At 48.2% G+C, this 57,671-nt stretch carries 44 protein-coding genes and 1 riboswitch (2 of these 45 running past the window's edge); of the genes, 13 read left to right on the top strand and 31 right to left on the bottom strand.

From position 1 onward, the window contains the following. Nucleotides 1-683, top strand: partial view of an oxamate carbamoyltransferase subunit AllH family protein gene (locus DMN77_RS01215; protein WP_068779360.1) — the 3' portion only. It extends 226 nt beyond the left edge of the window; the window shows 683 of its 909 coding nt (coding positions 227-909); the start codon falls outside the window, past its left edge; the stop codon is at nt 681-683. After that, entirely contained in the window at nt 665-1,624 is a 960-nt protein-coding gene (gene arcC / locus DMN77_RS01210; protein WP_068779359.1) for a carbamate kinase, read from the top strand. The genes DMN77_RS01215 and arcC overlap by 19 nt, the downstream gene beginning before the upstream one ends. A 59-nt stretch (nt 1,625-1,683) precedes the next feature. Here the strand turns inward: arcC and DMN77_RS01205 are convergent, their stop codons facing one another. Beyond that, nucleotides 1,684-1,947: a hypothetical protein gene (locus DMN77_RS01205; protein ID WP_068779358.1), complete on the bottom strand. Its 264-nt coding sequence runs from the start codon at nt 1,945-1,947 to the stop codon at nt 1,684-1,686. Nucleotides 1,948-2,461: 514 nt separating this feature from the next. Here DMN77_RS01205 and DMN77_RS01200 point away from each other — a divergent pair. Then, nucleotides 2,462-3,841 (top strand): Glu/Leu/Phe/Val family dehydrogenase, encoded by a 1,380-nt coding sequence (locus DMN77_RS01200; protein ID WP_068779357.1) that lies wholly within the window; start codon nt 2,462-2,464, stop codon nt 3,839-3,841. A 92-nt stretch (nt 3,842-3,933) separates the two neighbouring features. Here DMN77_RS01200 and DMN77_RS01195 read toward each other — a convergent pair whose 3' ends face one another. The 3 genes from DMN77_RS01195 to DMN77_RS01185 all read right to left on the bottom strand — a co-directional run bounded on the left by DMN77_RS01195 (nt 3,934) and on the right by DMN77_RS01185 (nt 13,894). Continuing rightward, entirely contained in the window at nt 3,934-8,313 is a 4,380-nt protein-coding gene (locus DMN77_RS01195; RefSeq protein WP_372775159.1) for a polysaccharide lyase family 8 super-sandwich domain-containing protein, read from the bottom strand. Between the two features lie 62 nt (nt 8,314-8,375). Next, nucleotides 8,376-12,572, bottom strand: coding sequence for a polysaccharide lyase family 8 super-sandwich domain-containing protein (locus DMN77_RS01190; RefSeq protein ID WP_179013168.1), 4,197 nt, complete (start codon nt 12,570-12,572; stop codon nt 8,376-8,378). Nucleotides 12,573-12,808: 236 nt separating this feature from the next. Next, on the bottom strand, nt 12,809-13,894 hold the full coding sequence (locus DMN77_RS01185; protein WP_179013167.1) for a threonine aldolase family protein: 1,086 nt from the start codon (nt 13,892-13,894) through the stop codon (nt 12,809-12,811). A 262-nt stretch (nt 13,895-14,156) separates the two neighbouring features. On the opposite strand from DMN77_RS01185, the gene DMN77_RS01180 reads away from it, so the two are divergent. Together DMN77_RS01180 and DMN77_RS01175 are read left to right on the top strand one after the other, a co-directional pair. Then, nucleotides 14,157-15,377 (top strand): peptidase, encoded by a 1,221-nt coding sequence (locus DMN77_RS01180; RefSeq protein ID WP_179013166.1) that lies wholly within the window; start codon nt 14,157-14,159, stop codon nt 15,375-15,377. 546 nt (nt 15,378-15,923) lie between these two features. Further along, nucleotides 15,924-16,241, top strand: a complete 318-nt coding sequence (locus DMN77_RS01175) for a winged helix-turn-helix transcriptional regulator (RefSeq protein ID WP_068779353.1) — start codon at nt 15,924-15,926, stop codon at nt 16,239-16,241. A gap of 91 nt (nt 16,242-16,332) precedes the next feature. On the opposite strand, the gene moaA is transcribed toward DMN77_RS01175, so the two are convergent. The 9 genes from moaA to DMN77_RS01130 form a co-directional block, all read right to left on the bottom strand. Further along, nucleotides 16,333-17,349 (bottom strand): GTP 3',8-cyclase MoaA, encoded by a 1,017-nt coding sequence (gene moaA / locus DMN77_RS01170; RefSeq protein WP_179013165.1) that lies wholly within the window; start codon nt 17,347-17,349, stop codon nt 16,333-16,335. A 40-nt stretch (nt 17,350-17,389) separates the two neighbouring features. After that, entirely contained in the window at nt 17,390-17,833 is a 444-nt protein-coding gene (locus tag DMN77_RS01165; protein ID WP_179013164.1) for a molybdenum cofactor biosynthesis protein MoaE, read from the bottom strand. 71 nt (nt 17,834-17,904) lie between these two features. Beyond that, on the bottom strand, nt 17,905-18,684 hold the full coding sequence (locus DMN77_RS01160; RefSeq protein ID WP_179013163.1) for an AAC(3) family N-acetyltransferase: 780 nt from the start codon (nt 18,682-18,684) through the stop codon (nt 17,905-17,907). A gap of 217 nt (nt 18,685-18,901) precedes the next feature. After that, on the bottom strand, nt 18,902-19,111 hold the full coding sequence (locus DMN77_RS01155; RefSeq protein ID WP_068779349.1) for a cold-shock protein: 210 nt from the start codon (nt 19,109-19,111) through the stop codon (nt 18,902-18,904). Between the two features lie 93 nt (nt 19,112-19,204). Beyond that, entirely contained in the window at nt 19,205-19,405 is a 201-nt protein-coding gene (locus DMN77_RS01150; protein WP_068779348.1) for a cold-shock protein, read from the bottom strand. A gap of 416 nt (nt 19,406-19,821) precedes the next feature. Next, nucleotides 19,822-20,475, bottom strand: a complete 654-nt coding sequence (locus tag DMN77_RS01145; protein WP_068779347.1) for a response regulator transcription factor — start codon at nt 20,473-20,475, stop codon at nt 19,822-19,824. Further along, the gene (locus DMN77_RS01140) at nt 20,472-25,550 is read right to left on the bottom strand and encodes a BREX system ATP-binding domain-containing protein (RefSeq protein WP_179013162.1); all 5,079 of its coding nucleotides are present in this window, start codon (nt 25,548-25,550) and stop codon (nt 20,472-20,474) included. Before DMN77_RS01140 ends, DMN77_RS01145 begins: the two co-directional genes overlap by 4 nt. A gap of 200 nt (nt 25,551-25,750) precedes the next feature. Further along, on the bottom strand, nt 25,751-26,044 hold the full coding sequence (locus DMN77_RS01135) for a hypothetical protein (protein ID WP_068779345.1): 294 nt from the start codon (nt 26,042-26,044) through the stop codon (nt 25,751-25,753). Nucleotides 26,045-26,293: 249 nt separating this feature from the next. Continuing rightward, on the bottom strand, nt 26,294-27,340 hold the full coding sequence (locus DMN77_RS01130; protein ID WP_179013160.1) for an NAD(P)/FAD-dependent oxidoreductase: 1,047 nt from the start codon (nt 27,338-27,340) through the stop codon (nt 26,294-26,296). Between the two features lie 306 nt (nt 27,341-27,646). On the opposite strand from DMN77_RS01130, the gene DMN77_RS01125 reads away from it, so the two are divergent. After that, complete coding sequence (locus DMN77_RS01125) at nt 27,647-28,675, top strand: ATP-binding cassette domain-containing protein (RefSeq protein ID WP_068779343.1); 1,029 nt, start codon at nt 27,647-27,649, stop codon at nt 28,673-28,675. Further along, entirely contained in the window at nt 28,672-29,484 is an 813-nt protein-coding gene (locus tag DMN77_RS01120) for an ABC transporter permease (protein ID WP_068779342.1), read from the top strand. The genes DMN77_RS01125 and DMN77_RS01120 overlap by 4 nt, the downstream gene beginning before the upstream one ends. Before the next feature lie 23 nt (nt 29,485-29,507). On the opposite strand, the gene DMN77_RS01115 is transcribed toward DMN77_RS01120, so the two are convergent. The 4 genes from DMN77_RS01115 to DMN77_RS01100 all read right to left on the bottom strand — a co-directional run bounded on the left by DMN77_RS01115 (nt 29,508) and on the right by DMN77_RS01100 (nt 33,512). Continuing rightward, complete coding sequence (locus DMN77_RS01115; RefSeq protein ID WP_068779341.1) at nt 29,508-30,023, bottom strand: ClbS/DfsB family four-helix bundle protein; 516 nt, start codon at nt 30,021-30,023, stop codon at nt 29,508-29,510. 567 nt (nt 30,024-30,590) lie between these two features. Continuing rightward, nucleotides 30,591-30,794 (bottom strand): cation transporter, encoded by a 204-nt coding sequence (locus tag DMN77_RS01110; RefSeq protein ID WP_179013157.1) that lies wholly within the window; start codon nt 30,792-30,794, stop codon nt 30,591-30,593. Between the two features lie 59 nt (nt 30,795-30,853). Beyond that, nucleotides 30,854-33,274 (bottom strand): heavy metal translocating P-type ATPase, encoded by a 2,421-nt coding sequence (locus DMN77_RS01105; RefSeq protein ID WP_179013155.1) that lies wholly within the window; start codon nt 33,272-33,274, stop codon nt 30,854-30,856. 37 nt (nt 33,275-33,311) lie between these two features. After that, on the bottom strand, nt 33,312-33,512 hold the full coding sequence (locus DMN77_RS01100; protein WP_068779339.1) for a copper ion binding protein: 201 nt from the start codon (nt 33,510-33,512) through the stop codon (nt 33,312-33,314). Nucleotides 33,513-33,783: 271 nt separating this feature from the next. On the opposite strand from DMN77_RS01100, the gene DMN77_RS01095 reads away from it, so the two are divergent. Further along, a complete protein-coding gene (locus DMN77_RS01095; RefSeq protein WP_068779338.1) occupies nt 33,784-34,434 on the top strand; it encodes a TetR/AcrR family transcriptional regulator in 651 nt (216 codons plus the stop codon). A 159-nt stretch (nt 34,435-34,593) separates the two neighbouring features. On the opposite strand, the gene DMN77_RS01090 is transcribed toward DMN77_RS01095, so the two are convergent. Next, nucleotides 34,594-36,900, bottom strand: coding sequence for a helix-turn-helix transcriptional regulator (locus DMN77_RS01090; protein WP_179013154.1), 2,307 nt, complete (start codon nt 36,898-36,900; stop codon nt 34,594-34,596). Between the two features lie 292 nt (nt 36,901-37,192). Between DMN77_RS01090 and DMN77_RS01085 the strand changes: the two genes are divergently transcribed. The 4 genes from DMN77_RS01085 to DMN77_RS01070 are packed head-to-tail and all read left to right on the top strand — an operon-like array spanning nt 37,193 to nt 41,649. Next, nucleotides 37,193-38,140, top strand: coding sequence for an ABC transporter permease (locus DMN77_RS01085; RefSeq protein WP_068779336.1), 948 nt, complete (start codon nt 37,193-37,195; stop codon nt 38,138-38,140). A gap of 14 nt (nt 38,141-38,154) precedes the next feature. Beyond that, entirely contained in the window at nt 38,155-39,057 is a 903-nt protein-coding gene (locus tag DMN77_RS01080) for a carbohydrate ABC transporter permease (RefSeq protein ID WP_179013152.1), read from the top strand. A gap of 57 nt (nt 39,058-39,114) precedes the next feature. After that, the gene (locus DMN77_RS01075) at nt 39,115-40,752 is read left to right on the top strand and encodes a type 2 periplasmic-binding domain-containing protein (RefSeq protein ID WP_068779334.1); all 1,638 of its coding nucleotides are present in this window, start codon (nt 39,115-39,117) and stop codon (nt 40,750-40,752) included. A 33-nt stretch (nt 40,753-40,785) separates the two neighbouring features. Further along, the gene (locus tag DMN77_RS01070; RefSeq protein ID WP_179013151.1) at nt 40,786-41,649 is read left to right on the top strand and encodes an MBL fold metallo-hydrolase; all 864 of its coding nucleotides are present in this window, start codon (nt 40,786-40,788) and stop codon (nt 41,647-41,649) included. 209 nt (nt 41,650-41,858) lie between these two features. On the opposite strand, the gene DMN77_RS01065 is transcribed toward DMN77_RS01070, so the two are convergent. The 3 genes from DMN77_RS01065 to DMN77_RS01055 all read right to left on the bottom strand — a co-directional run bounded on the left by DMN77_RS01065 (nt 41,859) and on the right by DMN77_RS01055 (nt 43,792). Continuing rightward, nucleotides 41,859-42,455 (bottom strand): DUF1349 domain-containing protein, encoded by a 597-nt coding sequence (locus DMN77_RS01065; RefSeq protein ID WP_229520914.1) that lies wholly within the window; start codon nt 42,453-42,455, stop codon nt 41,859-41,861. Between the two features lie 102 nt (nt 42,456-42,557). After that, nucleotides 42,558-42,776 carry a hypothetical protein gene (locus DMN77_RS01060; RefSeq protein ID WP_068779332.1) on the bottom strand — a complete coding sequence of 73 codons (219 nt, stop codon included), beginning with the start codon at nt 42,774-42,776 and terminating at the stop codon, nt 42,558-42,560. Between the two features lie 167 nt (nt 42,777-42,943). Then, nucleotides 42,944-43,792: a sigma-70 family RNA polymerase sigma factor gene (locus tag DMN77_RS01055; RefSeq protein ID WP_179013149.1), complete on the bottom strand. Its 849-nt coding sequence runs from the start codon at nt 43,790-43,792 to the stop codon at nt 42,944-42,946. Nucleotides 43,793-44,091: 299 nt separating this feature from the next. Between DMN77_RS01055 and DMN77_RS01050 the strand changes: the two genes are divergently transcribed. Next, complete coding sequence (locus tag DMN77_RS01050; RefSeq protein ID WP_179013148.1) at nt 44,092-44,739, top strand: FMN-dependent NADH-azoreductase; 648 nt, start codon at nt 44,092-44,094, stop codon at nt 44,737-44,739. 119 nt (nt 44,740-44,858) lie between these two features. Here DMN77_RS01050 and DMN77_RS01045 read toward each other — a convergent pair whose 3' ends face one another. The 10 genes from DMN77_RS01045 to DMN77_RS01000 form a co-directional block, all read right to left on the bottom strand. After that, nucleotides 44,859-46,250 (bottom strand): alanine/glycine:cation symporter family protein, encoded by a 1,392-nt coding sequence (locus tag DMN77_RS01045; protein WP_068779329.1) that lies wholly within the window; start codon nt 46,248-46,250, stop codon nt 44,859-44,861. A gap of 173 nt (nt 46,251-46,423) precedes the next feature. Beyond that, nucleotides 46,424-46,544: riboswitch (glycine riboswitch) on the bottom strand. A 256-nt stretch (nt 46,545-46,800) separates the two neighbouring features. Then, entirely contained in the window at nt 46,801-48,318 is a 1,518-nt protein-coding gene (locus tag DMN77_RS01040) for an ABC transporter substrate-binding protein (RefSeq protein WP_179013147.1), read from the bottom strand. 66 nt (nt 48,319-48,384) lie between these two features. Beyond that, complete coding sequence (locus DMN77_RS01035; RefSeq protein WP_256872180.1) at nt 48,385-49,269, bottom strand: carbohydrate ABC transporter permease; 885 nt, start codon at nt 49,267-49,269, stop codon at nt 48,385-48,387. Between the two features lie 18 nt (nt 49,270-49,287). Further along, nucleotides 49,288-50,223: an ABC transporter permease gene (locus DMN77_RS01030; protein WP_179013145.1), complete on the bottom strand. Its 936-nt coding sequence runs from the start codon at nt 50,221-50,223 to the stop codon at nt 49,288-49,290. A gap of 267 nt (nt 50,224-50,490) precedes the next feature. Next, a complete protein-coding gene (locus DMN77_RS01025; RefSeq protein WP_179013144.1) occupies nt 50,491-51,132 on the bottom strand; it encodes a TetR/AcrR family transcriptional regulator in 642 nt (213 codons plus the stop codon). Nucleotides 51,133-51,205: 73 nt separating this feature from the next. Then, a complete protein-coding gene (locus DMN77_RS01020) occupies nt 51,206-52,012 on the bottom strand; it encodes a tyrosine-protein phosphatase (RefSeq protein WP_179013142.1) in 807 nt (268 codons plus the stop codon). Between the two features lie 248 nt (nt 52,013-52,260). Continuing rightward, nucleotides 52,261-52,911 carry a beta-phosphoglucomutase gene (pgmB, locus tag DMN77_RS01015; protein WP_179013141.1) on the bottom strand — a complete coding sequence of 217 codons (651 nt, stop codon included), beginning with the start codon at nt 52,909-52,911 and terminating at the stop codon, nt 52,261-52,263. Beyond that, complete coding sequence (locus DMN77_RS01010) at nt 52,905-54,563, bottom strand: glycoside hydrolase family 3 protein (RefSeq protein WP_179013139.1); 1,659 nt, start codon at nt 54,561-54,563, stop codon at nt 52,905-52,907. Before DMN77_RS01010 ends, pgmB begins: the two co-directional genes overlap by 7 nt. An 8-nt stretch (nt 54,564-54,571) precedes the next feature. Further along, entirely contained in the window at nt 54,572-55,933 is a 1,362-nt protein-coding gene (locus DMN77_RS01005; protein WP_179013138.1) for an MFS transporter, read from the bottom strand. 232 nt (nt 55,934-56,165) lie between these two features. After that, a protein-coding gene (locus tag DMN77_RS01000) for a GH39 family glycosyl hydrolase (protein WP_179013136.1) crosses the window boundary here: on the bottom strand, nt 56,166-57,671 show its 3' portion. Its footprint extends 984 nt past the window's final position; the window shows 1,506 of its 2,490 coding nt (coding positions 985-2,490); the start codon falls outside the window, past its right edge — the gene reads right to left on this strand; it ends in the stop codon at nt 56,166-56,168.

Below are 57,671 nucleotides of genomic sequence, written 5' to 3'. Positions count from 1 at the left end.
AGCCATTTCTCTATGATAGAGAGGCATCTATTCTCCTCTTTTCCGCATTTGCCATTCAGCTCGATCCTCATCAGGCTTTTGACACGAAGATGGGACCCATTGCAGCGCTGTCCCTGCGGTCTGGTCTAAATGCATTTGCATCCGAATTATGCGCGCATAACCAGCATACCGGCACAGGCATTTGGGTGAGCGATTTCCTTGATCGCTTGAGCAATGCCGCAGAACCTTCCTGGTCAGAACATGAACAGAGGGTTCTGCAACTCATGGATGCAGCCCGGAGCGAACGCTTGCCTCAAATCGATAAGCTCCTCAGATACTGGATCGGTCGCGGCAACGGGCTGACCCCAGCCGGAGATGACATGCTGGCCGGGATGCTCGCTGTAGACACGATTACTGGAGGATTTACAGAACACTTCCGGCTCCATTTAACTACATTGGTGGAGAAGGAAGCTCTCACTACAGATATTAGCCGGGAATACTTGAAATATGCGCTGCAAGGACAGTTCAGTTCCGTAATATCCAATGTATTGAACACCCTTGCCTTGGACGATAGCGAGGAATTAATAAAGCGGACCCGAGAGCTTCTGTGCGTTGGTCATAGCTCAGGTCTGGATACATCATTTGGCATACTGATGGGTATGTTGATCCTAAGGAGGAATTCCACTTGGCACAGAAAGTCGTGATTGCGCTTGGCGGCAACGCTATTCTTCAACCCAAGCAGCAAGCTACCTATGAGAATCAATTAGAGAATGTACGTCAATGCTGTGAGATTATCGCCAGAATTGTTCAGCAGGGCTATGAAGTGATTGTCACCCATGGCAACGGCCCGCAGGTGGGCAATATATTGCGCCAGCAAGAGGAAGCCAAGGCAGTCGTTCCGCCCTTCCCGCTTGATGTGTGCAGCGCGGAATCCCAGGGCTTCATCGGATACATGATGGATCAAAGTCTGAAGAATGCGCTGCAAAAACGCGGGCTGGACAATGCAGTGGTCAGCATGCTCACCCTGACAGAAGTCTCCCAAGACGATCCTGCTTTTCTGGATCCAGTCAAACCTGTTGGCGTCTTCTACCAGGAGGATGAAGCCCAGCGGTTGGCTGCCGAGAAGGGTTGGATCGTGAAAGAGGATGCGGGCCGTGGCTGGCGCCGTGTGGTCCCCTCTCCGATGCCGAAATCCATTCTCGGGGCAGATGTTATCCAATCACTGGCCGACAGTCGGGCCATTGTTATTGCTGCGGGGGGCGGAGGAATCCCCGTATGCCGTCAAACGGATGGAACCTTGTCTGGCGTGGAAGCGGTCATCGATAAGGATCGCAGCGGATATCAGCTAGCCTGCGACGTCAATGCTGATGTATTTATGATTCTGACGGATGTTCAGAACGTATATGTGAACTATGGAAAACCGCAGCAAAAGTCGCTTGGAACCATCTCCTTATCCGAAGCCCAGCGATATGCTGCGGAAGGTCAATTTAGCGCCGGAAGCATGGGTCCTAAAATGGAATCCGCGATTCGATTCGCCGAGAATGGCGGAACTGCGATCATCTGTTCACTGGATCAGGCCGATCTTGCGCTGGAAGGTAAAGCAGGTACACGGATCACACAAGAAAATCTAATTCATTGCAATTAATGCCCCATAATTTCCCTACGTCACGTGTTGTTAACCAGGGTATTATGAATTGAACATAGTCAATATTTGCTTCTCGCAGCGTATTTCAAGCTTATATGAACGTATTCATTGTCGGTCTTCTCTCCCGATAACAGAGGAATCCGCACAGCTGCCCGGTTCGCTTGAGCCGGGTTGCTATTCCGAATAGACCGCTCTCCCTTAGTCCTTCTATTGTGATCTGGCGCTTGCCACTCACCCGTCGTTGATTTGCTGGCCAGTCCGGTAGACGAAGCCTTGTTTCTAGCCGCCACGATAACTTGATGGAATGCTTCACGAACAGGCAATTGCTACCTGCTCTTTATTCCCTTTCAATCCGTCTATACGCCGATTCACGCCAACTCCAGAGTCCCTCTTGCGATCTTAGCACTATTATCCATTGGTTAATTTCCTTCCTTCTCTATTCGAGCTGTTGCCATGCTCACTATATCTTCATCCAACCTCATCCACTCAGCAGCAGAAGCCGATGCCCAGCGACTATAAAACTCTCGATTCCCATGCTATGACCGGGATCTTGCCGCAAACTAGAAGAAAGTCTACTACTTAGTATTCACGCTAACTATACGATTTCAGGGTGTTAATGCCCTATTGGCAACTTGCCGTATTTTTTCGATGTGCAGGAAAAACTTCAAAATTTATTGTATAATATTGGTACCTTGCATTGACGATTCTGTCGATTAGAGGTATACCAGCCATATACAGTACTTTCTAAAAAGCAGAAAGTGGAGGTGTCATTGTTTTCAAACCGCTGTTAGCCCCTATTTAGAACGTTTCAAAATAAACCTCGAGGTGATCGAAGCTATGGCTAAACAGACAACCGACATCATTGAGAAATCCTTACATAACCTGCTGAATGAGCCCAATTTCCTGCCTGAGCTCAAAGATGATGCAAGAGATAAAGCGATTCACTCGCTCATCACTATTCTATCAACCCCTAACCATATTCATAAATCCTACCTCAGAATAGCCCGGGAGAACGGCGTCATTGAACGCATTCCGGCTTTTCGTATGCAGCATAATGACACGCTGGGGCCTTATAAAGGCGGCATCCGCTTCCATGAATCCGTAAATGAAGCCGAGGTAATTAATCTCGCAGCCCTCATGACGTTGAAGAACGCTCTGCATGAAGTTCCCTTTGGCGGCGGCAAAGGCGGTGTTGCTATCAATCCAAGGGATTATTCCACTAAGGAACTCTATCAAATCTGTACGAAATACGTACAATATTTTAATGAAATCCTCGGCCCGGACAAGGATATCCCCGCCCCTGACGTTGGAACCAGCGCGCGGGAGATGGATTGGATGATGAGCGAATATAAAAGCATTCATTACGGGAAGCCATATTTGGGCAGCTTTACAGGCAAGAGCGTGCTTAATGGAGGCTCCCTGGGTCGGAAAGAAGCAACCGGCAAAGGAGTCTACTACACTCTTCGGTATTTGCTTCATGACTACTTGCAGGAGAATCATCAACAGCTGGCGCAGTCCCGGACTCAACAGGCTGCAGTTGCCCTGAGCTGCCGGAATCGGCCGATCACTCTGGCTGTACAAGGCTTCGGCAATGTAGGTTCAGTTACGGCCACCGAAGCTTATCATTGTCAGTACATAACCAGTACCATCGTTGCGGTCAGCGATCGCAATGTAACCCTGTATAATCCGGATGGGCTGAACATTCCAGCGCTCGCCAAATACGCAGCAGCCAATCGTGGAGATCTTCCTTTTACCAAGGAGCAAATTGGCGAAGCCGACATCCAGGCTGAAATTCTGGAGCGGGAAGCCGTTCTATATCTGAATGTGGATGTACTTATTTTAGCCGCCTTGGAGGATCAGATTCGAACAGACAATGTTGAACAGGTACAGGCACCGATTATTGTCGAAGGGGCAAATGCCCCTATCGCCGGCGAAGCCGATGATACATTGGCGGCTAAAGGAACCTTGGTTATTCCGGATATCCTGGCTAATGCTGGCGGGGTAATCGTATCCTATTTCGAATGGCTGCAAGGGCGCGAGACTCAATATTATAGCGAATCGGAAGTATTTGAGCAGCTTCACTGTAAAATGGGCATGACGATGGACAAGGTTTATCCCCTCTATTTCAATTCGAACAAATCGCTGCGGCAGACTTGCTTTGATCATGCCATTATGCGAATATCGACGATTCTCTATGCCCAAGGGAAGCTGTTCTAGACTTTATCAAGCTTATATTTAATTAAAAAGGTCGAGCTTGGGGCATCCCTTCACCCCTGAACTCGACCTTTCCTATTACCTGAATTATGCGGTTATTTCTGCCCCTGAGCCTCCAACAGATGCATTACGACAGCCAACGCCTCAGCGCGGGTAGCCACATCTTGGGGGGCAAAGCGGTTGTTGCCGCGGCCTTGGACCAGGCCTTCGTTCACAGCTAGCGCGATCCAGCCCTGTGCCCATGGCGGAATGCTTCCCGCATCGGAGAATGTTAACTCCGTCTGTAGCGGCGCGGGCTTGTTCAATGCCTTGGCGGCCATGACGACAAGCTCAGTACGCGTAATTGCTTGAGTGGCCCGGAACGTGTGATCCGGGAATCCACTAATGAAACCTCTCTTGATTCCTTTGGCAATATCGGACTTCGCCCATTCCGGAAGCTGATCCGTATCCTTGAATGTAAGCTCCTCTTCTTCCTTGAGATTCAAGCCTCTAACTAATAATGCCGTAAACTCAGCACGATTAATCGGCTTATTCGGCCGGAAGGTCTCATCGGGATAACCCTGAACCAAACCCTTTTCTATGGCTTGGCGAATCATATTCTCAGCCCAATGGCCCGCCGTATCCTTCAAAGCCACTTCCTTTCCTGGCCCGTTCCCGTTGCTGTTACTGTTGCCGTTGCCATTTCCGTTCTCGTTGCCGTTTCCATTACCGTTGCCATTGCCATTTCCGTTCTCGTTGCCGTTTCCATTACCATTGCCATTGCTATTTCCGTTACCGTTACCGTTACCATTACCGTTCTCGTTACCGTTACCGTTCTCGTTGCCATTACCGTTGCCGTTCCCGTTGCCATTACCAGGATTCGGGTCTTTCTTGTCCTTCAACGAAAAGTTTAGGATTGCCGGAGCCGCATCGATCTCCTCCCCGGACAGATTGCCCAATACGGCTTTGGTCACCTTCAACGCACCTTCGGTTGGCGATGTGACCTTCTTCGTGTTGAAGGTGAGCTTTAACATGTCTTCCTTGCCTTGGATCGCTACACCTTCCCCGGCAATCACAAGCTGAACTTGTCCCTCTTCCTTACGCGTATCCAGGATAACAATTCCTTGCTGCAAGGATTCAGCCGATACGAACTGCAACACACTCTCATCATAGCTGAGAACCACATGATGGGAGTAGAAGTCCGTTTTCGAGGTATTAACTTCGTAACTCACGATCAGTTGATCGCCTGAGATTAGCTCATGCGGCCCCTTCAAATCGACGCTTGGGCGTGTAACAGACACGGCAATTTGCTGCGCCTGTTCCGTATTGCCCGCTTTATCGATTGAACGATACTCTACGATGTGATCCCCTTCTCCTTGAATAAGCAGCTTACCATCCTTGACTGTTTGCCATTTACCGCCATCTACACGGGCTTCAGTTCGCAAGACGCCCCAGCCCTTCAGATTATCTTCAGCAGAGAAGAGTAGATTTACATCTTTATAATGCTCCTCTCCGGCCTCCGCTTCGCCTTCAATCTGAACCTTCGTTATGGGTGCAATGGCATCTTTGAGCAGCACCTCCAGATAAGACTGATAGATTCCATTCTCGCTTTTGCGACTGCGAACCTCAGCGCTCAGGTCCTTGCCGACTTGCTGCAGAGTTACGCTAACGATCTTATTGTCCTGCAGCTTCTCCTTGGTGAATGGCGATACATCGAATTTCCACCATTGGTCGGGAGATGCGATGGTTCGCAGATCCAAGCGGGCGCCTGGTGCAGGTTTATTGTTATAGGTAAGCTCTTGCTCCTTCCAGCTATCATCGCGAATTTCGAATACACCGATGTCAGACTGGGTGCCGTTGCTGTCATTGGTCTTTCCATATACATTCAGCGTAACCCGTTCAATATCATCTACAATTTGCGAAAGATCGTACTTCAGGAACACCCTGCGGTCGTAATCCCCGCTCCCGTTACGAATTAATAAATACCCGTTGGTTCCATAATTCAAAGCCGCATTCTTTCCGCCATTTACAAATGCATCCTCGGATACATTGATCCGGATCTTGGCTGCCGCATCAGGCTCGAGCGCCCCTTCCTCCGGCAGTTCCGTCTCCGCATCAGGGTCGATTTTCAGCTTGATCGCATGGCTCTTCCCTTTGCTGCCTTGAGTGTTAACTTCAAGCAGAACCGTCGGTGCCTTCTGCAGAACTTTAACCGTCTCGTCCTTGCTGATCTCCTGCAACAAAGTAGCGGCGACTTCGACCTTCAGCTTCGATTGGGTCTGCGTCGGATCGGATACAGATAGCGTCAATTCGTCGCCCTGCTCCTGAACCATCACAGAAGCCGGTTGATATACACGCACACCGTTCATCTCACCCGGTTGCCAGAAATTCATACCGGTGATGCCAAGCTTTTTCTCCTGTACGGCTTGGATCTGCGAGGTATTGCTTAGCACTTGAACATCCGGATTATCGTTATATGCCTTCGTAGCCGCCGTATCAAATGATGGCAACAATACGTAGGAATAACCGGCATCGGTCGGTTTAACACCATGCTCTACAACCAGACTGACGTAATTACGTGTAATCGGGTCGATCGGGCCGGTGGAGTTGACATCCTTCCAGGAGCCGGTCCTCGCCTCGCGCAGTGCGCCTACATCGGTAGGTTCAGGGAAATAATAGCCAATATCCGCCCCCTTCGCCGTTCCTTCCAGATGCGCCCATTTGACATCCTTCAATGTATCGGACCAGCCCAATTGGGTTGGCATCGCTTGTCCATTCACAGTTAATGGGTTCGTGCCTGCCAAATTGACCATTCGATTCTCGACGATCGTCTCAACCTGACGTCCATCCTTACGCGCATCGGGAGTAGTGATGCCGGCTCCGAGCGCTACGATCTCATCATCGAACATGAACCACGATTTCTTCCCGGTCAGATTACTTCCAGGAGGGGCCAGGTCCATCCCGGCTATTCCAAACTGATTGTCCAGCGATGAACCGCCAACCCAAGTCTTCCCTGTTGTCTTGATCGCTGTTCTCGGCAAACCGTCGGAGGTCGTTCCCGGCATCCGATAAGAGTCTACCGTTGGCCAGAACGCATTGCGAAATTGATCTGAATCCGGGTTGTACAGATAGGTCATCCCGTCACCGGTATACCATCCTCGTGTATGCTCCCCATTCATTCCCCCCTCGAAGTTGGCAATCCGGGAAGAGGACATGCTGATTCCTAGCGTATATCCCGGTCTTGAATGAACAATCCGATCCATGACCGAGAACTGACGATGTGTAATCAGATCGCCACGCAGCTTAATGCTGGAATCACTTAGCAACTGCTTGAAGTTCACAATATCCCTGATCTGCATACCTTCGTACGGGTTGGTCATGCTCGTATCCGACGCTACCCATTCCTTCACCATGCTCTTGTAATAGGCAGCCTGTTCAGGTGGAGCAAATTGGGCCAGACGAAGAATCGTCCATACCGCGCCCCGTGTATTGTTGTTATAACGGGATACCGCACGGCCGCTGACCATTTCCATAATGTGTCCGTCATAAATGAGGGGCTCGAAAGAATCGGTCACCCATTTCCACACATTTTCGAAATCGGCAACCTCAATCGGCCAAGGAGAACGATCCAGGATCGTTAGCAGCTTCGATATATCTCCAAGCAGTACACTGCCGTAGCTGCCCGTATAGGCGATATTGTTATGCTGGATAAATGATCCGTCAGCGTAAAAGCCGTCTCCACTCGTCACATAGGGGAAGGCCGAGCCAATGGCATTCCGTGCTTTCTGGATGGATGGCTCGTCCTTGCCAAGCACCCCTCGCAGGAGAACGGCCAGAGATTTATCCAGCAGATTGGCCCCCGTCTCTGCCAGGCCCGGCGAGCCGATTAACCGCTTCTTTGGATCAGGTATAAATCGGTCAATTGTGCTCGCATAGTCAGCAATCTGTTGCGCAGACAGATCGTTATACATGATAGTCATAATGTCTGCCAGGGACAGCGGAGCCCCGATCTCCCAATCCCACCAGTTGTTATAAGTAGCCTTTTGCGGATTATATCGATTGCTGGACATCCAATCCAGACCGGCAATGATATCATTTTTTAATTCCACATTCTGATATAAGTTTGTGCCTGGAGTTGCATAAGCAATCGCCATATCTTTCAGCCTATTATACGAATTGGTAATATGACTGGAGTCCGTAGTACTCTTATAATCGGACCATAGATAAGCCCTGCCCGGATCTTTAACCAGCGTATCCCATACCCCGTTTTTAGCGTCATTAGTCACCTTCTGGGCATTGGCTTGAATTGCATTGCTGATATCCGTATCGTTCAAATCCAGCCCGGTACCCCCAGTCAAATAATTGAACCATTTAGTTCGCAGCGTCTCGAACTCATCCGCCTGTCCGGCTGAAGCCGGTGCGGCTGGGAAAGACGCAAAAATAAGTGAAGAAATCATCAACACAAGGACGATAGGCTTTATTCTATGTTTCCACACGATGGCATAACACCCTCCCTCGATAAGTTATGCGGGGGACTTCCAGTCCCCCACCTTCATGGTTATTGCAGTATCTGGTCAGCAAACCACTTCAAATCAGCGGAATCAATAACTCCATCCCCATTTATATCCGCTGCTTCAACTGCTTCCCAATCCGGGCTTGCACTGTTCTTGCCAAAGCTGGCAGCGGCTATGCCCAGATCACCAACCGTTACTTTCCCGTCTCCGTTCAAGTCCCCAGTGGTCTTCGAGAGAACCACCTGAACCTCGCAAACTGCGGACAGCTTGCCATCAACCGTAGTCACCGTGACCTTGGCCCTGCCCGGCTGCAATGCCGTGATCATTGCCTCGGATTCATTCGCCTCCAGCTTCAACACGTCGCTGCGATCGACACTCCAGGCAAGCTCCTTATTCGTAGCATTAAGCGGGACAAGCGCCGCTTTCAGATTTATCGATTCACCCGCTACTAGTACAGCCTGTTCACTGCTTAAGCTAATCCCTGGCACCGGAACATTCGGCTTGTAAGTAATCTCCAAGTAAGATTTATATATCCCGCCATCGCCTTCTTTGCTTTTAAATGTAACCGTCAAATCTGAATCTCCCTGCAAAGCCAGGCTCATCTGTCCATCCAGCTTCAACCGCGATTGGGCAAAGGAGGTGACATCGAATTGCCGCCATTGATACTCTTTATCTGCCGAAATCTTCTCAAGCAAGGCTCCTATCGCCGGCATGTTGTTCCATGTCAGTGCAGTCTCGCTCCAATTGTTGCTCTCTACTGCATGAACACTTACTCCCGCGTTCTGTGTACGGCTGTCATTAACCCCGCCATATATAAACAATTGGGCAGATTCAATCTCGCGGTCAGCAGGAATTCCGCTCATATCGAACTTCAGGAAGGCTTTGCGCAGATAACTCCCGGTACCATTCTTAATGTCCATATAGCTGCGAGTGCCGAAGTTCGTATTAACATCTGCACCCTCTTGTACAAAAGCATCCTCGCTGACATAAACCTCCGTTTTCTCGACTTGTCCCGGGCCCTCAGGTTCCCCCTCCAACTCCGGAGCTTGCTGCGGATCATATTCGAATTGAATCTCATAGCTTCTGCCAAGAGAGTCCTGTGTATTGATCTCCAGCTTAAGATAAGGCTCCGTCTGTACAACGGTCACGGACGGATCCTTCGTCAATTCCTTGAGTACAACCTTACCCAGATCAACTAAAACTTTGTTCTGAGTTTGTGTTGGATCTGACACGGATACAGTCAGCTTATTCCCTTCCTCCTTTACCATCACAGAAGCCGGACCAGAAGCCCGAACGAATTCCGACTTGCCTGCTTCCCAGAAATTAAATGCGCTAATCCCCAGCTTCTTATCCCGAGCAGAATGGACCTGACTCGATTGACTCATAATCTCAATGTCAGGATTCAGACTGTATTGCTCCGTCTCTGCTACCCCTTTGTTAGGCAATAATACATAAGCATAGGATCCATTTTTTGGCGCGCTGCCGTGTTCGAATGCAAGACTTAGGTAATTTCTTGTGATTGGATCTGCTGAGCCATCATTATTCACGTTTTTCCAGGACCCTGTTCTTGCTTCTCGCTTCCCGTCAATGTCCGCTGTCTCCGGGAAATAGTATCCGATGTCCGCACCTGAAACATTGCCTTGCAGATGAGCCCAGCTAATTCCCTTCAGCGTCTCCTCCCAGCCGGGCGTGGCAGGCTTCACCTGACCGTCAACCACCAGATTATTGGAACCGCTGTCATTTATTTGCCGGTTCTCTACAATCGTCTCTACCTTACGGTTAGCCGACCCTGAAATATCTGAACCTATCGCTACAATCTCATCGTCGAACATGAACCAGGACTTCTTGCCCTGCAGATCGCTTCCCGTGCTGTCCTTGAGTGAGTAATTCATGCCGCTTGCTCCGAATTGACCATCAAGCGTCGAGCCACCGACCCAAGCCCGCGGATTGTAATAGGACGCCCAGTCTTTAGGAGCTGGCGCATAGCCGTCCGTTGTCGTTCCCGGCAAGCGGAGCATATCTACCGTTGGCCAATATTGATTGCTGTACTGCGACAGATCGTTGTTGTATAAGCTGGTCATGCCGATGCCGGTATACCAGCCTTGCTTGTTCTCGCCATTGCCGTATTCAAAAGCCGAGATTCGCTGTGAGAACATACTAAGCGCAAAACCATAGTCCTTACGCAGATGGACAACCCGATCCATCGCCGCAAAATTCTGGTGCTTAACCAGTTCTCCGCGCGCTGCCACTGAAGAATCATTGGCGATCGCTTTGATCAGATTGATCTCATAAACGGGCATATTTTCATAATAGTTAGAGAATGTAGTATCAGACTGCACCCACTCCTTAATCATGCTCTTGATCTTGATGGACTGTTCCGCCGGGGCGCCCTCTGCCAGCCGCGCCAGCGTACGGATAATCGCACGTCCGGTCAGATGATCGGAGTCACTCTGCCGCGAAATGCTGCGTCCCCTGACGTTATCCATCATGGCTCCTTTATAAATCAACGCCTCGAAGGAATCCTCAACCCAGCGATACACATGGCTTACTCGCGGATCGTTAATCTCCCAAGGAGATGCGTTAAATAGATATAATAAATCGGCCATTCTACCGATCAAGACGCCTCCATAAGATCCTGTGTAAGCAATATTCGTATGCTGGATCAAAGAGCCGTCCTCATAGATCCCATCGCCCTTTTTAGCATATTGAAGCTCGCTGTATATCGCATTTTCTCCCTGTTCGATCTTGAAGCTCTGCTTCCCGACAACACCGCGCAATACAACGACCAACGCTTTGTCGAGCAAATTTGCACCGGTCTCGGTTACACTCCCGTTTTGCACCCGCTTGGTCGGGTCCGGTACGAATGTATCGATAACCTTCAGGTTTCTAGCAATCTGCCCCTCGCTTAAATCGTCATACATAAGTACGAGAATATCCATTAGGGCCTGTGGAGTCCCAATCTCCCAGTCCCACCAGTTGCCAACGATCTTCTTGCTCTCGTTATATTGATAGGCATTCATCCAATCCAGAGCCAGGATAATATCATCCTTCAGAGCAGGGTTGCTGTATTGCGCTGTCCCCTCTGTTGAATAGGCCGTTGCCATATCCTTGATCATCGTATAAGCCTTCGTGATCACTGCTGAATCGGTATTATCACGGGAGATGCCGCCAACCCATAGATTCTGTGCGCCCGGTGTCTTGTCCATCAGGTCCCAGATGCCGGTTGCTTGGGGATTGGAAATCCGGTTCGACAAATTGTCGATGTAACTCCTTACATCGGAATCACTCATATCCATCGATTCTCCACCGATCAGCTTGGTATGCCACCTCTGTCTGAGTGCATCATAACCATCCAGCATTTCAGCTGATTCTACCGTTACAAAAGCCTCCGCCCGGATGAGCCCATCCGCTGTAGCAACCGTGATCGTTGTTGTCCCATAGTCATTAGCTGTAACATTACCCTCATCCACACTCGCTACGTTCGGATCGGAAGATGTCCAAATCAGCGTTTGTCCTGCCGCATCCTGTGGTGTAATCACGGGTGTCAGTATAGCTGTATCCCCTTGATGCAGCGAGATCGATTTGGGCTGCAGGTCCAATCCTGTAATTCCCCCCCAGCGTTCAAGCTTCACATCGTCGAACCATACCGTTCCCGTGCCTGTCTCGAAGAACGGCTCTAACCTGACGTACCGGGCTCCGGCCGGAACGGGCACCACGACCTGCTGTAAAGTCCAATCATGGGTACTCGCCATTTTACTCGTTACTGGTCCGTCTCCCAGCTTATCATCCTTCGTAGCGCCATCCATCCCATTGACACTCCGGTAGAAATTAGTTCTGACAAATACGCCGCCGCTGGATACAACATCCTGCGTCCTGATCCAGGCGCTTAGCTTGTAGTTGCCTTCTTCCGATACCGGTACATTGATAGACAGCCCCGTTCTATCACTGCCCGTGTGCTCGATCTGTACAGAATAAGCACCTGAATGGTAGACCGCATCAGTGACAGACACCTTACCATTCTTACTGGCCAGCCAGGCCCCCCAACCATTCGGCTTCAAGCCGCCGATCCAGGATGCATCCGTTGTATGCACCACATCTTCAAAGCCTCCATTAGGAACGAGATTATCCCCGGCTCCCCCATCCGCAGACACTTTGGTCATAAGCAGCCCGGCGGGAATCAGCACCTGAAGCAGCATTCCGACAATCAACACCACCGACATCCTCTTATAAAGCGCTTTCAACTCGAAATTCCCCCTTTCACCATGCAAGCTATTATTTTAGTACTGTACTTCATCATAGTTTCAATGCTCAACCTCAATACATGGCGAATTTTTACCCATTCACGGACAATTTTGACTTCAACCTATTGTATGGTTCGGAAAAATGTGGAAAACATCTCAAAAACCCACAGCTAATGAATTCATCGTCCGCTGTGGGTTTGCTTTGTTCTGATTCTTAAGAACTATGCATCGCCAAGTCAATTGAACTTCCGATTTAACAATGAAAATACGGCCTCGACCTGCTCTGAGGACAGCTCCGCATATTTATCTCCAACGTTGATTTCCGTATAACATGCGTTCTCATCTATCGCTCGGAGATTTGAGGTGATGCCGATCCCGGTCTCTTCATACAGATCGATCAGGGCCTGCTCAACCTGCGCTTGGGGCGCCGCAAAATGAATATGGAACATGTTTGAAACAGGGACCTCCGGCACTGTCGCCGTTCGCGGGCAACGATTAAACCGTTCAGCCAGCTGTTTGGCCCCCTGATAGTACTGCTCCATTTTGCCGATCCTTTGCTCGAAATAGAAATCTGAACTAAGGATATAAGGGTACAAGCTGATTAAATCGCCGCCATGCCGTCTTTTCCAAGGCTTCGACTCCTCTGTAAACTCCGTATCTCCGGCCAGAATGGCTCCAGCCACACCGCCAAGCCCTTTATAAAAAGAAACATATACACTATCGAACAGAGAACAAATCTCCGCCGCAGTCTTTCCGTAGTACGGCAAAATTTCGAACAATCTGGCCCCGTCCAGATGCAGCTTGATTCCCTGCTCATGACAATATGCTGAAATTGCCTCAAGCTCCGCATAGTCCGGCAGCTGTCCGCCGATTTCCCGCTGCGGCAATTCTAAAAGCAAACAGGAAATATCCTCGCTTATATTTTTTACATCGTCCAAAGTAATTAAGCGGCTTCGATCCGCCAGCAGGATCGGTTCTATTCCATGCAGCTGCTTGAGGCCGTCTTCCTCATGAATTTCCAAATGGCAGAGTGGATGGTAAGCAACCTTTCGCAGCCCCTGCCGGTCACACCAGATTCGCAAAGCGATTTGCTGGGCCATCGTCCCGCTAGGGAAGAACACAGCGCTCTCCTTGCCCAAATATTCGGCCATTTTCGCCTGAAACTGTTCAATAAGCTTTCCTTTGCCATACATATCGCTGTCTGTATTCTCATCCATGTCGTGAAAGGCTGACATCAGCATTCCTATATTTCTTGGGCCATGACCCGAGAGCCGATAGGCAGTCTTGTTGAACGCAGATCCGATCGTTTGATCCATTGTCATAGGTGGGCCTCCTTGTCGTGATAACCGTTCTGTCCCCTTCAATCAGATAATTCTCTGTTTCAGAGTACCACATGTAGAGGCGCTGTAAAACAGCATTCCCCACGCTTTCCGCTATCACGCCCTTATGAAAACTTTCACTTTATCTGCAACATTTCTTAACGACCTCCGTCTATAAAGACGAAAACAGCAAACAAAGACACGCCATATCGGCAATCATCAAGCTGTGCGTACTACCTACACATAGAACTAGGAGGAAATACTGATGAACAAACCATTTAAAGTATTGGCAACCGCAACGATCCTGGCTATGGCCGCTCTGCCTACAGCCGCTTTTGCTCAGCAAGGAGCAGCAACGCCGGTTAATGAGACTGCTATCACTCAAGCCAAGGTTGTACTTGGAACAATGGGAAAAATCACCGATTTCGTTAATGATAAAACAGGCAAATTCATTACTGTAACCGGCCGTGGTCTGGCTGCAACCGACCAAAGCGAAATCATTCTCTCGATCACCAAAGATACCAAGATCGTCGATGCAAAAGGCCAAACCGTTGCCTTGAAGTCCATTATCGATGATAAGAAAGTAGTTAAAGCTTTCTATGGACCAAACATCACCAAGAGTTTGCCAGCCCGCGGAACCGCCTTGACCCTGGTCGTCCAAGACCGTGACTTCAGCGCTATCCAAGGTACGGTCTCCGAAGTGACTGAAGATGGAAGCATCTTCGTGAAAGGAACTGATCTCTACGGCGGTTATAACGATGAGATTATCCTTCATCTTGATCCAAAGGCCACCCTTCTCGATCAAAACCATGAGGCTATTGAAGCTGGCGATATCAAGGCCGGTATGAGTGTGGAAGCATTTTACGGCCCTGCCGTTGCAATGAGCTTACCTGCTCAGTCAACCACTAATTATCTGGTGGTAAATACAGATGAGATTGCTGATCTGACCCCGGGTACAAGCGGAATTATTATCAGCAAGAATGAAAAAACGATCACTGTGATCGGCAACCCTATGGAGCATGGTGGCACTAATTATGTCATGCTGCATGTGGATAAAGATACCGTTATCGTCGATGAGAACGGCGCTGTATTAACTGCCGATGCATTAAAAGAAAACAGCTATATCGATGCCTTCTACGGCAATATAATGGCGATGAGCTACCCTGGTCAAACCCATGCCGATAAGATTGTTGTCAAAGCCGCTCAAGCGGTCAAAGCAGAAGGCACCATTACAAATTCGGAACGGGCTGGCGAAGGCCGCGTCTACCTCAACGTTGGCTCTGACGATAAGACGGAGAATGACATCATTCTGAACATCTCCGACAAGACCGTTATCCTCCCGTTAGCAGGCGATGATATGGAATTGAAGGACGGCATGAAGGTGGTCGTATACCACTCGCCAATCATGACGAAGTCTCTCCCAGGTATTACGAACGCGGAAGTTGTTATTGTTACTCCGGATAACAATACTGCAGCCGCTCAATAAATCTTTCGTTCGGTTAACAGTATCTATCTGAACACGGTACGGATTATTAGCTGCTCGAGATGCTCTTGACTAAATTCCTGCAAAATACAGCTTTTGATGAGACTCCCCCTGTAAGATAGAAAAACCTGCATATATGGTATGATCCCCTTCAAGTAGACACTCCAAAAAACCTTCATGTTAAAATGAGGGTTTGAGTGACACTTGGAGGGGATTTTTATGGCTAAAAAAGGACAGACATTTTATTCGCACTGAAAAATTTAAGTTGAGTGCGGTTAAAAGCTTTATTTGGAGGGCGGATCACAAAAACGGTGCTGTTAGTATAACACTAATGAATCCTGCGGACTCTTTACAGTTCTTTTACAACACTTGTTGCGTATTATGACTTTGCGGTTTCGTAATAATGAGCTGCAACAAAGCCGTCTATGGTTACTTTATGTAAGTAAATATATTTCTACAATTTATCCGCTAGCTACTATATTAGTTACGAAAAGTTATCTTGTTAATTTTATTTAGCAGATGTATAATGCTTAACAAGAGGTGATAGCGATGGAAATGCCGCAGCTTTGCCCCCGATTTAACCGAGCTATTGAACTACTAAGCAAACGTTGGTCTACATTAATCGTATACCGACTGCTGGACGGACCGCAGCGATTTATCGATATCGAGAACTCTTTGCCCAATCTGAGCGGTAAAGTGTTGTCCGACCGGCTGCGAGAGCTTGAGTCAGAAGGTGTCATTCACCGCACTGTATATCCGGAGAAGCCCGTACGTATAGAATACTCATTAACCGATAAAGGCCGCGACCTTGCCCCCTTGATGGATGATATCCAACAGTGGGCGACGCGCTGGGTTGAACTGGACTGACCGATCAGCCGTTTATTTTATCAGTCTGGTTGAACACACAAGAGCAATCCAGCCTGTCTCCCAAGGGAGATGAGGAGGATTGCTCTTCTTATTATCCGCCAATATAGGACATATTTATTTTTTTGCGGGTCTGTGCTGTCTGTTCGGTACGTTCGTCGGAATATCGGTCATGCCGCGACAACCATACATCGCGGATCGCGTGGGTTAGCTGGGTTCTGGAAGCCCCGCTGCGCAGCATTTGCCGCAGATCGAAGCCCTCCGAAGCGAAGAGACACGTGTAGATTTTGCCTTCCGAAGAGAGGCGGGCACGGGTACAGGTGGAACAGAAAGATTCCGATACCGAGGTGATGAAGCCGATTTCGGCCGATCCATCCTTATACTGATACCGCTGAGCAACCTCTCCGAAGTAATTGCTCTCCAGCGGCTCCAACTCGTATCGTGAAGCCAGCAGATGATAGATCTCCCGTTTGGTCACGACCTTCTTCATACTCCAGCCATTATCATTGCCAACATCCATGAATTCAATGAAGCAGAGCTTGATTCCGCGCGCTTTGAAGTAAGCGGCCATAGGCAAAATCTCCTGCTCATTCAAGCCCTTTTCCACCACCATGTTCACCTTCACCTGCAATCCGATCCGTCTTGCATGTTCCATATTGTCCAGAATGCGTGAAGGCTCAATACCTCGTCCATTCATATATCCGAACAGCTTCGGATCAAGCGCATCCAGACTCACATTCACACGGCGCAGTCCGGCATTCATCAGCGAGTCTGCATATCGTCCTAACAACAGACCGTTTGTCGTCAGTCCGATATCTTCAATCCCGTCGATCTGCCACAGTCTCTCAATCAACGATGGCAAATGGCTGCGCAACAGCGGCTCGCCACCCGTCAGGCGGAGCTTACGAACACCGAGAGAAGCGAATACCTCTGCAACTAAGACGATCTCTTCAAAGGTGAGCAGCTCTTCGCTGGGCAGGAACCTGTAATCATCGCCAAAGATTTCTTTAGGCATACAATAGGTACAGCGAAAATTACAGCGGTCGGTCACAGATATCCGCAAATCCCTAATCGGCCTTTGCAGTTGATCCTGCATCGGCTCTGTTTTCATAGCTGCTTCACCTTCTTTGTATAGCTAAGCTTCAGATGGATCAAGGAGTTTCCTTCGGCTCCGGACTCCTCCGCTGATCACCGATCCATTCCTCGCCATTCTCCCAAATTTCCTTCTTCCAGATCGGTACCATTTCCTTGATACGCTCAATTGCGTATTCATTCGCCTCATAGGCCGCCTTACGATGAGGAGAAGAGACCGCGATAGCTACCGCGATGTCAGAGATTTGCAATTGACCGATACGATGGGCAATCGCAACCCTTGTACCAGGCCACTTCTGCTCGATCTCTTCGCCAACCTGGGCCAGCATCTTCTCGGCCATGGGAACATAGGCCTCATAAGCAAGATATTTCGTTCTAACCCCTTGCGTCCACTCGCGGACATGTCCTGTAAATACCGTTACCGCGCCTGCCCCAGGATGAAGCACGTAATCAATATAAGGCTGAACCTCTATCGGCTGTTCGACAATTTCATATTGCTTCATAATAAATCCTCGCTTGATATTTTCGTTACGTCGATATTAGATACATTATCATTATGAAGCCAGATTCCCGATCAGGGCAAGTGGATCAGCTCACTGGCAAGCGGTTCATTATCGGAGAATAAATCCGGATTCTCACGCAGCATCTCCGTCAGTATGGCTGTCATCTGCACGGTATCACAGATCCAGGTATCAGCATCACCGAACTTGACCTTGCGGATCGCGCCTTCCCGTTCAAGAATCTTCTCTACCTTCCAGAAATGCTCGGACCATGGCAGCCCGTAATGGCGTCGTGAAGGTACCGGAATCTCCGTTCCATCACCAAGCACAACGAATAACTGCTCATGACTATCCGTAATTCTACCGGGAATATCTACCCATTCCTCAATTCCATGAATAAAAGTATTGCGTCTTAGATCAACACCTACAAGCATAATTGTCGCTTGACGGTCCAACAGCTTGCCCCATGGAGATTCTCTATGGCAAGGTGTATCGCATAATTCGGCCCCGGCTACGAATTCAGCCGCATCCTCACCCAAAGCCGCCACCGAATGTGTCGGGTGATAAGAACGAATCACGCCCTCGCGCGCCCGGAACAATTCCGGTAAAATCCCGACGCAGGACGGGGAGGTCTCCACATAGAACTTTGGACGATCCGCGTTAATGTAAGACCAGGTATGGGTCGGGAGAACTAGCAGCCCCTCCCGCATATATTCACTGAGTGCATCCAGCACCGTATCGGCTCCTCCATCGACTTCACCCAAGCTCTTCATGGATGAATGCACGAGCAGAGTGCCTTGGCGGTCGATTTTGGCCGCCGTTAGCTGATGGATCAGACTGTCGCTTGTATGCATTATCATTAAGCCTCCCATTATAGTGATGCAAGACCATTATGGCCCATTATACCCTAGACACCTGTAATGACAAGCCATAAGCTCACAGTTGATCATCCTGACAAATAAGGAATATACGGATAACAAAAAACTGACACCGGCATTGTACCGAGCGTCAGTTCATATAGAAAGATTCTTCATATTAGTTATCTACCCCATGTTTCCTAGCTTACTTCATTTAATCGTGATGATTGAAGCTGGTATTGGTCAATACTGCGAGCATCCGCTCATCTTCCGCCATGGTAGACCCACATTGAGGACAAGTAGGGTGATTCAAAAAAGCAAAGTTGCGTCTCATCCAACCGTTGCAATCATCATTCGTGCAAGACCAAATGGCCGTAATCTCCTCTGGAATTTCTTCCGCTTGCTTTTTTCTCGAGTTGTACACGAAGCATCCCTCTCTTTCTCATCTGGAATGATTAGCTGATAAAATAAAATGCCCCAAACTGGTACGTCTGGGGCATATTATCTTTAGATAAGCTTACAGCTTAACAACGTTCTCGGCTTGTGGACCACGGTTGCCTTGAACTACGTTGAACTCAACGCGTTGGCCTTCGTCCAAAGATTTGAAGCCATCGCCAACGATCGCGCTGAAATGCACGAATACGTCATTGCCGCCTTCAACCTCGATAAAACCAAAGCCTTTTTCTGCGTTGAACCATTTAACTGTTCCTGTTTCCATGAATATTACCTCCAAAAATTTAATTATATGACCTCTATATTCGTTAAATAATAAAAATCACATATTGCACAAGGCTATGCACTTAAAATCATAACCCTCTACAATATGTGAGTTCAGGCCAAAATTCCAATTACTCTCATTATAGTTCAATTCGCTTAAATAAGCAACTGTACTAATTTGGATTTATTACCTGTTCCCTGTAAAGAATGATTCAAGTCATTATGTTTAGCACCTGTAACAACTATATGAACCGTTTTGAGGTCATTTTAAAGCTTGAAACTCGTGTGCTTGAAACACACTCTTATAATATAGTCGGGGACCCGCGGAAATATACCTGATTCTGTAAAAAGATTCGCCAACACCGTCCAAATCCCCTATATATACTCCAGAATACTCCTGTTGGATCGTTTAGTCCATCAAATAATGGATTGAAGGCGGACGATCGCCTGCGCCCGATCCACAACTTCTAGCTTACTGTACAGATTGCTGATATAATTCCGGGCTGTACCTTCGGCAATATGCAATGCATCTGCGATTTCTCGGTTATTCAAGCCTTTGATAATCAGGTGAGCCAGCTCTTCCTCGCGCTCCGTAAGCTTAATATGCTCCAAGGTCGATCTTTGCCACTGCTCATATTCCTCATTAAACCGACTCATTCGTATCGCAAGCTTGGCCGCGACGGCTGCCGGAAGAACAAATTGTCCGGATACCGTATCACGGATGGAAGCGATCATTTTATCGGCATCCATATCCTTCAGCATGTACCCGCTCGCCCCATTGGCCAATCCTTCGACAATATAATCCGTCTCGATAAAAGTAGTCAGAATCAAAATAAATACATCGGGATGACTTTGCTTGATTCGCTTGAGCGCACTAATACCATCCATGACCGGCATACGAATGTCGAGCAACACGAGATCCGGCCGCATGGTATCCACCATTTCACAGACCTCCTGACCATTTCTGGCTACACCGATAACCTCAAGATCCTCCTCAAGATCCAGAATCGTCCGCAAGCCTTCCCGCGTCAGCATCTGATCATCCGCAATCACTATTGAAATTTTCTTCATACCTTCTCTCCAATCCAACGCGAGGCGTAAGGCAAATTTATCACGATTTCACAGCCTTGATTCAACTTCATATTAACGGCAAGGCTTCCCCCCAATTGCTCGACCCGATCCTTCATCGCCTTCAGTCCAAAGCCCATCTTGGGTTGCTCCGCCCCTTGACCTTGGTCCTTAAGCTTGAACTCGATGTTAGAGCCCACTGTCCGCAGGCTAAAATGGAACTCCGTGCTTCCTCCATGCCTAATTCCATTTGTCAGCCCTTCCTGTAAAGCATGATAGATCGTCTTCTTCTGAGCTTGGGATAACTCGGGCGGTTCGTAAATGGCGGCATGAATTACAACTCCCGTATTGCGCTCCGTATCACGAATCAGCTGCCTTAGAATCGGCAGGAAATCAGCATGCTTGTCCTCCTTCAGCATATGAACAGCTCCGCGAATTTCATTCAGACTATGCCTGACCAGCTCCTGCGCTTCCTTCAAACGTTCTGAAGCCGCCTCAGCATCTTTGAAGAACAACCGCCTGCCCGCCTCAATCTGCAAAATAGTTGAAGTAAGCGTGTGACCGACAATATCATGAATCTCCTGGGCGATTCGATTCCGCTCCTCATAGATCGACACTTCGGCCAGAGCGACAGCGGTCTCATGCATCGATTGCTCCAGGCTGCTGGTTCGCTCCGCAACCTGCTCCTCCAGACTATCCTTAAGCATCTGGATCCCGGTGTACAGTCCGGCGTTGGCAATGGAAATCGCACATTGCGAGCCAAGCAGCTTCAATATATCAAGCCGCTCCGGGGTAAAAACACCGGTAGACAATCTGTTCTCCATATAGAGCAGACAGACCATTTTATTCTGATACATGATCGGCAAGCATATGACCGACTTCAGTCCCTGTTCGCGGACATAGCGATCGCGCGCAAACATCCCTTCTTTTGCAGCATCATGAAGCACGATCTCCTCTTTGGTTCTGCCCGCATAGCCGATAATAGCTGCCGGAATCAGCGCCGAGTCCTCTTCGTACGGGATCGATTCGATCCGGAGATCCTCAGGGCTTCCGTAGGCTTCAATCACCCATCTGCCATTGTGGTCAAATAGGAGCGCTCCTAAATCTGCACCCGCATTATGCAGCATAATGCTCATCAGCTTATGAAGCAGACGGTTCATTTCCATTTCTCCGGATATCGCCTGCGCCGACTGCATCACCGATAAATAATCGATATTCTCCAAGCCCTGTTGTCGTCTGCTATGCAGCAAATAGCCATATTGCTGTTCCATAGAGGTCACTTTGGCAGCGGCTCCCCACTTACTGTATGCTTCATAAGCCTCCAACAGATAATGCTTGGCCAACTGCACTCTATCCTTGCGGAGCCAATATCGTCCGTAACACTCTGCGGCTATAGCCAAATCATGGATATGGCTGTAGCTTCGTGCGTTGCCGATCGCCTGCTCATACCCTTCTTCCGCCTGCCGCCATTTACCGAGGATTCGATCCAATTCAGCTTTGACCAACTGATATTTGTGCAGATTGTTTTGAGGACAGCGATCGGCGAACTTCTTCAATTTCTTCAGCCGTTGGCGGATACCTGCCCTATATTGTCGCTGTTTAGCTACAGACGCCTGCTCATATAGCTGAGCCCACACTAATGATTCATAAGTATCCTGGATGATATAATCGAACTTTTTCAAACGGAATTTCGCAATAACCGCCGCCTGCTCCAGCGCCTCTTCCGCTTGTTGATATTCCCCCAGAATATAGCCGACCAGGTATTGATAGATGTAGACCAGCTCCTGAATGATATGGAACTCATCGCCATGGACGAGCTGGACAAACTCTTCGCTAGTTATATCTATTGACGCAAAAGGGTCATTTGCCGATCGATAACCTGTCAAACGGGCAAGCACCGCGGTAAATACCGCTATCTGCTTCAGATGGTAGCTGTTGTTATGCCTCAGAAAGTCCCCGGAGTGCAACAGCAGTCTCTCATAGATATCCCCAAGCGGATGTCCATAGATCAACAGCATCGCCCCACTAATTAGCACACTCTGATTCCCCTGCCACAAATCCCCGGACTCCAGCCCAACCTTCCCGGCGTATTCACGAAAAGTATTAAGCAATCCCGGATCATATTGGCGCCAGCTATCCATACAAAGGGAAAAGGAAGTAAGCGCCTTGGAATAGAGGACTGGGTAGCGCTCCGCTAACCGGCAGGCCATCATCCCCCATTTAAAAGCCTCTTCATCCCGTTTAAATTGAAAGTGAAGCAGCAGCGCATATCCCGTAAAGCCGATGGAGGCCTCCGGGGTTATTCCATCGTTCAATGTCATCTCAATCATCGTGCAGATGGAGGAGACCCAACCCTTCTGATTCACATGGAAGCTGGCATTACTCGTATATACCAGTATTGTCATAGCCGCCTTGCGCACCTCATCTGTCATAGCCGGCAGCTCGCACACAGTGTTCGGCGAATGCTGGCGCAGCATCCGGCCCACCCTTAAAAGGCGGAGGATGAGTCCGATGGTGCCGGGTTCAAAAGCATGCTTCACCCCCAGTAACTCCAGACTTCTCATGCCCAGAGATATGACCTCTTCATGATGATCATGGGAAGCCTCTAATTGGAGCTTAATCATATATACATACGCCTTATCCTGAGAACTCTGTGCATGATGAAGCAGCAAGCTGAACAATTGGTCTGCCTCTTCGACGTGAGCACAGAGAAACTCAGCTTCTGCTCTTTCACGATAAATTTGAAAAGTCAGTACATAATCGCAGTCCCAGCTCTCATCTGTCAGCATACCGGACGCATTACGCAAGTAAATTAGCGCTGTCTCATAGGCCGTAGCTTGCTTGGCCTTCAGACCTGCTTGCAGGTTCAGTTCCACTGCCTGCCTTCTCTGCCAGGGTTCATCAAGCAGCTCCAGCGCCTTGTTCAAATGATTCACCGCTGGAAATACCTCTGATTCATTTCCATGATGCAGCTGTCCCGCTAAATATCGGCCGAATCGCAAATGGATTTTTTGACGCTCGGCCTCGGGAAGTAACTTATAGGCTTCTTGTCTCACGTCATCATCTAGAAATTGATATCCCGCCCCATACTCGGAAATAAGAATGAAATGCTCCTGAATGGCAAAATCCAGCATCTCTTTAAATTCCTCCGCCGTCCGTCCAGTGATAAGGCTGAGCAGCTCCAGACTGAAACTGTTCCCAAGACAAGCCGCCTGCCCCAATATACCGGCATGTTCCTCCGAGAGGGCTTTCATTCTATCCGCCACGTAAGAGCTCGCGTTTCCCGGTACGCTCATGCCCGTGATATATAGCAGATCCCAGCGCCATCCACGAGTCTCCTCATCAAAAAAGATTCTTCTCTCCGCAACCAAGTCCTGCAAAAGGCGCTGCAGGAGCAGCGGGTTGCCTCCCGTCTTGTAGAATAAAGTGCGCACCAGCCGTTCATCCTCGGAAGCCTCATATTGGAGCTTGTCTTTGAGCAATTGTCTTATATCGACCGGATCAAGCCCGCGTAGAAGAACAGTACTACTCTTCAAGTAAGCCGACTTCAGCCGACCTTGCAGAAGCATTGCAGAATCCGCTGCCGCTGCTGAGCATTCCATCTCTCTGCAAGCGAGGACAACTAGCGTATGCTTTAATTCGGGATTATTTAATAAATGGATCAGATATTGCAGCGAAGCTTCATCCATCCACTGCAGATCATCCATGAATAAGATCAACGGATGGCCCTGCTGCGCGAATACCTGAATAAATCGGTTCATCAGCATATGGAGCCGCTGCTGCGCCTCTAACGACGGCAACGGCAGCACCGAAGGCTGCACGCCGATCAGCAGCTCAAGTCTGGGGACCAGATCAATCAGCAATTGACCCAAACCATCCAATACTTCTAAAATACGCAGCCTCCAGACCTCAATCTGCACTTTGCTCTCCATGAACAGCCGATTAAGTAAATCATCGATAAGCTGTATCCATACGTCAAAAGGGGATGCAGCCGGATTCGAGGCTGACCGGGACTGGGCGAAGAAGCCTTCATTTGATGTATGCTCCGCCACGGTCCTCTGGACAAAAGATGTCTTTCCAATCCCCCACTCCCCTTGTACCCATACTACTTGTGCCGCTCCATCGGATACCTGATCCAATACGGCCAAAAGCTGCTGTTGCTCCGCTTGCCGTCCATAGTAACCTATGGAGCCGCTCCATCGCTCTGGAACATCATGACTGCCTGGAACCAGTGAATCGATCTTCCCGGAGGTTTGATAGCAGAACAGACACTCTTCCAGATCGTATTTGATCCCATATGCACTGGAATAGCGGGCTTCGGGAGCCTTCTGTATGCATTTTGTGATAATATCCGATACGGCGACCGGGATGGAGGGATACCTATGATGTAAAGGTTCTGGCGTGCGGGCAATGTGGCGATAGACGATATTCGATACATCCTGAAGATCGAAGGGCAAGCTGCCCGATAACAGTTCATATAAGGTGATTCCAAATGAATAATAATCGGTGCGGAAATCCGGTCTTGTCCCCGTTCTGCCAGTCTGTTCAGGCGACATGTACGGCAATACCGATTCAGGGCGGCTTCTTGACGAGAGCGGACTCTGATTCAGGCCGGATGAGCATAAGCGAAGATCGATGAATCTGACGGACTTGGCAGCCGGATTTACATAGATATAGAGGGGAATGATCTCATGAAGTGTCATATTCTCGCGTTGAAGAATCATCAGAGATCGAATAATTTCTATAGCGATTTCGAGAAAAGTTGTTAAGTCCAAAGGTTCGCTGCCGGAGTGCAGAAATTGATCAAGCGTGATGCCCCCATCGTCGTGCAGAAGCAAAACAGGCCGATTCTTCAGCATTTGCAACCCGTAGGTTTTCGCCGTCCCTCTCCCGTCCAGCTTGTGGAGAAGATCAAATTCGTAATGGAAGGAGTCGATGAGCAGCTGCTGCGGATATTCGTCACAAGTGGTCTTGCCAAGCACATATTGTCCGTCCGAAGAACGACGCAGCCGGTACAACACAACCTCCTCATTACCGCTCAGTTTGCCGATGGTTTCGTAGCCCGGTAACTCGATCATTTCACGATCCTCCCTGTAACCTCTCCTTGTTCTGGGAAATATTAATCATTATATCATTTGAATTCGCCTGAACTATACCGTGTTGATGAAACATAATATATACAACAAAGAAGGCAGTCCCCAATGAGATAACCTGCCTTCCCTGTCCCTTGCCTGCTCAAGTATGATGCCTGAATGTTTTTTCACTGCAAAGCTTGCATTTAATACTGTACGGCCAGCACAGCAAATTTGCCCATTTGTTCGATCCGGACTGTAATCAGGCCGCCATTGACTTGTCCTCCAAGCTTGTTCCATACTTGATTTGTCTCATCGAAGTAATGAACAGCAGCCTGCTTCCCCGGTTCAATCTTCGCCGGATCAAACTTCAGAGTTAGAACAATCGGTTTCGCATAGTGACTCGGAGGTTCCTTAAGTTCGAATACTTGGCTGGCAAGATTTCCTTTGACATTCGCCAACATAACAGTATCAGTTACCATGGTTATCAACATGATCATATCCCAGGTACTCGCCTCCTCTAAAATATTAAACAATCCACTGCTTAACTCCGCTCGTCTACACTGTAATGGCAAATAGCGAACGTAACCAATAATTTCGTTATATATTCCATAGTAATATACTGCGATTCGACAAAATAGTGATTATTGTCATCATTTTTGTCATATGACAGAAATCACACCCTTTGCAGAATCTAAAAAAGGAGCCCGGCGTTCGAAACGCCAAGCCCCCGAGTCAAGAATCGTATATCAATGCCGATCTTCTTCCATGACGCCAAGCGCACGATTCTTCTCTTTGAAGCGGCTGTTGTGCGATGATACATAGGCTACCTTTTCCGCAGCCGGATCTATGAACAGCTTGGCATGATTTACAGCCAGGACGGCATCCGTAAAAGCCCCGGCGATAAGTCTGACCTTGTTCTCATAGTCAACGAAATCTCCGGCGGCAAAGATGCCCGGTATAGTCGTCTCCATGCGGGTATTGACATTCACCGTCCATTCTCCGATATTCAAGCCCCAATCGCGGACAGGCCCAAAATCGCTCCTCATTCCATGATTTACGATCACGTCATCCACATTAATAATTTCAGATTCACCGCTCTCCACATGGGTAATGCTTACCTGATTAATAAGATTCCCGTCCTGACTGTGCAGCCTATCTACTACATAGGGAGTGCGGACATTTACCGTTGATTCCCTCATACGGGTCACATTTCGTTCATGCCCACCGAATTCATTCCTCCGGTGCACGATCGTTACAGATGCAGCGACTGGCTGAAGCTCGTTAGCCCAATCCACCGCGGAATCTCCTCCGCCCGAGATCACGACATGCTTGTCTCGAAATGCATCCAGCTCCTGTACCGTGTAATGCAGGTTAGTTACCTCAAACCGATCCGCTCCCTTGATCTCCAGCTTGGCCATTTTACGAATACCATAGCCGATAGCCATGATGACTGTACGTGTCCAATGAACCTGGCCCGAGGCCGTCCTTAAGAGGAAGGTACCATCCTCCTGACGCTCACACTCGCTTACCTGTTCATCGAGGATTATCGTAGGGTCAAAGGTTTGCGCCTGCTGAGCCAACTGCTTAATTAGCGTTCCGCATAAAGTTGGAGTGACTCCTCCGACATCCCAGATCATTTTCTCGGGATACAACAGCAGCCTTCCACCCAATTCCTGATTCGCGTCAATCAGCTTCGTCTTCATATCGCGCATGCCGCTGTAGAAAGCAGCATACATGCCCGCCGGCCCGCCGCCAATGATCGTAACATCATACAACTCCAATGGGTTCCCCATCCTGATTCCTTCCTCCTCTATATTCGAATGGCCGGGAGATTCAATCAGCCCCAGATCCGCTTATGGCATTACCATTTTTTATATTCAAATCTATTATTATTGAAAATGATTATCATTGTCAATGGATAAAAAGGAAGACTGCTTTATCTATATTTTGCTTTTCATTTGTTTACATTCTGTTTAAAAAGCGATGATATGATCCGATTACGAGATCACAATCAAACGTTTAAAGAGTTAGGCTCTTGGTATCGGGAAGCACACTTATTTGAACTAAATTTTATATGTTGTGGATTGGAGGAAATTAAATTGGCACATAAACACAAAGAATCTAATAGCAACTGGGCCGTGGAGGCAAGCGGTCTGGTCAAAGTATTTGGGGATAACCGTGCGGTGGATGGTGTGGATTTAAATGTACGCGCAGGCTCGATCTATGGTGTGCTTGGACCTAACGGAGCCGGCAAGACAACGACGATTCGTATGCTGGCCACGCTGCTGCGTCCGGATGCCGGGACAGCGAAGATCTTCGGGCATGACGTGGTCAAAGAATCGCAGATTGTACGACAGTTGATCGGTGTAACAGGACAATACGCTTCCGTCGACGAATCGCTCAGCGCTACCGAGAACTTGATCATCTTCTCGCGCTTGCTTGGTCTCTCGCGCAAAGAAGCAAAGAGCAAGGCGGTGGAACTGCTTGAGGAATTTGGCTTATCCGAGGCGGCCAAACGTCCGCTCAAAAATTTCTCCGGCGGCATGCGGCGCAGATTGGACCTGGCTGCCAGCCTGATCGCTCAACCTCCGCTCATCTTCCTCGATGAACCGACAACCGGGCTCGACCCGCGTACGCGTTCCCAGATGTGGGATACGATTCGCCGGTTAGTGGATACGGGATCCACCGTACTGCTGACGACGCAGTATCTGGAAGAGGCCGATCAACTGGCTGACCGGATCGCCGTCATCGATTACGGCCGAGTCATCGCCGAAGGCACTGCCGATGAACTGAAGATGTCCGTTGGTACTTCCTCCCTGCATATGCGGGTGCAGCATGTACAGGACATTGAGAAGACTCGCCGCATGATTGAGCAGGTGCTGAAGGTACCGTCGAGCATATCTTCCGAGGCCGGCGAGATCACGGCGCCGATGGCAAATGCTGATCTCGTCACCGATCTGCTGATCGCACTCCGCAGCGAGGGAATTACTCTATCCGAGATGAGCGTACAGAAGCCGACTCTTGACGAGGTATTCCTGACGATCACCGGCCAGCGGGCAACTGATGCGGTGGAAGAAGCCCCCGCGCCAGCCTATGAATCCAAAACCATGGAGGGAACGATAGTATGAGAACTTCCATTCAAGCAGTATCTGAACGCAAATTAAAAAACAACACCAGCCTCATGCAATCGCTGCGCAATTCACTTACGATGGCCTACCGCGGACTGCTCAAAATCCGCCGTACGCCTGAGCAATTATTCGACGTTACGTTGCAGCCCATCTTATTCACATTAATGTTCACATATATTTTTGGCGGGGCGATCTCCGGCGATGTAGCCAGCTATTTACCGGTCATTATCCCCGGCATTCTCGTCCAGACCGTCATTACGACCTCGGTCGTAACCGGCGTTCAGTTGCGAGAGGATATGGACAAAGGCGTGTTCGACCGCTTCAAATCCCTGCCGATCGCACGGATCGCTCCGCTCGCAGGAGCGCTGCTTGCTGATACGATCCGTTATACTATCGCGACCGTACTGACCTTTGTAATGGGCTATATTATGGGCTACCGTCCAGACGGGGGTCTGGAGCATGTCGCCCTGGCCGCGATTATCGTCATTGCTTCCTCCTGGGCGATCAGCTGGATCTTTGCTTTCTTTGGCGTTATCGCTCGCACCGCCTCAAGCGTACAGGGGATCTCGATGATCATATTGTTCCCGCTCACCTTCCTCTCCAACGCCTTTGTACCGGTAGAGACAATGCCAGGCTGGCTGCAGTGGTTTGTGAAGTTCAATCCGATCTCGCATCTGGTGACCGCCGTACGCGATCTGGCCAATTCCGGTACGGTTGGCTGGGACCTGGGGATTTCCCTGATCGGCGCTGCCGTGATCGTTCTGATCTTTGCGCCGTTAACCGTGCGCGCTTATATGCGTCGGACCTAATGTATTGATTTGTCCAAGTCGCTTTATGTCGTGTACTTCTTCCATTTTCTAATTTTAGAGCGGAAATTCTGGAACGGAGCCGCCGAGTTAATATGAATCCAACGGACCATCGGCCAGTTCTCTTTGTCTCCCGTCCATTTACGAGCACCTTGCATGAATAGCTCCTGATCCGTCAGAGTCTCGATCCATTCCAACCATTGCTGTTCCTTCTCGCGGAATAAGGATCTGAGCTCTGGCAGGGGCTTAGAGGAGTACTCATCATAAAAAGACTGATACAGCCCGCCAAGCTGATTCCATTTGTAGCCCGGCGCGGGCATCCGAACTTCCCGGCCTTCTCGTTCGTCCTTGTCCCAGCTCATAACGAGGGATAGCCAGCCCAGCTGGTACGCGATGATCTCCGCAGGAGTCTTGTCCACTTCAGGAACTCGCCTATCCTTCTGGCTGTTCTCGATTACATCAAATTCAGCATCAAGCTGTATGTAGCGGGAATGAATCGTATCGATGAGCTCCTGTTTGGATGCATACTCATAACTTGCCATAGCTAACGTCTCCTTTGTTGTATTGATGTAGTTATACCATATCGCAAGTGACAACTGTCTGTCTTATTATGATTATAAAAGCGATATCGCAACTGTTACCATCTCTTTAGCAGCTATTCCCTAAAGTTGCGGCAAAAGCCTGGAATCAGGCCCTCACGGGCCATTCCAGGCTTTTTTATATGAGTAAGATTAGATCGCAGCACTATTCTTGAGAATTTGTTCAATCACTTCCTTGATCACCCGAAGCAGGCTGCGATCCTAATCCAGGAAAGGATGCCAGAGGAACTCGAATATTATTTTTGTGGCAGGCCACTTCCAACTGCCCAGCTCGGGGCGGAGAATGGCCAGGCGACTTCGCGCTGGCTCCGTGATCATCCGGAATTGTGGGATGGAAAACACGAGCATGCCTTGTGGTAGTTGTTCTAGGCGGACGGGTGCGCCTCCCAAAGGATCATAAAAATTTATTATCCAGCATAGAGAACCCCTGCAAGCAAAGTATCGTAAAGATACCAACCTGCAGGGGTTCTCTATAGAAGTTAGATCAGGCTTCAAACGAATATCATCGGCTTACAGCACGACATGATATCCCTTTGCCTCAATGCTGTCTTTAATATCTGAAATCCCCAGCTTGGCTGGGTCATATTTTACATTTACCGTATGCTCTTCAAGATTTACTTGTCCTTCGGCGCCGATGGCTTCAAGCGCTCCCTCGACCTTCTTGGCGCATTTGCCGCAGTTCATGCCCTCTACTTTTACCGTGGTCTCTTGCATATTTTCACCTCCTCCCCACCGAAACTCAGCTTCTCACTGCTGCCCATTATGCTTAAAAGTTATCCGCGCACCTTCACACGCTGCAGACGAAGGGCGTTCAGAACAACGGATACCGAGCTTAATGCCATGGCTGCCCCGGCTACCCAAGGAGCCAGGAATCCTAATGCCGCGATCGGAATACCAAGCGTGTTATAACCCAGCGCCCAGAACAGGTTCTGCTTAATGTTGCGCATCGTCTTCCGGCTCATAAAGATTGCATCCGGAATGCTGGACAGGTCACCGCGCATCAAGGTTACATCCGCCGCTTCCATTGCTACGTCTGTCCCGGTGCCGATCGCCATGCCGATATCTGCGGTTGCCAGCGCCGGAGCATCATTGATGCCGTCGCCGACCATAGCCACCTTCTTGCCTTCGGCTTGCAGCTTCTTCACTTCCTCCGCTTTGCCTTCCGGCAAAACCTCGGCGCGAACGTGATCGATACCGACTTGGTCCGCAATCGCTCTGGCTGTACGTTCATTGTCACCGGTGATCATGATGACCTGGAGACCCATTTCCTTCAAGCGGCTTACCGCTGCCACCGAGCTGTCCTTAATCGTATCGGCAACAGCCACCATTCCCGCATATTCATGATTAATCGCGACCAGCATCGCCGTCTTGCCCGATTCCTCCAGCTTTGACATTGAGGCATAAGCCTCCGTCGCGTCTACATTAAATTTATCCATCAAACGTCGCGTACCAATCAGCATATCGCTGCCTTCGACCACAGCCCTGATACCGAATCCAGGGATAGCCTCGAAGGAATCCGTACCCGGCAGCTCTATATGTTTCGCCTTGACGCCTTCCACGATCGCTTCAGCGAGCGGATGCTCTGAATTTTTCTCTGCAGCACCCACCAGCCTGAGGAATTCAGCTTCATTCCGTTCTGTCAGCACATCGGTTAGTTCGGGTTTGCCTTTGGTCACTGTGCCCGTCTTATCCAGGATAATGGCATCGATCCTATGCGTCTGCTCCAGATGCTCGCCGCCTTTGAACAGGATGCCAAATTCAGCCGCGCGGCCGGACCCCGCCATTATCGAAGTTGGAGTAGCCAGACCCAGCGCACAAGGACAGGCAATGACGAGCACGGCGATCGCTTTTTCCAAGGAACCGGCAAAGTCTCCCGGGGAGACAAGGAAATACCAGACGAGAAAAGTAACCAGCGCAATCCCCACGACAATCGGGACGAAAATACCGGAGATCACATCAGCTACACGCTGAATCGGTGCCTTCGAACCTTGAGCCTCTTCCACGACCTTAATAATTTGCGCGAGCGCTGTCTCCTTGCCGACCTTGGTAGCACTAATTCTGAGCATGCCATTCTTGTTCATAGTTGCGCCGATAACCGTATCACCGGCCTGCTTCTCCACGGGAATGCTCTCACCTGTCAGCATCGATTCATCCACCGACGACATGCCTTCCAGCACTACGCCGTCAACCGGAACTTTATCGCCAGGGCGGACGAGCACAACATCCCCCGTAATTACTTCTTCAATCGGAATGCTTAACTCCTGACCGTCACGGACGACTAGAGCGGTCTTCGCCTGCAAGCCCATCAACGACTTGATCGCTTCCGATGAACGTCCCTTGGCCAATGCTTCGAACAGCTTACCCATCACTACCAGCGTAATTAGCACAGCGCTGGTCTCATAATACATCGAAGGCCCATGATGAACATCGGCACCGTTCACAGCCCACGCGATCGTTAGATACAAACTGTAGAAATAAGCTGCTGACGTACCCAGTGAGATCAGAACATCCATGTTGGCACTGCCATTGCGAAGCGCTTTATACGCTCCGATGTAGAACTGTCTGCCGATATAGAACTGAACTGGCGTAGCCAGAATAAGTTGGAACCAGGGATTCATAAAAAGATCCGGGACCCATATCCACGATGTAAAGGAGAAATGGCCTACCATCGACCACAATAGCGGTAAGGAGAGGATTGCCGACACGAGCAGCTTGCGCTTCTGACGGGTTATCTCTTGCTTACGATGCTCGGACAGATCCGCCTGCTCCTGCTTGAGGGAGGCTTTGTAGCCTATCTTTTCTACCCTTTGCTGCATATCAGAAACGCTTACTTCAGCTGGATTATACTCCACATGAGCGCTCTCCATTGCAAAGTTAACGGTCGCTTGACTCACACCGGGTATCTTATTCAGTGTCTTCTCAATTCTTGTGGCACAGGCTGCGCAAGTCATACCGCTTAATTCGAGCTCTACCTTCTCCTTGATGGTGTCATAACCAAGCTTCTGGATGCTCTGCTCCATCTTGGCTACATCGACGACACTTGGATCATAGGTAACTGTCGCCCGCTCAATTGCGAAGTTCACATTCGCTTCCGACACGCCTTCAAGCTTATTCAGACCTCTCTCAATCCGATTCGCACAGGCCGCACAAGTCATCCCCGTGATCTGAAGGGATGTCTGCTTCGTTCCTTCCATTTCTATCACCCGCCTAAAATAGGATACTATTTAGAGGTTACTCAACGTCGTAGCCTTGATCCTCGATAGCTTCCTTGATATGGTCAAGAGAGAGCTTGCTCTCGTCAAATTCTACAGCGACTGTTCCCTTCTCCAGATCAACCGTCCCTTTTGCCCCGATCTCTTTCAGAGCGCCCTCCACCGAATTGACGCAATGGTTGCAAGACATTCCCTTCACGTTAAGCAGTACATTTTCCATTTCGATTACCTCCTGGTTTGTTTAAAGTTCGCCATTCACTTATGGCGTTATTATTGTCTTTCCTTAATTCCTTAACCGTATAGCATAAATCATAAAGCGCCCCGATCACATATATAGTATACCCCCCTACCCTATATTTGGTCAATACTTATTCTCCACCTACCCCAAATAAATTTTCCCGATGCTTAAACTTGTTACAGTCATCCATCATTGTCCACCCATCGGAGGAACGCTATAATAATACGATAACGACGATTTTGGAGGCTTCCGTATGGACCCGAAAACGAGGCACAAAAATGAATTACAGCGAGGGAAACAGAATCGGATTCAGCTCGTCATCGAAGCGGCCGAAGAAGTGTTCAAAGAAAGAGGCATTGATCAGACGACGATGCAGAACATCGCGGATCGAGCTTGCGTTGGCGTGGCTACCGTATTCCGCTTCTTCCCGAAGAAGGAGAAGCTTGTTGTCGCCGTGGCGACAAGAAACCTGGAGACCGTACTGCATACCTTCCAAGCGATCGCCCAAACGCAGGCATCGTGTTATAAGAAGATTAGCCTGCTCTTTGATGATTTCATAACCCTGCTCGATAGCGACGATAGCTCTAATGTAAAGCTGCTGGAAAATTTCGAGAGCTATGCGGCCTACTACAAGGAACCCATCGAAGATATCGATATCTTCAATAAGATCTATCGGCAAATATCCGACGTCTTCTCGACCATTATTCAGCAAGGGATTGAGGATGGCTCCATAAGGAATGACATTCCGGTAGAGAAAGTGCTGACGACGGTCGTTAACACCTTCGGGAATTTCGCAAGAAAGCTGTCCCTGCAGAAAAACATTCTCACCGTTGAGCCTGATCTGGACCCGAAGGAGCAGCTGCTGATCCTGAAGGATATCCTGCTTAGCTATCTCAAGGGCTAAGCTTGGTTATGTGCTTAACGAGTCACATGAATCGCATGAGCCACATGAGTCGTTTTTAAATCGTTACCTATGTTTAAAATGAAGCACCGTACCCTATGAGAAGAGGCCTGCTAATGAAGCTCCATTAGCAGGCCTCTATTTTATGCATGAGAGGAAACATCAGCTCGTAAGATTCTTCCGGACAGAGCGGTATTGAGTGGGAGAAACTCCCTCCCGTTTACGGAAGGCCCGCGAGAAATTGTTCTCATCCACAAATCCAACCTGCTCGACAATTTCTCTAATGGAGAAGTTGGTCGTCTCAAGCAGCTCCTTGGCCTTCTCAATACGAATTCTGGATACATATTGCATAAGGGGAAGCCCGTTTTTATTCTTGAAATAACGTGTGACGTAAGAGGGCGTCAAGGATAGCTGCTCCGCCACCGTCGAAAGACTCAAATTATAGTCCGCATAGTTTTGCGCCACATAGCTCAGCATTGAAGAATACAGACGATCCTCATTTGAATCCTCTCCAAGGCTGTCCTGGATGCTGCGGGATACATCAAGCAGATTGGCGCAGGCTTCTCCGACCGTCTCGGACAGCTGGCCAGCCAGCGTCTCCAGTTTAAACTTAATCGCTTCACGGTGAGAGAGTGAGATATTGTTCACGATTTGATTCAAAGTAAATATCATTTGCAGAAAGGTTAGGCGAAAGGTCGCAGCATCCTCCAGCCAAGTGAACCTCTCCTTCAATTCCTGCATCAATCGCTGTAATCTCTCCGAATCCTTCGAGCATACCGCATTATGCAATTCCTCCGCCATATCGGTAATCTGGCGTTTATCGCCGGCCATATGCCCTTCTATTTTCTGCTGCTGCAAGACCTCCGATTGAGTGATGATCGATTGCTTGCCCGCAAAAATGCGATACTCCGCCAATGATGTCGCTGAACTATAGGATTGGTGCAGTTCCGTCGCCGATTGAGGTTCGCCGATCGTACAGGATAAGGAAAGCTTAAAGTGCCTGTCCATAAATTTCAGAACCTGGGCTGCGAATGCCCGACTCCGCTCCTCCCATTGATCGGCAAACTCATTATTCCATGATACGATGCCCACAATTCCGTTATCGATCGCCAGATCCAGCGCATAGTTAATCCCGTGCTCTCCGGATAAGTTCTCAAACACATTGCATACTGCGTATTTCAGCAGCCACTGTTCGCTCAGCGGCTCTTTTCCCACCTTCGCGTTGTAGTCATCGAACATAATTACCAGCACATTGCCCCATTCCCGGCTGCCAAGCAACTTATCGAGTACGCTGCGATTAGCCTGCGTCGTGTTATCTACATTTAATTTACCCATTAACACGGCGAGCAGCAGCTGATTTCGCGTTAATATCTCCTGATTATGCATCATATGGGACATATTGATACTCTCATCCCTCATTTGCTCGATATAACGCGTGAGCTGGGCGAGCTCATCTTCTTCATGAGCGGTGGATTTCTTCGTTAGCGAGGGAAGACGGCTGGACAGCTCCTGAATCGGCTCATAGCTCTTGCGGGCCGAGCGGAAGCTAAGCACCAGCCCAAGTCCCAGTGACAGCAGAACAATCCCAAGCGAGACGGTAAGCGCAACATAATATTCATGGAAATAAGCATTGCGCAGGGTAGCATTTACCACGTGGAATTGCTGCTTCTCAGAGATTTCCTGCAAGAGAAGATACCCGCGGAACCTCTGCTCCGAATTCTGGACAGCAAGCGCTAATTCTCTCCAATCCAAATCAGGATTTCCGTCCAGATAGAAAAACGGCGTACCGTAGCGATCAAAAATAATCAGGCTGCTCTCCGGGTCGATCGTCCGCTCGAAGCTGTCTATCATAGCTGCATAATTCAATTTATAGATCATGATTCCATTGGAATAAGGCGTACTGTCCAACGGAACGAGCAGCAGCAATACGTGATCCCTGCCCCCTTGGTTAGACTCATTGTTTAATGAGGACAGCAGCATCGGCGTCTTTAACTCCTCCATCAGCGAACGCAAGCTCTCCGGTTTGATTTTGCTCCGGCAGATGAGCTGGACATAGCTCTCCGCCGTATACATCCCTGTATCCGTAAAGATGACATCCTCCAATGAGCTATACGGCGTGTTCCGATAAAACAGTCCGATCGAATCAAGCTCTGAAGAAGGCGCTTTCAACTTATCAAACTCATCTGCGATCAAATATGGGTAATTGATCTGCTCATGCAATTGATAAGGAAGCAGCCTGGTGTCATGTGAGACGGATAAGGTCAACTTCTGCAGATCAAGGATCCGGGTATCCAACAGCTCCGTCATGTGTGCCATGAATCGATGGGTATTCTCCGTCAGACGATGATAGGTATTTGAGAGAGAAATAATATTGGTAATTAACAGCAATAGACCTGACACTGCCAGAATCAGCAAATACCTGCCGAGAAAATTTCGGTATAGCTTCGATTGCAGGGCTTTCCGCAACATACTCACTTCCCAATGATGAAATATGCACAAAAGATTATATCGAGTATACGAATTTTGACTTGGGTTATCAATTGATCTAAGCCAAATAGCAAAAATAGACGATTCACTGCGAAAATTGCCGGGTTCGAATTCAGACTTAATATCAATCTTTGCCGTCAAAAGCCAAATATCGGTGATTGCTGCATCCCGGCGGATTCTTTAATATCAAGGCCATAGAAACGCGATTCCGGCCGGACTCGGTTCTGATCCACAATACAACCTATGAACTGCTAAGGAGAGGGAGGCTTATCTTATGCCTGTAAGGGCTAAATCAGCGCCTGCTTCGGTCCATAAATCCGCCAGAAAGAAACTGGGCATACGGAATAATTGGGATTATCTCATCTTCATTATCCCTGTCATCCTTTACTTTCTTATTTTCTGTTATGGTCCGATGTACGGCGTACAACTGGCATTCAAACGCTTCAATCCGGCTCTTGGGATCACCTCAAGCCCTTGGATCGGAACGGATAATTTCGAGCGTCTGTTTGGATCATTCCAATTCGTCCGCATTTTAAAAAATACACTGGTCATTAATTTGCTTAAAACCTTCATCAGTTTCCCGATCCCCATCATCCTTGCGCTGATGTTTAATGAGATTCGACGGGAAAGATTGAAGAAGACATTTCAGACGATCACTTATGCTCCATATTTCATTTCTACGGTTGTCTTCGTCGGGATCATCCATTTATTCCTTGCCGGAGAGAACGGCTATATTAACCATGTTCTGGAGATGCTTGGAATCGCTCCGATTCCCTTTTTAACTTCTCCCGATACATTCTCCGGAGTCTATGTCGGCTCGGATATATGGCGGAATAGCGGGTGGAACTCGATTATCTTTATTGCCGCATTATCGGGAGTGGACCCCCAGCTGCATGAATCAGCGCAGATCGACGGGGCCAGTCGATTCAAAAGAATTATCCATGTGAATCTTCCATGTATTATGCCGACCATTGTTATTCAATTTATTCTACAGATGGGGAAAATGATGACTCTCAGCTATGAGCGCATTCTTCTCATGCAGAATAGCCTCAATATTGAGGCGTCCGAGGTCATATCTACTTATGCTTACAAAACGGGTCTGATCAATATGGATTACGGATTCTCAACGGCCGTGGGGCTCTTCAATAACGTCATTAACATCGTACTGCTGCTGGCCGCCAACAAGATCGCCAAACGCTACAGCAGCAGCAGTCTGTTCTAAAGGGAGGGAAGACCATGGAAGCAGCTTCACAGCGCATTCGGGAGTCTCAGGGAGATCGTGTATTTTTAACCATTACTTATATACTGATTGGGATCCTGGTACTGGCTATCCTCTACCCGCTCATTTATGTAGTCAGCGCCTCATTCAGCGATCCCAAGCTGGTCATTTCCGGCAAAATCGGGCTGATTCCGAAGGGGTTCAATCTGGAAGCCTACCAGCGGGTGTTCATGAATCACGAAATCTGGATCGGATACCGCAATACGATTCTGTATACCGTCATCGGCACCGCCGTTAATATCGCGCTCACGATGATGGGGGCTTATCCATTGTCACGGCGGAATTTTCCTTGGCGCAGGTCCTGCATGGTGTTCTTTACAATCACGATGTTCTTTAGCGGAGGGATCGTCCCTATGTACCTGCTCGTCCGCGATCTCGGCCTGTATAATTCAATGTGGGCCTTGATCCTGCCGACGGCCATCAATGTTTACAACATGATTGTGGCAAGGACCTTTCTGGAGACGACCATAGACGAGCAGATCTATGAATCGGCTTATATCGACGGCTGCAGCAATATACGCGCCTTCTTCTCCATTGTGCTGCCGCTTAGCGCACCGATTATGGCCGTGCTGGTCCTATTTTATGCCGTATATCATTGGAACTCTTACTTCGAGGCGATGATATATCTCAAAGACCGGACCTTGTATCCGCTACAGCTATTCCTCCGCGAGATTCTTGTGATGAACCAATCGGATAATGTCATGATGGATTCCATCGAGATGGACACGAGCAAATTCCTCGTCGCGGAAGGCGTTAAATATGCAGTAATTATCGTATCGAGCGTGCCCATCCTTATGCTCTACCCGTTCCTTCAGAAGTATTTCGTAAAAGGGATGATGATCGGGGCCCTTAAGGGATGACGATACCGAAAGAACAAATTTCACTAGTTCACCATATAAAAGGAGTTGCTTACGATAATGAAAAAGAGACTTGTCTTGCTGATCGCGCTTGTGCAAATCGCGTCACTCCTCACCTTAACTGCCTGTGGGACGACGGGCAAAGGGAATGCGGACGTTGCCGCCAAAGATGAAGAAACCGCGGCCAATATTACAAAGACCGGTCTGCCTATTGCCGATAAGCCGGTTCATCTTCAGGGGCTTGTCGCCAAATACGAGCTTGTTACAGATTGGAACCAGCATACGGGATTAAAAGACTACGCGTCCAAATCCAATGTCATTATCGACTGGGATAGTGTGCCACAGAACGCTTTTGAAGAGCGCCGAAACCTTCTGTTCGCTTCCAATGATCTGCCGGACTTCGTCATGCGAGCTGGTCTGACACCACAGCTCATCACTTCGTATGCGGCCGCGGGTCAAATTATCCCGTTGGACGATCTGATCGAAGCCGGCTATGCGCCTAACTTATCCGCGCTGATGGCAGCGGACGAAGGGATTCGCAAGTCGATCACCTCGGCGGATGGCCATATCTACTCCCTGCCCAATATCAGCGAAGCCGACGGGCGTATTGGTTCGTCATGGATCAATAAGAAGTGGCTGGACAAGCTCGGACTGGACATGCCGACAACAATGGATGAGTTCTATCAGGTCATGAAAGCATTCAAGGAGCAAGATCCCAACGGAAATAACAAGGCGGATGAACTCCCGCTCTCCGGATACAAGGAGAAGGCTAATAACGGGAATGAATTCTTTAAATCGTTCTACGGGAACTGGGGCTTCGGCGGCAATTCGGGAATTATCGCCCCCTATATGGATGTAGATGATAACGGCAAGATCCGTTATATCGCTACGGATGAGAAATTCAAGGAGATGCTGGCCTACTTCAGCAAGTTCTGGGCAGAAGGCTTGATCGATAAGGAGATTTTCTCACAGGATATGAACCAGGTGGTAGCCAAAGTGGATGAGGAACGGATCGGCTACGTGGCCAAAGGCAACAACAATCTATGGATGGGCAAAAATCGCAGCGATTATGTGCAGAATCCGGTCATGAGAGCGATCGACGGCGATGTCTATTGGACAAGCGTCAGCCCCAAAGTACGGGATATCGGCTCCTTTGTCATCACCAGCAAGAATCCGAATCCGGAAGCTACGCTGCGCTGGGGAGACTATTTCCTCAGTGAAGAAGGGACCGCCATGGCCCGCCTGGGAATTAAAGATGTCACCTACACGATCGACAGCGACGGCTTCTATAAATTGAAGGATGAATACGCCAATAACCCTAATGGACTTACTGTAGATGAAGCGCTCTCCGATTACACGATCTTCCAGGGCGGACAAATACCGCAGCGGGTTACCCAAAAGGTCGATCAGAGCGCGGCTGTACTTCCCGAGATGATCGCTAATAAGGATGTTGTCCGTCCTTATCTCGTGCCCGATGAAAAGCTGATGATTCCGAATTTCTCCGAGGACGAGAATATCCAATTGAGCACCTACGCCACAGATATCGAGGCATATACCGAGGAACAGGTTGTCAAATTTATTACTGGTGCCAAATCGCTTGATGAGTGGGATAATTATGTAAGTACACTTAATAAAATGCACCTGGATAACTATCTTGCGATTTACCAGGCGGCCTATGACCGCTGGAATCAGCAGTAAGTATCCTTCAAAGACGGGAAGGGGAAATGCAGCATGAAATTTTACGGTACGAGCGCGGCTGAAGGAATTCCGAATCCGTTCTGCTCCTGTCCGGTATGCGACAATGCCCGGCGAACGGGCGGCTTAGAGGTCCGGCGCCGCTCGATGTTCCGGCTTGATGAGCAGGTATGCATCGATCTGAGCGCGGATTCCTTTCAGCAAGCGATCGAATACGGGGACTTTACCAAACTTAAGCATGTGCTAGTCACACATACCCATGAAGACCATTTGAATTATATGATGATGAATGTGCGCAATATGGCCATCGAACGCCAGGATGAACCGCTGCACTACTACTTCACCGATAAAGCCTATGAGATCGTCGATTTCTACCGACAGAGCCGTCCGATCATCAAAGGGATGACGGCGGAACTGGAGAACCGCGGCATTATCGCTTTCCATAAGCTCGAATTCAATAAGCCGTCAGAGATCGCCAACATGACCGTAACACCGCTCCGCGGCAACCATATCGGCAACATGGGCGAGAACTGTGCCAACTACCTGCTGCAAATGGCCGATGGGAAGAAATACTATTACGGTCTCGATTCAGGCTGGTATTTACCGGATACGTTCAAGGCGTTGGAAGGCGCCGCGCTTGAGGTGCTGATCAGCGAATGCACCTTTGGCCTGACCGAAGGGCGCGGGCTCCATCCGGACGGGCATCTAGACGCATTCAGCTGTATGGAGCTGTTCCGCAAATTGCTGGAGCAAGGAACGATTCATACCGGCACCCGCATTTACCTGACCCATATTAATCACTACACCTCCACGCATGCCGAGCTGACGGAGTGGTTCGCCAAGCAGGATTTCCCGTGTGAAATTACGGTGGCCTGGGACGGGATGGAGATTGCCAAATAGCCGATGGGTCGGCAATGAACCCATGAACCCATGAACCCGCTAAAACATATCAGATCAACGGCGCAACTGTTATATGAACGCCCTCATAGCGGCGACAGCAGCATAATGAATTAGAGAAACCTGTAAATCTGTATCCTTTTATCTTAAAAGAGCCATAATTAGCAAAAAGCCTGCAAATCTGCAGGCTTTTTCGATCTTCCGGGTATACACTATTTTCCCGCTCTAATGCTCTCCATCGTTACCTGCTCAAGATGAATATCCGAAAAGTCACTTAACAGACCCTCACCAGTTGGCGATTGAGAGACCAGTCCAACTTTGAGTGTGTTCGAGGCTTTCAAGCTGAACACTCTGACCATTTGATAATGAGAGCCGTCCACAGAGTAGTGCATAGAGAAGGCATCGCCCTTCCGGCCGATTTGCAGCCAGACGCTCTTATCGGTCAGGTTCTGGCCGTTGGCATCGTCAGATACTCCATCGGTAACGACACTAACTACCGCATATGTATTGAGATCCGTATATTCGTAACATAGCTTGGCCCAACGATCCTCGCGCTCACTATCCATAATAAATAAAGCAGCTCCGTCGAAGGTAGATATAAAGTCATGTCTTACTTTGGCGCGAAGCACGAAATCCCCTCGCACATTGGCATATAAGAAAGGCGCATTGTTCTTAACATCGCCACTCTCAGGATTGATGAAATAATCGGTCGTCCCTGGAGCCGAGATTTGCAGCAAGTCACCATTCATTTCAAACGGAGATTCGTTCAACCAATGATTAAAAATATGCAAGGCCATCTCTCCCAACATGAAGTTTGCTCCCATTATAGCTTATATTTAAGCTGGCTAACAAATGCTTCCATGGAAATGGTAGGAACTAGCCTCGTCTTGCTCTCCATTCTCGATTTATAATCAGTCGTCCAGAGGAAGACTCTCAACCGCTGTAAAGAACACATCAAACATATCCATATCGAATTTGGCTTTGACGTACTCGGAGACCTTGTCCAACTCCTCTAAACTGCTATATTCCAGGCATGGGCGACCTTCACTCCACAACACTCTGCATTGAAATAATTGAACTACCTGCTCAATGATATAGTCTTGATCTGCTGCTCCGCGATGAAGTATCAATGATCTGACGCTCCCTTCCTATGTGACTTTTCTCATTAGACTATCACCTCCTATTATTCAAAATTTAAGCTATTTTTTCCGATGACATTTATCACAACTTATAATTTACAGAATGACTTTAGTTATCGACATTATTCGAAATCCACCTTTGTGGAGTAGATGGTCGTTTATTCCCCCAAAATCTTTAAATCAAGCTGCTCAAGGTGTGTTGAGTTGGAAATCAAGTCTACCTCGGCGATTTTCCCATCTTTTATTGTAAACTGAATCACATAAAGTAACTTCCCGCCTGGGGCTGCAATCGCCCCAATTCTCCCATTCACAAGGGCTACCTGGGCAGCTTTGGCACGCCCTGCTACCTTGTTGGCTAATTCAAACGCTCCCCGCGTTTCGGTTCGGACGCCTGTCTCACGATCATCTCGAAGAACCACATCCGGATCTAGCATCGCTACTAGCGAATTGAAATCTCCCGCGTATGCCGCAGCTAGAAAAGCGTCAACGAGTTTGCGCTGCCGATCCAAATCAGCTTGAGAATTGTGCTCATTTCCCCTCGCCTTTTGACGCGCCCGGCTCGCAAGCTTTCTAGTGGCGAGTTCGGATTTTCCGACAATGGGTGCAATATCGCTGAATGGCATGGTAAAGACATCATGCAGCACAAAAGCCACCCGTTCTGATGGATTTAGTTTATCTAACACAACAAGTAGGGCAAGTCCGACTAATTCAGCCATCAGTGCTTCTTGTTCAGGATTGTATCGATCTTCAGAGTCAGCCAAGGTTTCAGGCAAAGACTCCTCCATAAATTGCTCACGCCTGGCTTTTCTTGAACGCAGCATGTCAAGACAAATCCGCGATGTGACTGTAGTCAGCCATCCTCCTAAATTCTCAATCTCGCTTCGATCGGAACGATGAAGACGCAACCACGTTTCCTGTACGGCATCCTCCGCTTCTGTCAATGAACCGAGCATGCGGTAGGCCATGGCCTGCAGTTGTTCTCGGTACGATTCGAATTGCTCTTCCATACGACTGAATTCCCTTCATCTCAATGTCTTCTAAAACCAATTTATCATTAAAATTGATTCTTAATATATTGACGAATGAAGTTCAGCGAACGTGACAAATTTCAAAAATCCGTGTTGGTCACACCCTCTCCATTCAACGCGTCATTATAGTGAAAGGCCGAATTAAAGGCTTCCAACAAAAAAAGGAGTGTTTTCTATGCAGTCCAGAATGAGAAACCCAACTCGCCAAATAGTAGACGTTTTACCCCGGAGTAAATAGGCAGTCATCACTTATCAAAATAGGGAGGTTTTACTTTATTATGGAAACAGTACTTTATATAACAGCTCACCCGCGCGACGATACGCAATCCTATTCCCTGACAGTAGGAAAAGAATTTATACAAGCTTACCGTTTAACCCACCCCCAGGATGAGGTGGTGCATCTCGATTTGTATAGAATGAATATTCCGCAACTGGACGCTGATATTTTGAATGGGTGGGACAAGCTTAAAGGTGGTATATCTTTCGAACAATTAACGCTTGCGGAGCAAACGAAAATCGGACGTATCAATGAGCTTGCCGATCAATTTGCAACTGCCGATAAGTATATTTTTGTCAATCCTATATGGAATTACTCCTATCCCCCGGTAATGAAGGCCTATCTTGACACTATCTGTATCACGGGCAAGACATTCAAGTATCATCCGGATGGGAGCAGGACCGGTTTGCTTGGCGATAAAAAGGCCGTTCACATTCAAGCCAGCGGAAGCGTATTGTCACCCGGATCCGACACGAGCAACGAAGGCTTTGAAATGGGGCACCGCCACCTGAAAGTGATTATGGATTTTGTGGGACTAACTGATTTTCAAAGCATCTTTGTGGAAGGGACAGCCGAGCAACCTAAACAAGCGTCGCAGTTAAAAGAAAAAGCAATCCAACAAGCGCACCAAATAGCGGAAAACTTCTAGATCAAGAAATTCATAAAAATAGGGGGAGCTGTAAAAACAGCTTCCCCTATCCTTTATTGGCCCACTTCTCCTAATAGAAGTGCTCAATAATTCACATCAGACGCGATGCTTCCACGGCCTTATTCATCCTCCCCCAAGACCGACTGCATAGCCGCCTTTGGGGCTGTACGCGCTGAACGCTTCTGTTCCTTCATATGCTGCAAATAGCGGCGGGTTTCTGCCACCACAACCCCGGATAAGCCTAATAGAGCAATCAAATTCGGCAGCGCCATCAGCCCGTTCACAATATCAGCTAGCAGCCAGATCGCCTCCAGCTTGATAAATGCGCCAAAAGCAATCAAAAGAATAAACACAACGCGGTAAGGCAAAATCGACTTCACGCCAAACAAGTAGGTAATACAGCGCTCGCCGTAATAATTCCAGCCGAGGATGGTCGTGAATGCAAACAAAATCAGGCATAACGTAAGAATAACCGAACCATAAGGAATCGCCGCGTCAAAGGCGGCCTGAGTAACCATCGCTCCCCGCTCTGCGCCTTGCCATACCCCTGTAACAATCAAGGTTAATCCCGTCAGGCTGCAAATAATAATCGTATCAAAGAAGGTCCCTGTCATCGATACTAGCCCTTGCTCCGCCGGCCACTTGGTCTTGGCCGCCGCCGCCGCAATCGGTGCGCTTCCGAGGCCCGATTCATTGGAGAATACTCCGCGCGCCACACCGTTACGAATCGCCATCATCACCGTGGCCCCGAGGAAACCTCCGCCTGCCGCTGCTGGCTGGAATGCACTTTCGAAGACCAGCGCCACCGCATGCGGGATTTGATCTGCAAACGTAAACAATACAACGAGCGCAGCAACAATATAAAGAATAGCCATCAAAGGTACAACCTTCGTGGAGACCTTGGATATGCTCTTAATCCCGCCAAGGGTAACCAAAGCGGTTAACACCGTCATAATCGCCGCTGTCACGATGGCCGGAACACCCCAGCTCGACTGCGTTGACGATACGATCGCATTCACCTGCGGGAACGTCCCGATGCCGAAGAGTGCAACCAGCACCCCACTTATAGCAAAAAATACAGCAAGCGGCTTGAACTTGCTCCCCAGGCCCCGCTCAATATAATACATCGGTCCGCCAGAGACCTGGCCCTTATCATCCATCGTCCGGTACTTTACAGCTAATAAGCCTTCGGCATACTTCGTCGCCATCCCGAAAAATGCGGCCATCCACATCCAGAACAACGCTCCGGGACCCCCGACCTGAATGGCGGTAGCCACCCCGACGATATTCCCTGTGCCGACCGTTGCAGCCAGCGCCGTCGCCAATGCGCCGAAACTCGACACGTCTCCTTCGCCTTCGTTCTTGGCCTTGAATACCAGCCTTAAAGCGAGCGGCAGCCGAATGACCTGCAGCAGCCCAAGCCGACAGGTTAACCATATCCCTGTTCCGACCAATAAGATGAGCAAGGGCGCTCCCCACACCCATTGATTAATCTGCTCTAATACTTGCATGGATCTCCCCCCTCATGATGTTGCATTCTCCAAGAGTATACATAAAAAAGAGCCAAATCCGAAGATTTGACCCTGGGGACACATTGCAGGTTGTCGGTACGTCAACCTGCAATGTGTGAAAGTATGCACATATTGGTTGAAGTTATATACCACATATAAATTCCGATACCGATCCCGCAATCCCTGTCCTTTTACCTGAGAGTTTTAAACGCGGCGGTTCATTGGATTACCTTGCCTGCGCGCGTATTGCCCCTTCGGTGCTCCGTTTAACGGAGTCTCTCCAGAGTCCTGTCCATTTACGGTCCTGCCTGTGATGGGTGTTCCCATCCCTATAGCGCCTGAGAGTTTAATGCCCCTTCGGCCAAGCCCGATGCTTATCTCCCGTAAACTTCATCCAGTGTGTATGCAATTAGACGCTAATCATTATAGATTCTCTTGAGTGATTTGACAAGGAGGTTCGCAATATTGACGTTAATTCCCATAATTAAAGAAGATGCCCCCATTTAGGAAGCGATCTTCTTATACTGGCCTAAATGATATCGGTATGAACTCATTTCCGGGTTTTCAGCCATTCATCCAGCTGTCTCTGCTTCTCGCTAACAATGATATCACTTCCCGCTGCCTTCATTTTTTCGATAAATTTCGGCAAATTTTCTGCCGGATCAAGGGTTCCTGTCTCCAGACCTACGCGGAATTCCGATAATACGTTGTTTACAGCAGCCATTTCGTTCTTCACCTTGCTAACGTCGAAGCTGAAGCCCAACGCTTTGGATTTCTTCGCATTGTTATTAAATTCATCCATCTTGCTCCAAATATCCGGATCTTCTTCCTTCCAGGTATAGGACAGGAATTGATTGCCGAACATATACGGCGTGCCAAAGTTATAACCCAGGTGCTGAATATCCATGCCTTGAGGATAATCGATGACATGATCGGAAACCTTCACGTAATGCTTCCCTTCAATCCCCCAAGTGAACAGATTGTACAGCTCTTTGTCTGTATACAGTAAATTTAACAGTTTCATAGAGCTTACAGGATCTTGAGAGTTTTTAGGAATTGACCACATCATCCCTGTGATCGAGTCCGTCGTCGAGTATGCGTCTGTTAACCGTACAGCTATCATTTCCTTGCCGCTTTTTCTCGATGCCTCGACTTCTGTGCCTGGCTTAAGATTGGAGAAATAAGCGAAGGCCTTTCCTGCCTTGACCATCTCCCGACCATCGTATTTGCCTGTACCTGCATCCTTCAGCATAAATCCCTGTTGATACCAACGGCGAAGTACATTCAACTCATCGGCGTATTCTTTAGTTTCAAAGAAGTTAACTACTTTAAGGTCATTGTCATAATGCGGAAGCACACCAACGCCTCCACTCAGCGGATCATAAGTAATATAACCGGCATCAAACGGCGCGGTTCCAGGATTTTTTGCGACCAAAGGTACCAGGTTATCTTCCTTATCTTTGATCGTTTGGAATACAGCGTCCAAATCATCCAGCGATTGAATTGTGGCAGGTTCGATCTGATACTTGTCCAACAAATCCTTGCGCATCAGGATTCCGTAATCTGAAGCCAAGTCCCGTACAGTCGTTACTGCGTAAATCTCGCCATTGATTTGCGAGGCTGTGAGAAAAGCAGGATCTAGCGCCTGTTTGATGCCTTGACCATATTTATCGAGCAGGTCATTCAGTGGATTCAACTGTCCCTTAGCTACAAGGGTGCTGTAACCGAAGCCCGAGGACGTAAACATCAGATCCATCTTCTCATTTCCTGCCATCATTAGATTGATCTGTTGCTGCCAGTTGCCAAGTGCAATCGGCAGCAGTTTGACGGTTGCATGGATCTTTTCCTTCGTAATCTTGTTCATGGCTTCTTGTACTTCCAGCATATCCTTCTGTTCACTTCCGAAGAAGGCCACCGTTATTTCATAAGGCGCAGAGCTGCTGTCGTCTGATGGACTGCCTTCCGCCGCTTCTTTCTTGGAACCACATCCAGCTAATATGACGGATACAGCGATGACCAATGATAATAGAGCTGGCCACGTTCTTTTTGCTTGCGTGTTATCTCTCATCCTTGAAGCCTCCCAATGAATGTTTTTTGATTTATTTTGCTAACCAGTCCAAGACTGAACATAGCCTTATCCTTTGACTGCACCTACAGTGAGCCCTTTAACGAAGTACTTTTGAAAAAATGGATACGCCGCCAGGATGGGAACTACCCCGATAACTGCCATCGCCATACGAACGGTTTCCATCGGGGCATAGGTCGTAACATCCGCCTGACTTCCAAAGTTACTGCTTGCCAGGAACTGAATATCGAGTAAAATCCGATTGAGCAGGTTCTGTAAGCTGAATAATCTGCTGTCCGTAATATAGATCATTCCGTTGAACCAATCATTCCAGTAATTGATGGTCTGAAACAAGCCCACTGTTGCCAGAATCGGGAGCGATAGCGGCAATACGATTTTGATAAAGGTTCCAAAGTCGCCGGCCCCGTCGATTTTCGCAGATTCAATGACAGGTTCCGGAATAGAAGTGGCAAAGAAAGTACGCATCAGCATGACGTAGAAGGCATTCAGCAGCAATCCTGGTACAATAAGCGCCCAAATCGAATTCTTCATATCAAACAGCTGAGTATATACCAGATACGTAGGAACCAATCCGCCATTAAACAGCATTGTGAAGAAGACGAAGAAGGCCCAATAATTTCTGCCGGGCAAATGCTTGCGGGATAACGGATAAGCCAGCAAAGCAATAAGGATCAGCCCAATCAGCGTTCCGACCAGCGTAATAATTAAGGTGACGCCGATGGACTGCGTAATTTTCTCCGCATCATGCAGCAAGTAAGAGTAGGCCGCGAAGCTGATCTTCTGCGGGAACAAGGCATACCCGTTCCGATAGATTTCCTGTTCATCTGTAATCGATGAAGTGAACAACAACATGAAAGGTAGAATGCAAGCCATAGAGACGATGACCAGAATAATGTGAATGCTTGATTGCCATATCCAATTTTTGAGTTTCAATTTATTCGCTCCTTTAGCTTAGAACAGGGCATTGTCCCGACTTAATTTCTTAACGACATAGTTAGAAATGAACACCAGCAGGAAGCCAACCAAAGATTGGTACAGTCCAGCAGCCGAGGACATTCCGATATCCCCTGTCGTCATAAGCGCACGATACACGTACGTATCAATGACATTGGTCGTTGATTGCAGCGCCCCTGTATTCAGAGGTACCTGATAAAACAATCCGAAGTCGGAATAGAAAATCCGTCCGATCTGTAGCAGTGTCATTATCGTAACTACAGGCATTATCAGCGGAAAAGTAATACCTCTGATTTGTCTCCATTTCCCTGCCCCATCGATGGTTGCCGCCTCATAGTATTCCTGGTCGATGCCGATAATGGCTGCCAGATAGATTACGCATAAATAGCCGCTGCTCTTCCAGGTATGCACGAACGTCAAAATGTAAGGCCAATATTTCGCCTCGCTGTACCAGGAAATCTCGGAAAGCCCCAGCATTGGCAGAATGCTCTTGTTCAGCAGCCCGTTATCCATACTCAGAATAGCGAATACCAAATATCCGATAATGACCATGGAGATTAGATAGGGTAGCAGGATGACGCTTTGATAGAAACGTGACAAAAAACGCCGCTTCACCTCATTCAGTAAAATGGCCAGGCCAACTGCGATAAACAAATTGAGAATAATAAAAACGCCGTTATAAAGAATCGTGTTTCTCGTAATGACGAAGGCATCTGATGTCTTGAAGAGATATTCAAAATTTTTAAATCCGATCCAGTCACTTCCCAAAATACCTTTGCTATAGTTGAAATCCTTAAATGCGATAACGACCCCAAACATAGGCAAGTAATTATTGATAATTAAATACATGATCCCCGGCAGCATCATCAGAAGCAGTACGCCGGATTTCCCCGGTCTCTTCCGCTTCCTTTTGCCTGTAATTGATTGTGTCATGAGCCATACCTCTTCCTAAGTCAAGTTGTGACCAAAGAATACCCCCTATTTATTGGCAGTACACTTTGGTTTACCAGCAGTAAACACCTTTAGTATAAAATCGATCTGTCAGTGTCCCATTAAAACTGGGTAAACGAACTGTTAAAATTCAAACTGCACCGTTGAAGTGGATAAAGGGGCATATGCAGCAATAAAAAAGACGCCTCCTTCTTATAGAAGAAAACGTCTTTTTTCCGGTGGACAGGATATGATATACCTCATTTCTGTTTATGCTTTCACAAAGGCAAGGATCATATCAGCCATATTTTTCAGCACAATAGCGGGGTCTACATCCTGGTCCAAATGCAACAGCTTTCCGCGCAGCATCATCCGCTGCTGAGTTGCGTTCACAATATTGCTGATCGTATAACCTACCGCTTTGACATCCAGATCCCTTCGCATCGATCCGTCAGCCGTGCCCTCCTTGATTAGCGATAAAAAAGGGTGTGGCACGCTCCGCAAAAACGAGCGGAATTTCCTTTCCAATTCCGGTGTCGGATACTCTTCCTGATACAGCGTATCGAACATAGCAATAAATCGAATGATGTCCGTATTCTCTTTAGAAATTTGGATCAGTTCTTCAAGCAGTGATTGCAGCTTCTCATATCCGTTACCCCCCTGATGGGCGGTTATAGTCACCTTTTCCCCCCAGGTTCTCAATAAATCGATTTGCACCTCAAAAATAATCTCCTCCAGGGAGCGAAAATACTTATATAACGTTACTTTGCTGATGCCGCACTCCTCGACGATATCCTTAAGTGTGACAGAGGATAGCCCGTGAGCAATAAATAACCTCCTTGCTGTCTGAATAATATCCATTCGCCGGTTATTTCTGTGCTGCTCCAGCTGTTCTCTCCATTTGGGTTCCATCCGTTTCCTCCCGTAAGCCTGCTTTGATATTCAATAATGGCCCTCGACCCTGGCCCTCCCCCTCTTTCCTGCTCTATTGCAGGCTGTTGGATTTAAGGAGCTCCCGCTTCGCCTCAGTCAAACCGAACTCCTCCGCAAAATAGATATCATAGGTTCCATAATTGTCTTTAATGGTTCTGAAGACTGTCTCCATAAGTTCTTCCTTAACGTCAAGCATATGATTAAAATTGTTCAATATCGCAGCATCCGCATACTCCGAAATCTGCCCCAACAGCCTTTGATTGAAGTCCTTCATCGTCTCGTTAGTTAGAAGATAGTCTTCCATCACCGTCTGCTCTGATACACCAAGCGCAAGCAATATAAGCGCCGCCCCGACTCCCGTTCTATCCTTGCCTGCAGTGCAATGATGCAGTATTCCTAAATGGTCAGGTACCTGAATAATTTCCATCAAGCGTTTGTACGAAGCATTGTTTAGCGGCAGCTTCCTATACAGATCCCGCATATATTCGTCAGCACGGAAGGTTTTGAAGAAGTCATTTTGAGCCAGGCCTTCAAGGAAGTGCCCTTGCTGCTCTCCGCCTTCAGGCGCGAATGACAGATTCATTCGACTAGGCTGCTCCTCTGCAATCGCAGGCTGTCGCTCATAGATGGCATTTGGGATAGTGGGGTCCGGCTTATGCTGTGCTTCTTGATGGCCGCGATAATCGAATATTGTTCTAATATTTAAACTATTCAGCATCTCTATGTCTTTGGGAGACAATCCTGTCAATTCATCGGAACGATAAAACAAACCATATTTCACTTTGCGACCCTCTATTGTCTCATAACCACCCATATCTCGAAAATTGTGCGCGCCTTCCAATGTAATTACTCGTTGCATATTCGTCACCTCATCCTTAATTTTAGGTGATGATCTAATTCACCTATACGCTTGTCATGATTTATTTATCAAGAGTAAATATAAATTTACTATGAATTAACACCTTCAGTGTACAAACGAAATGTTAACGTTTCATCAGAATTATGTAAAACGCAGATAAATTTGAATCTAACGCATGATCAAGTTATAAAAAAAGAAGATAACCCCGATCAAGGAAGTTATCTTCTCATTCTGCTTCTGCTATGAATTTATCCCAAATCTTGCAAACGCAGCCCCAACAGGCTTTCTACCACATAGTTCGCATGAGATAGAACGGCTCGATCGCCTACACCGATGGAGTGCATCCCCGCCCTATTGATCGCTTCCACTCCGGCTGCGGCATCCTCGATGCCCATACAGCTGTCGGGAGAGAGCTGCAGCAGGTGAGCCGCTGTCAGGAAGATTTCGGGGTCCGGCTTTCCGCGGCCGATTTCCCCCGGATCAACCATAATATCGAAATCATGACTAAGTCCTAATCTATCCAATATGAACGGAGCATTGTGGCTGGCTGAGGCCAAGCCTGTTCGAATCCCAGCTTGCCTCAACTCCTGCAGGAGGGCCTCCACCCCTGGAAGTATGTCGCTGGGCGTAATTGAATCGATTAATCGCAAATAGTATCCGTTCTTTCGCGCGGCCAGCTCTATTTTCTCATTCGCGGTATTAGAACCTGCCCTGCCCCCTGATTCCAGTATCTTCTCCAGGGATTCTATACGGGAAATCCCCTTCAACTGCTCATTAAGCTCCTTATTTACCGGGATTCCCAATTCCTCGCCGAGCTGCTTCCAGGCCAGAAAATGAAATTCCGCCGTATCTGTGATCACTCCGTCCAGATCGAATATAACACCTTTAATGTTCAACATCTCGTATCAAACCTTCCACAGAAAGCATCGACCGGGCTAACTCCTTTGAACTCGCTCTCGCCAACTAGCTTCTGAACGACTAACTCTATATTCCTGGCGTTATTGCTATAGGCATTAATATAAGTCGGAATCCGCGGCGCATCGTACAGATGGTATGGATTGCCGAACGAGATCATAATCACCGGAAGATCCTTTACGAACCAAGGCATATATTGCCCCGCGGGCATGCCCCACTCAATTCGGTTCGAAGTCTGATTGCTCTTGACCTGATAATCGCAAGCGTAAATCACCAGATCATATTTGGCTTTCAAATCCGCTACTTTACCGAAGATAAGGCTAAGATCCATCCTTCCGGTATCGTACAAGGTAACTTGGAAGCCCTTCATTTCAAGCTCCCTGGCTAAAATATCACCGCTCTTGTCCTCATTTCCAAGCGGGATCAACAGTATTCTGGGATAGGCTTCCGCATGAATCGGTAGAGTTCCATCGTTGTCCTTCACCAATGTAATGGATTGATCGAAGACCTGATCCACTAGTTGTGTAGATGGCGGCAGCTCAGTTTCAGCAACTTGCTTCGAATTTATGCTCTCCTTCATGCCCAGAATACGCACTAATGCTTCATTTAATCGTTCATTCGAAATTACACCGCGCATGACCGCCTGCAGAACGGCTGAATAGTCCTCCTCCAGATCCATCGTGAACAGCAGCATGTCACAGCCAGCATTGATCGAATGAACCACCGTCTCTTGCCTTGTCGCGAAGCTATTAAATCCGCACATCCCTGAAGCATCTGTAATGATTAAGCCGTTAAAACCCAAGCGCTCCCGCAATAGGCCGTTTAGTAAATGCGTGGATAATGTCGCAGGCAGTAGCTTCTGATCCTTTATACCAGGCTGAACCATTCTCTCATAAGCGGGGAGTAGGATATGACCGGCCATAACGCAAGGCATCCCCTGGTCTATAAGCTCCTTGTAGACCGCTCCATAGCTCTCCTCCCACTCCTTGAAGGAGAGGCTATTTACAGAAGCGAGGACATGATGATCGCGATCATCCACGCCGTCGCCGGGGAAATGCTTGATCACAGGCAGGATGCCGTGATCCATGAAGCCTTTGGCAAAGTTTGCTGCCATCTCCTTCACATGCCCTGCTTCTTCCCCGAATGCGCGTGTTCCGGTTATTGGATTTAAGCAATGATAGTTAAGGTCCACTACAGGAGCGAAAGCCATATTTGCACCAAGGGCATAGCTTTGCTTCCCGATATCGCTGGCAGCAAGGTTAACGAGCTGCGGGTCATTTGCCGCAGAGAGCTGCATCAGGCTCCCATAGCTGACTCCGCCTTCTATCAGACCGTTTACCCCATTCTCCAGATTCGCGGAAATGAACGGGGCAATCCGGCTGTTGGCCTTAATCAGATCAATGATCTCCGTGGCTTTCACCTGCGGGGTCGGCCGCAGCATCATTCCGCCAGGCTGTATATTTTTCACCATTTGCAGCACACTTTCATCGCTCATGAACTGCCCATAATAGGGCAGAAAGAATAATTGCCCTACCTTATCCTGCAAAGACATTTGATCAATCTGATCCGCCACCTTCTTCCGCTGCTCTTCGGACAGACTGTAAGGTTTCTCTCTCAAAATATCTGTATTAATCATTATCTCTCTCACGCTCCTGCATTCTGCTTTCTGCTCTCTAAGTCAGCCAAAATTTCGTTATACATCTTGGAGTTCATCTTATATCCCATATATACCAGAGCTCCTAAAATACAACCGATGGTAGGCACCCACACCATGACTTGATGAAGGGCGTTTAAGGTCTGCGCACTTTGCTCGGCACCCGATACATAACCGATACCCGAAAGTACCCAGCCAGCGATTGCTGCCGAGAGACCCGTCGCCAGCTTGGAACTGATCGTATTGGTAGAGAAAATAATGCTCTCCATGCGGATACCTGTCTTCCACTCCCCATACTCAACTGCTGAAGCTACCATGTTCGTAATAATCAAGGAATAGATCCCCATCGCCGCATTTGAGAGACCATCCAGCAGGATATAGAAGGCAGAAACATCCGTGCTGACGATATAAGCAAAGGACAGTAGGGTGTGGACAATGATAAAGGATAACATCACTTTCTTATCGCCAAATTTCTTGATCAGCTTCGGCGCGAACACCACCAGCAAGAGCGTAATCGGTAGTGAGATCATCGAAGCATACGAGCCTAGAATATCGTTGCCCAGGGTATATTTATAAAAATAAATCGCTATGCTTCCTTTAAGTGTAATCGGGATATAAATGCACAGTTTACCTAAAATAACGGATATTAATGGTGTATTGGCAAGCAGTGACTTGATCATATCCTTGCCCTTTACTTGTGGAACCTCTGCTCTCGCAGCAACCTCCTGCAAATTTTGATTCATAAAAGTCAAAGCTTGTGCGAGCAAGAGACCTAACGCTGTAAAGATTACACCGAGAAGGATGCTGATTAGGAAGAAGCCTTTGGAGTAATCGTTATTGCCTAACAATTTGACTAACGGCATTTGGGCCATGCCAAGACCAAACGCAGCGATCATAATCATGAATTTAGTCGTTGTTAGCAGCTTTATTCTCTTATCTTCTTCCTTCGTAATCGAAGGAACCATTGACCAATATGAAATATCGAAAAAGGCATATGCCGTCCAGAACAGGATCGTAATAACATAGATATATACCAGATGGGCACCATGAGGTAAGGATGGATTAAAGAACAATGCCACGAACAATAAGCTGATAAGTGGCGGAACTATCGTAATATACGGCCTGTATTTCCCCCATCTTGTATTTGTCTTCTCAATAATGACAGCAATAATGGGGTCTGCAATTAATCCATAAATCCTGACCACCAATAAAAGCGTTCCAATTGTTGCAGCAGAGAAACCGGCAGCCTCAGTGAAGTAGAAGAGAAAACCTGTAGACATCAGTGCATATACCAAGTTCTGACCCAGGCCACCCAGCGCGAATCGTCTGTTTACTTTTTTGAAATCCAGCATAATGTAACCCCTTTCTTTTTATAGTTAAATCTTAGTTTTTTCGGTGGCACCGTGCTAACCGGTTTTTGACCTAACACTTGTCGATTATTGTCGCCGCCCATCTTTTCGGGGCAAAACCTACGTATTATTGCACAAACACTTCCTGATTTTTATTGGTCCTGCCAATCATAAAGAAACGCATGCCCAGTTCCCCAAAGTCAGGAAATCAGGCATGCGCGTTAAGCCATGGCTATTATATTGTCTTTTCCAGCTTAAGAAATACAATTTCGTGAGGCTCGAGACTAAGCTCGAACACGAAGTCCCCCTGAATTCTCTCCTTCTGAATCGTCATTCGCGGAACGGAAATACTCTTTAAGTAATTCACATACTCGGCAGTCATCTCGGCTCCGCCGGAATCGACCCATGCGTCATAAGCGGAGCCATGAGTCCGGTTCACTTGCTGCTTCGTGATCGTATAAGAACCGTACATATTCTGCAATGTAAGCTTAAGGCGCTTATCGGCTTCCTCCGCAAATACGCCATACCTATTTTTCAACGATATATGTGAGGTGTTAAAGCTCTTATACAACTCATCGTATTCCTGATAATTATGGATCAGGATTTGATAGTTATCCTCATCATCTTTCGTTACAATCAATTGTTCATCGCGGTAGACAAGCGTAGCGCCTAACTGATTCAGATAAGCTATCGCATAATAGCCAGGCTTCCGGATGCCTTCAACCGTCATTAACCCGAATCCTCCATGGAAAGTGTCTAGGGATAACAGATGCTCGTCAAAAATATCCGATAATGTCCAGAATCCCATCACATCAACATAACCCACCGAGTTAATTACATTCTTAACGATAAAAGAAGCCATGAACACCGTATCATGCAGCAGATCTTGCGGATCGGAGGAAGAATTCCATTCCGTAATAATCGTTCTTCCCTGATTTACATTAGGTGCTGCGTGAATGAGCTGATGTACCTCCTTCACAGTTGATACGATATAACTGGAGTCAGCATAAGAGTACAATCCCTTTCGATTTGCCGTCCATAAGTTGAAGTAGGTTGCCTCCAGGTTCCATTCGATCGGGTAAATATGGTAAGTAAAGCTATCGAGGATTATGTCATTCTCCTCCATAAACTTCAGGGCTTTACTCGTCCACTCGGTATTCACAACGGACCAGCTTGTACCGCTGAATCCGCTCACCTTCAATTTGCTGTCTATCTTTTTAATGGCCTGATAGGTCTTCTTGAAGAAATGCAAATACTCGTCCTGCGTCCCATGCCAATAAAATCCTTCAAGGTCAGGCTCATTCCAGATTTCAAAATCCCATGTTCGGATAACCGCCAAGCCATAACGATTAATAAGATGGCGGATGAATTGCCCGACAAGCCGGGTCCAATTATGGATTTCCTTCGGTTGAGACGTATTCGCCTCCCAACGATACATCGTCTGCTTTCCACTCGCCAGATCATTGGGCATGAAGCCCAGTTCAATAAAAGGAATGATCCGATGCTCGGTAAAGAAGTCAAAAATTCTATCGATATATTTGAAATTATAGGCCTTCACGCCATTCTCATCATGGTAGACCATTAAGTCGTCCGAAAAAATACCATGGAATCTAACACGGTTTAATCCGGCTTCCTTACATGCCTGGGCCAGCTGACTTTGCATGTCGGCATCCAGCAATTCTTTCGCTCTGCCGACGCCGATCATTCGGCTAATCGAGGAATCATACGGTGCCAGGCTTCC

It is taken from the genome of Paenibacillus sp. 79R4 (assembly GCF_013393165.1).
Lineage (GTDB): Bacteria > Bacillota > Bacilli > Paenibacillales > Paenibacillaceae > Fontibacillus.
This window is presented reverse-complemented; position numbering and strand designations above follow the sequence as displayed.

Excerpts from the sequence above, each read along its gene's own strand:
- DMN77_RS01020 (WP_179013142.1), bottom strand. The coding sequence starts at position 52,012 with ATGCAACGAGTAATTACATTGGAAGGCGCGCACAATTTTCGAGATATG.
- DMN77_RS01025 (WP_179013144.1), bottom strand. The coding sequence starts at position 51,132 with ATGGAACCCAAATGGAGAGAACAGCTGGAGCAGCACAGAAATAACCGG.
- DMN77_RS01030 (WP_179013145.1), bottom strand. The coding sequence starts at position 50,223 with ATGACACAATCAATTACAGGCAAAAGGAAGCGGAAGAGACCGGGGAAA.
- DMN77_RS01145 (WP_068779347.1), bottom strand. The coding sequence starts at position 20,475 with ATGAAGAAAATTTCAATAGTGATTGCGGATGATCAGATGCTGACGCGG.
- DMN77_RS01160 (WP_179013163.1), bottom strand. The coding sequence starts at position 18,684 with ATGCATACAAGCGACAGTCTGATCCATCAGCTAACGGCGGCCAAAATC.
- pgmB (WP_179013141.1), bottom strand. The coding sequence starts at position 52,911 with ATGTTGAACATTAAAGGTGTTATATTCGATCTGGACGGAGTGATCACA.
- DMN77_RS01135 (WP_068779345.1), bottom strand. The coding sequence starts at position 26,044 with ATGATCATGTTGATAACCATGGTAACTGATACTGTTATGTTGGCGAAT.
- DMN77_RS01095 (WP_068779338.1), top strand. The coding sequence starts at position 33,784 with ATGGACCCGAAAACGAGGCACAAAAATGAATTACAGCGAGGGAAACAG.
- DMN77_RS01150 (WP_068779348.1), bottom strand. The coding sequence starts at position 19,405 with ATGGAAACAGGAACAGTTAAATGGTTCAACGCAGAAAAAGGCTTTGGT.
- DMN77_RS01040 (WP_179013147.1), bottom strand. The coding sequence starts at position 48,318 with ATGAGAGATAACACGCAAGCAAAAAGAACGTGGCCAGCTCTATTATCA.
- DMN77_RS01075 (WP_068779334.1), top strand. The coding sequence starts at position 39,115 with ATGAAAAAGAGACTTGTCTTGCTGATCGCGCTTGTGCAAATCGCGTCA.
- DMN77_RS01070 (WP_179013151.1), top strand. The coding sequence starts at position 40,786 with ATGAAATTTTACGGTACGAGCGCGGCTGAAGGAATTCCGAATCCGTTC.
- DMN77_RS01180 (WP_179013166.1), top strand. The coding sequence starts at position 14,157 with ATGAACAAACCATTTAAAGTATTGGCAACCGCAACGATCCTGGCTATG.
- moaA (WP_179013165.1), bottom strand. The coding sequence starts at position 17,349 with ATGAAAACAGAGCCGATGCAGGATCAACTGCAAAGGCCGATTAGGGAT.
- DMN77_RS01175 (WP_068779353.1), top strand. The coding sequence starts at position 15,924 with ATGGAAATGCCGCAGCTTTGCCCCCGATTTAACCGAGCTATTGAACTA.
- DMN77_RS01105 (WP_179013155.1), bottom strand. The coding sequence starts at position 33,274 with ATGGAAGGAACGAAGCAGACATCCCTTCAGATCACGGGGATGACTTGT.
- DMN77_RS01165 (WP_179013164.1), bottom strand. The coding sequence starts at position 17,833 with ATGAAGCAATATGAAATTGTCGAACAGCCGATAGAGGTTCAGCCTTAT.
- DMN77_RS01005 (WP_179013138.1), bottom strand. The coding sequence starts at position 55,933 with ATGCTGGATTTCAAAAAAGTAAACAGACGATTCGCGCTGGGTGGCCTG.
- DMN77_RS01050 (WP_179013148.1), top strand. The coding sequence starts at position 44,092 with ATGGAAACAGTACTTTATATAACAGCTCACCCGCGCGACGATACGCAA.
- DMN77_RS01130 (WP_179013160.1), bottom strand. The coding sequence starts at position 27,340 with ATGGGGAACCCATTGGAGTTGTATGATGTTACGATCATTGGCGGCGGG.
- DMN77_RS01100 (WP_068779339.1), bottom strand. The coding sequence starts at position 33,512 with ATGGAAAATGTACTGCTTAACGTGAAGGGAATGTCTTGCAACCATTGC.
- DMN77_RS01045 (WP_068779329.1), bottom strand. The coding sequence starts at position 46,250 with ATGCAAGTATTAGAGCAGATTAATCAATGGGTGTGGGGAGCGCCCTTG.
- DMN77_RS01080 (WP_179013152.1), top strand. The coding sequence starts at position 38,155 with ATGGAAGCAGCTTCACAGCGCATTCGGGAGTCTCAGGGAGATCGTGTA.
- DMN77_RS01090 (WP_179013154.1), bottom strand. The coding sequence starts at position 36,900 with ATGTTGCGGAAAGCCCTGCAATCGAAGCTATACCGAAATTTTCTCGGC.
- DMN77_RS01010 (WP_179013139.1), bottom strand. The coding sequence starts at position 54,563 with ATGATTAATACAGATATTTTGAGAGAGAAACCTTACAGTCTGTCCGAA.
- DMN77_RS01185 (WP_179013167.1), bottom strand. The coding sequence starts at position 13,894 with ATGACAATGGATCAAACGATCGGATCTGCGTTCAACAAGACTGCCTAT.
- DMN77_RS01115 (WP_068779341.1), bottom strand. The coding sequence starts at position 30,023 with ATGGCAAGTTATGAGTATGCATCCAAACAGGAGCTCATCGATACGATT.
- DMN77_RS01140 (WP_179013162.1), bottom strand. The coding sequence starts at position 25,550 with ATGATCGAGTTACCGGGCTACGAAACCATCGGCAAACTGAGCGGTAAT.
- DMN77_RS01065 (WP_229520914.1), bottom strand. The coding sequence starts at position 42,455 with ATGTTGGGAGAGATGGCCTTGCATATTTTTAATCATTGGTTGAACGAA.
- DMN77_RS01120 (WP_068779342.1), top strand. The coding sequence starts at position 28,672 with ATGAGAACTTCCATTCAAGCAGTATCTGAACGCAAATTAAAAAACAAC.
- DMN77_RS01200 (WP_068779357.1), top strand. The coding sequence starts at position 2,462 with ATGGCTAAACAGACAACCGACATCATTGAGAAATCCTTACATAACCTG.
- DMN77_RS01085 (WP_068779336.1), top strand. The coding sequence starts at position 37,193 with ATGCCTGTAAGGGCTAAATCAGCGCCTGCTTCGGTCCATAAATCCGCC.
- DMN77_RS01055 (WP_179013149.1), bottom strand. The coding sequence starts at position 43,792 with ATGGAAGAGCAATTCGAATCGTACCGAGAACAACTGCAGGCCATGGCC.
- DMN77_RS01110 (WP_179013157.1), bottom strand. The coding sequence starts at position 30,794 with ATGCAAGAGACCACGGTAAAAGTAGAGGGCATGAACTGCGGCAAATGC.